Annotated in this window: 56 protein-coding genes, 1 tRNA gene and 2 pseudogenes; 36 read left to right on the top strand and 23 right to left on the bottom strand. The window is 68.9% G+C overall.

All coding sequences use genetic code 11. The features are described from left to right. The first annotated feature begins 534 nt into the window (after positions 1-534). The 4 genes from SALMUC_RS11925 to SALMUC_RS11910 are packed head-to-tail and all read left to right on the top strand — an operon-like array spanning position 535 to position 6,675. Positions 535-780 carry a hypothetical protein gene (locus tag SALMUC_RS11925; RefSeq protein ID WP_020043211.1) on the top strand — a complete coding sequence of 82 codons (246 nt, stop codon included), beginning with the start codon at positions 535-537 and terminating at the stop codon, positions 778-780. Positions 781-828: 48 nt separating this feature from the next. After that, positions 829-2,886 (top strand): LodA/GoxA family CTQ-dependent oxidase, encoded by a 2,058-nt coding sequence (locus tag SALMUC_RS11920; RefSeq protein WP_020043212.1) that lies wholly within the window; start codon positions 829-831, stop codon positions 2,884-2,886. Then, complete coding sequence (locus SALMUC_RS11915; protein WP_020043213.1) at positions 2,873-4,015, top strand: tryptophan 7-halogenase; 1,143 nt, start codon at positions 2,873-2,875, stop codon at positions 4,013-4,015. Before SALMUC_RS11920 ends, SALMUC_RS11915 begins: the two co-directional genes overlap by 14 nt. Next, positions 4,012-6,675: a hypothetical protein gene (locus tag SALMUC_RS11910; RefSeq protein ID WP_020043214.1), complete on the top strand. Its 2,664-nt coding sequence runs from the start codon at positions 4,012-4,014 to the stop codon at positions 6,673-6,675. The genes SALMUC_RS11915 and SALMUC_RS11910 overlap by 4 nt, the downstream gene beginning before the upstream one ends. A gap of 99 nt (positions 6,676-6,774) precedes the next feature. On the opposite strand, the gene SALMUC_RS28235 is transcribed toward SALMUC_RS11910, so the two are convergent. After that, complete coding sequence (locus SALMUC_RS28235; protein ID WP_020043215.1) at positions 6,775-7,668, bottom strand: Hint domain-containing protein; 894 nt, start codon at positions 7,666-7,668, stop codon at positions 6,775-6,777. 165 nt (positions 7,669-7,833) lie between these two features. Here SALMUC_RS28235 and SALMUC_RS11900 point away from each other — a divergent pair, with 165 nt between their 5' ends. After that, positions 7,834-8,169 carry a DUF6916 family protein gene (locus tag SALMUC_RS11900; protein ID WP_020043216.1) on the top strand — a complete coding sequence of 112 codons (336 nt, stop codon included), beginning with the start codon at positions 7,834-7,836 and terminating at the stop codon, positions 8,167-8,169. 9 nt (positions 8,170-8,178) lie between these two features. Here the strand turns inward: SALMUC_RS11900 and SALMUC_RS11895 are convergent, their stop codons facing one another. From SALMUC_RS11895 to SALMUC_RS11860, 9 genes and pseudogenes are all read right to left on the bottom strand, one after another. Continuing rightward, a complete protein-coding gene (locus SALMUC_RS11895; protein WP_020043217.1) occupies positions 8,179-8,682 on the bottom strand; it encodes a GNAT family N-acetyltransferase in 504 nt (167 codons plus the stop codon). 32 nt (positions 8,683-8,714) lie between these two features. Beyond that, a complete protein-coding gene (locus tag SALMUC_RS11890; RefSeq protein WP_020043218.1) occupies positions 8,715-9,242 on the bottom strand; it encodes a phage tail protein in 528 nt (175 codons plus the stop codon). A gap of 281 nt (positions 9,243-9,523) precedes the next feature. Continuing rightward, a complete protein-coding gene (gene otnC / locus SALMUC_RS11885; RefSeq protein ID WP_020043219.1) occupies positions 9,524-10,174 on the bottom strand; it encodes a 3-oxo-tetronate 4-phosphate decarboxylase in 651 nt (216 codons plus the stop codon). Further along, on the bottom strand, positions 10,171-10,458 hold the full coding sequence (locus SALMUC_RS31670) for a nucleotide-binding domain containing protein (RefSeq protein WP_342663035.1): 288 nt from the start codon (positions 10,456-10,458) through the stop codon (positions 10,171-10,173). The genes otnC and SALMUC_RS31670 overlap by 4 nt, the downstream gene beginning before the upstream one ends. Further along, positions 10,454-11,425: pseudogene (gene otnK, locus SALMUC_RS11880) on the bottom strand (3-oxo-tetronate kinase); the annotation flags it as partial. The gene SALMUC_RS31670 and the pseudogene otnK, both read right to left, overlap by 5 nt. A 33-nt stretch (positions 11,426-11,458) precedes the next feature. Beyond that, positions 11,459-12,958, bottom strand: coding sequence for a tripartite tricarboxylate transporter permease (locus tag SALMUC_RS11875; protein WP_020043221.1), 1,500 nt, complete (start codon positions 12,956-12,958; stop codon positions 11,459-11,461). A gap of 36 nt (positions 12,959-12,994) precedes the next feature. Beyond that, on the bottom strand, positions 12,995-13,489 hold the full coding sequence (locus SALMUC_RS11870) for a tripartite tricarboxylate transporter TctB family protein (RefSeq protein WP_020043222.1): 495 nt from the start codon (positions 13,487-13,489) through the stop codon (positions 12,995-12,997). Between the two features lie 99 nt (positions 13,490-13,588). After that, on the bottom strand, positions 13,589-14,548 hold the full coding sequence (locus SALMUC_RS11865) for a Bug family tripartite tricarboxylate transporter substrate binding protein (protein ID WP_020043223.1): 960 nt from the start codon (positions 14,546-14,548) through the stop codon (positions 13,589-13,591). An 81-nt stretch (positions 14,549-14,629) separates the two neighbouring features. After that, complete coding sequence (locus SALMUC_RS11860) at positions 14,630-16,030, bottom strand: NAD(P)H-dependent oxidoreductase (RefSeq protein ID WP_020043224.1); 1,401 nt, start codon at positions 16,028-16,030, stop codon at positions 14,630-14,632. Between the two features lie 162 nt (positions 16,031-16,192). On the opposite strand from SALMUC_RS11860, the gene SALMUC_RS11855 reads away from it, so the two are divergent. From SALMUC_RS11855 to SALMUC_RS11830, 7 genes are all read left to right on the top strand, one after another. Next, on the top strand, positions 16,193-16,909 hold the full coding sequence (locus tag SALMUC_RS11855; RefSeq protein WP_021120285.1) for a GntR family transcriptional regulator: 717 nt from the start codon (positions 16,193-16,195) through the stop codon (positions 16,907-16,909). 359 nt (positions 16,910-17,268) lie between these two features. Beyond that, on the top strand, positions 17,269-17,406 hold the full coding sequence (locus SALMUC_RS29760) for a hypothetical protein (protein ID WP_020043226.1): 138 nt from the start codon (positions 17,269-17,271) through the stop codon (positions 17,404-17,406). A gap of 39 nt (positions 17,407-17,445) precedes the next feature. Next, on the top strand, positions 17,446-18,378 hold the full coding sequence (locus SALMUC_RS11850; protein ID WP_021119896.1) for an IS5 family transposase: 933 nt from the start codon (positions 17,446-17,448) through the stop codon (positions 18,376-18,378). A 54-nt stretch (positions 18,379-18,432) separates the two neighbouring features. Next, positions 18,433-19,347, top strand: coding sequence for a C4-dicarboxylate TRAP transporter substrate-binding protein (locus SALMUC_RS11845; protein ID WP_020042666.1), 915 nt, complete (start codon positions 18,433-18,435; stop codon positions 19,345-19,347). A gap of 61 nt (positions 19,348-19,408) precedes the next feature. Continuing rightward, positions 19,409-19,942 (top strand): TRAP transporter small permease, encoded by a 534-nt coding sequence (locus SALMUC_RS28230; RefSeq protein WP_020042667.1) that lies wholly within the window; start codon positions 19,409-19,411, stop codon positions 19,940-19,942. Next, positions 19,935-21,242 carry a TRAP transporter large permease gene (locus tag SALMUC_RS11835; protein WP_020042668.1) on the top strand — a complete coding sequence of 436 codons (1,308 nt, stop codon included), beginning with the start codon at positions 19,935-19,937 and terminating at the stop codon, positions 21,240-21,242. Before SALMUC_RS28230 ends, SALMUC_RS11835 begins: the two co-directional genes overlap by 8 nt. Positions 21,243-21,269: 27 nt before the next feature. After that, entirely contained in the window at positions 21,270-22,115 is an 846-nt protein-coding gene (locus SALMUC_RS11830; protein ID WP_020042669.1) for an SDR family oxidoreductase, read from the top strand. A 297-nt stretch (positions 22,116-22,412) separates the two neighbouring features. Here SALMUC_RS11830 and SALMUC_RS11825 read toward each other — a convergent pair whose 3' ends face one another. Together SALMUC_RS11825 and SALMUC_RS11820 are read right to left on the bottom strand one after the other, a co-directional pair. Continuing rightward, positions 22,413-23,009, bottom strand: a complete 597-nt coding sequence (locus SALMUC_RS11825) for a nuclear transport factor 2 family protein (RefSeq protein ID WP_020042670.1) — start codon at positions 23,007-23,009, stop codon at positions 22,413-22,415. 419 nt (positions 23,010-23,428) lie between these two features. Next, positions 23,429-23,504: transfer RNA gene (locus SALMUC_RS11820), tRNA-Lys, on the bottom strand. 120 nt (positions 23,505-23,624) lie between these two features. Between SALMUC_RS11820 and dapF the strand changes: the two genes are divergently transcribed. The 5 genes from dapF (at position 23,625) to SALMUC_RS11795 (ending at position 28,208) form a co-directional block, all read left to right on the top strand. Continuing rightward, positions 23,625-24,470 carry a diaminopimelate epimerase gene (gene dapF / locus SALMUC_RS11815; protein ID WP_020042672.1) on the top strand — a complete coding sequence of 282 codons (846 nt, stop codon included), beginning with the start codon at positions 23,625-23,627 and terminating at the stop codon, positions 24,468-24,470. After that, the gene (gene mtaB, locus SALMUC_RS11810) at positions 24,467-25,720 is read left to right on the top strand and encodes a tRNA (N(6)-L-threonylcarbamoyladenosine(37)-C(2))-methylthiotransferase MtaB (protein WP_020042673.1); all 1,254 of its coding nucleotides are present in this window, start codon (positions 24,467-24,469) and stop codon (positions 25,718-25,720) included. The genes dapF and mtaB overlap by 4 nt, the downstream gene beginning before the upstream one ends. A gap of 4 nt (positions 25,721-25,724) precedes the next feature. Beyond that, positions 25,725-26,342: an FMN-binding negative transcriptional regulator gene (locus SALMUC_RS11805; protein WP_020042674.1), complete on the top strand. Its 618-nt coding sequence runs from the start codon at positions 25,725-25,727 to the stop codon at positions 26,340-26,342. A 54-nt stretch (positions 26,343-26,396) separates the two neighbouring features. Then, positions 26,397-27,092: a CDP-alcohol phosphatidyltransferase family protein gene (locus tag SALMUC_RS11800; RefSeq protein WP_051155904.1), complete on the top strand. Its 696-nt coding sequence runs from the start codon at positions 26,397-26,399 to the stop codon at positions 27,090-27,092. A gap of 138 nt (positions 27,093-27,230) precedes the next feature. Further along, on the top strand, positions 27,231-28,208 hold the full coding sequence (locus tag SALMUC_RS11795; protein WP_037371746.1) for a DMT family transporter: 978 nt from the start codon (positions 27,231-27,233) through the stop codon (positions 28,206-28,208). Here SALMUC_RS11795 and SALMUC_RS11790 read toward each other — a convergent pair. After that, positions 28,099-28,908, bottom strand: coding sequence for an ABC transporter permease (locus SALMUC_RS11790; protein WP_020042677.1), 810 nt, complete (start codon positions 28,906-28,908; stop codon positions 28,099-28,101). The genes SALMUC_RS11795 and SALMUC_RS11790 overlap by 110 nt on opposite strands. 122 nt (positions 28,909-29,030) lie before the next feature. Here SALMUC_RS11790 and SALMUC_RS11785 point away from each other — a divergent pair, with 122 nt between their 5' ends. From SALMUC_RS11785 to rimO, 4 genes and pseudogenes are all read left to right on the top strand, one after another. Next, entirely contained in the window at positions 29,031-29,636 is a 606-nt protein-coding gene (locus SALMUC_RS11785) for a GcrA family cell cycle regulator (RefSeq protein WP_020042678.1), read from the top strand. Between the two features lie 241 nt (positions 29,637-29,877). Next, positions 29,878-31,176, top strand: coding sequence for a toll/interleukin-1 receptor domain-containing protein (locus SALMUC_RS11780; protein WP_020042679.1), 1,299 nt, complete (start codon positions 29,878-29,880; stop codon positions 31,174-31,176). A gap of 267 nt (positions 31,177-31,443) precedes the next feature. Further along, complete coding sequence (locus SALMUC_RS11775; protein WP_156883478.1) at positions 31,444-31,752, top strand: hypothetical protein; 309 nt, start codon at positions 31,444-31,446, stop codon at positions 31,750-31,752. Between the two features lie 39 nt (positions 31,753-31,791). Beyond that, positions 31,792-33,175: pseudogene (rimO, locus tag SALMUC_RS11770) on the top strand (30S ribosomal protein S12 methylthiotransferase RimO). Between the two features lie 436 nt (positions 33,176-33,611). Here rimO and SALMUC_RS11765 read toward each other — a convergent pair. Continuing rightward, the gene (locus tag SALMUC_RS11765; protein WP_020042682.1) at positions 33,612-34,532 is read right to left on the bottom strand and encodes a helix-turn-helix transcriptional regulator; all 921 of its coding nucleotides are present in this window, start codon (positions 34,530-34,532) and stop codon (positions 33,612-33,614) included. Between the two features lie 147 nt (positions 34,533-34,679). Here SALMUC_RS11765 and SALMUC_RS11760 point away from each other — a divergent pair, with 147 nt between their 5' ends. The 3 genes from SALMUC_RS11760 to SALMUC_RS11755 all read left to right on the top strand — a co-directional run bounded on the left by SALMUC_RS11760 (position 34,680) and on the right by SALMUC_RS11755 (position 35,825). Next, the gene (locus tag SALMUC_RS11760; RefSeq protein ID WP_020042683.1) at positions 34,680-35,270 is read left to right on the top strand and encodes a thymidine kinase; all 591 of its coding nucleotides are present in this window, start codon (positions 34,680-34,682) and stop codon (positions 35,268-35,270) included. A gap of 76 nt (positions 35,271-35,346) precedes the next feature. Next, entirely contained in the window at positions 35,347-35,517 is a 171-nt protein-coding gene (locus tag SALMUC_RS29755) for a hypothetical protein (protein WP_020042684.1), read from the top strand. A gap of 53 nt (positions 35,518-35,570) precedes the next feature. After that, the gene (locus tag SALMUC_RS11755) at positions 35,571-35,825 is read left to right on the top strand and encodes a hypothetical protein (protein WP_020042685.1); all 255 of its coding nucleotides are present in this window, start codon (positions 35,571-35,573) and stop codon (positions 35,823-35,825) included. 23 nt (positions 35,826-35,848) lie between these two features. Here the strand turns inward: SALMUC_RS11755 and SALMUC_RS11750 are convergent, their stop codons facing one another. The 6 genes from SALMUC_RS11750 to pcaQ all read right to left on the bottom strand — a co-directional run bounded on the left by SALMUC_RS11750 (position 35,849) and on the right by pcaQ (position 41,228). Next, the gene (locus tag SALMUC_RS11750) at positions 35,849-36,808 is read right to left on the bottom strand and encodes a 2-hydroxyacid dehydrogenase (protein ID WP_020042686.1); all 960 of its coding nucleotides are present in this window, start codon (positions 36,806-36,808) and stop codon (positions 35,849-35,851) included. Next, positions 36,805-37,143 (bottom strand): tRNA-binding protein, encoded by a 339-nt coding sequence (locus SALMUC_RS11745; RefSeq protein WP_020042687.1) that lies wholly within the window; start codon positions 37,141-37,143, stop codon positions 36,805-36,807. Before SALMUC_RS11745 ends, SALMUC_RS11750 begins: the two co-directional genes overlap by 4 nt. Continuing rightward, positions 37,136-37,951, bottom strand: coding sequence for a pyrroline-5-carboxylate reductase (gene proC / locus SALMUC_RS11740; protein WP_020042688.1), 816 nt, complete (start codon positions 37,949-37,951; stop codon positions 37,136-37,138). The genes SALMUC_RS11745 and proC overlap by 8 nt, the downstream gene beginning before the upstream one ends. Before the next feature lie 91 nt (positions 37,952-38,042). Then, complete coding sequence (locus tag SALMUC_RS11735) at positions 38,043-39,473, bottom strand: tannase/feruloyl esterase family alpha/beta hydrolase (RefSeq protein ID WP_020042689.1); 1,431 nt, start codon at positions 39,471-39,473, stop codon at positions 38,043-38,045. A 100-nt stretch (positions 39,474-39,573) separates the two neighbouring features. Then, a complete protein-coding gene (locus SALMUC_RS11730; protein WP_020042690.1) occupies positions 39,574-40,074 on the bottom strand; it encodes a type III secretion system chaperone family protein in 501 nt (166 codons plus the stop codon). Positions 40,075-40,301: 227 nt separating this feature from the next. Beyond that, positions 40,302-41,228: a pca operon transcription factor PcaQ gene (pcaQ, locus tag SALMUC_RS11725; RefSeq protein WP_020042691.1), complete on the bottom strand. Its 927-nt coding sequence runs from the start codon at positions 41,226-41,228 to the stop codon at positions 40,302-40,304. Between the two features lie 91 nt (positions 41,229-41,319). Here pcaQ and pcaC point away from each other — a divergent pair, with 91 nt between their 5' ends. From pcaC to SALMUC_RS11705, 4 genes are read left to right on the top strand one after another with little or no spacing between them, the layout of a single operon-like run. Then, positions 41,320-41,709 (top strand): 4-carboxymuconolactone decarboxylase, encoded by a 390-nt coding sequence (gene pcaC / locus SALMUC_RS11720; RefSeq protein ID WP_020042692.1) that lies wholly within the window; start codon positions 41,320-41,322, stop codon positions 41,707-41,709. Beyond that, the gene (gene pcaH, locus SALMUC_RS11715) at positions 41,706-42,458 is read left to right on the top strand and encodes a protocatechuate 3,4-dioxygenase subunit beta (protein WP_020042693.1); all 753 of its coding nucleotides are present in this window, start codon (positions 41,706-41,708) and stop codon (positions 42,456-42,458) included. The genes pcaC and pcaH overlap by 4 nt, the downstream gene beginning before the upstream one ends. Before the next feature lie 10 nt (positions 42,459-42,468). Beyond that, a complete protein-coding gene (gene pcaG, locus SALMUC_RS11710; protein ID WP_020042694.1) occupies positions 42,469-43,089 on the top strand; it encodes a protocatechuate 3,4-dioxygenase subunit alpha in 621 nt (206 codons plus the stop codon). Positions 43,090-43,097: 8 nt separating this feature from the next. Beyond that, entirely contained in the window at positions 43,098-43,928 is an 831-nt protein-coding gene (locus SALMUC_RS11705) for a 3-oxoadipate:acetyl-CoA acetyltransferase (protein WP_020042695.1), read from the top strand. 357 nt (positions 43,929-44,285) lie between these two features. Here SALMUC_RS11705 and SALMUC_RS11700 read toward each other — a convergent pair whose 3' ends face one another. From SALMUC_RS11700 to SALMUC_RS11690, 3 genes are all read right to left on the bottom strand, one after another. Further along, entirely contained in the window at positions 44,286-44,834 is a 549-nt protein-coding gene (locus SALMUC_RS11700; protein WP_020042696.1) for a DUF3859 domain-containing protein, read from the bottom strand. Then, positions 44,831-45,310, bottom strand: a complete 480-nt coding sequence (locus SALMUC_RS11695) for a hypothetical protein (RefSeq protein WP_021120280.1) — start codon at positions 45,308-45,310, stop codon at positions 44,831-44,833. Before SALMUC_RS11695 ends, SALMUC_RS11700 begins: the two co-directional genes overlap by 4 nt. An 88-nt stretch (positions 45,311-45,398) precedes the next feature. Beyond that, on the bottom strand, positions 45,399-46,997 hold the full coding sequence (locus SALMUC_RS11690; RefSeq protein ID WP_021120279.1) for a phosphoenolpyruvate carboxykinase: 1,599 nt from the start codon (positions 46,995-46,997) through the stop codon (positions 45,399-45,401). Between the two features lie 351 nt (positions 46,998-47,348). Here SALMUC_RS11690 and SALMUC_RS11685 point away from each other — a divergent pair, with 351 nt between their 5' ends. From SALMUC_RS11685 to SALMUC_RS11650, 8 genes are all read left to right on the top strand, one after another. After that, positions 47,349-48,050 carry a response regulator transcription factor gene (locus tag SALMUC_RS11685; RefSeq protein ID WP_020042699.1) on the top strand — a complete coding sequence of 234 codons (702 nt, stop codon included), beginning with the start codon at positions 47,349-47,351 and terminating at the stop codon, positions 48,048-48,050. 3 nt (positions 48,051-48,053) lie between these two features. Next, entirely contained in the window at positions 48,054-49,778 is a 1,725-nt protein-coding gene (locus SALMUC_RS11680; protein WP_020042700.1) for a sensor histidine kinase, read from the top strand. Between the two features lie 3 nt (positions 49,779-49,781). Next, positions 49,782-50,210: an HPr kinase/phosphorylase gene (locus SALMUC_RS30445; protein WP_020042701.1), complete on the top strand. Its 429-nt coding sequence runs from the start codon at positions 49,782-49,784 to the stop codon at positions 50,208-50,210. A gap of 4 nt (positions 50,211-50,214) precedes the next feature. Continuing rightward, positions 50,215-51,135 carry an RNase adapter RapZ gene (rapZ, locus tag SALMUC_RS11670; RefSeq protein ID WP_020042702.1) on the top strand — a complete coding sequence of 307 codons (921 nt, stop codon included), beginning with the start codon at positions 50,215-50,217 and terminating at the stop codon, positions 51,133-51,135. Continuing rightward, on the top strand, positions 51,132-51,530 hold the full coding sequence (locus tag SALMUC_RS11665; protein WP_020042703.1) for a PTS sugar transporter subunit IIA: 399 nt from the start codon (positions 51,132-51,134) through the stop codon (positions 51,528-51,530). The genes rapZ and SALMUC_RS11665 overlap by 4 nt, the downstream gene beginning before the upstream one ends. A 35-nt stretch (positions 51,531-51,565) precedes the next feature. Next, positions 51,566-51,844, top strand: a complete 279-nt coding sequence (locus SALMUC_RS11660; protein WP_020042704.1) for an HPr family phosphocarrier protein — start codon at positions 51,566-51,568, stop codon at positions 51,842-51,844. A gap of 41 nt (positions 51,845-51,885) precedes the next feature. After that, positions 51,886-52,764, top strand: a complete 879-nt coding sequence (locus SALMUC_RS11655; protein ID WP_020042705.1) for a lysophospholipid acyltransferase family protein — start codon at positions 51,886-51,888, stop codon at positions 52,762-52,764. A gap of 128 nt (positions 52,765-52,892) precedes the next feature. Beyond that, positions 52,893-54,194 (top strand): DEAD/DEAH box helicase (locus tag SALMUC_RS11650; RefSeq protein WP_037371742.1); only part of this gene is annotated, 1,302 nt, incomplete at its 3' end.

Raw genomic sequence — 54,194 nt, 5'->3', positions numbered from 1 at the left:
CTGAAAAATGCTGTCTGTTATCAACGCATATGCCCGCAAACATTGCGAAAAACTGGTAATCCAGACGCCGGGGGCAGCCCCTGGCAGCCCCTCGGGAACACCGATTGACCTGACGCTAGGTAAAGACGCGAGTCGCGTCAACTTAAATCGCGCTAAGGTTTAGTATTTCGAAAAATCCGCTGAGATTCGGGAATTGGAGGCGAGATAATTAAGGGCAGATTGGCCGCCGCTTTTTCGCCATTATCGGCCTGCCATTTTCAACAGGCCCGGAATTGAACGAACGGCATAATTCCGAAAACATGCGAATGTCTCATAGGCGACAATTGCACCTCTACGCGAATGTCCTCACGAGCCCCGGGAAATCGGAGGTGCGCCCTGCGCGGCGTCGCATTTTTCTAAAGATGTCCCAGAGGCCCCTCCCGCAGAAAGATTGCCCGATGCAGCGAATCAACTCAAGATAGAAAAATATCCTTTTCGGGTACCATTATGGATCGAAGATCATTTCTATTCGCGGCCGGAGCCGCCGCCGGTGGCATGTCCGCCAGCCTCGGAGGCCGACCGGCCTTTGCCGCCCCCTCGCCGGGCCTTCCGCTTTCCGCCACGCTTCGGGATCAGTTCGCGCGCAGCGTCCGGGCCGGGTTCGGGCCGGGCTTCCGCGTCGTCTCGGCCGAGATCCGCGGCGGCAGCCTGCACGCGGTGATCGAGAACCGAGGCAACCGCACGCGGGTCATCTCCTCCGATCTCGTGACCATCGAGGTGGTGGAAACGCCATCCCTCTGACGGGGCGCGCCGCCCCTCCGACACCATCCAGCGCCGGGAGACGCCGACATGAACGGGGACATCACGCGGATCAGGGTTCATCCCGGCATCGGGATCGCGCGGCTGGGCGACAGCGAAGACCCCGAGACCAAGTATTTCATCGGCCCCGAGGCGCCGGGCGCGGTGCCGGACCCCGGCCCGCCCGAGGGGCCCGGCCCGGAGGGGGGCAGCTACCGCGACGCCGAGATGCGGCTCAAGCGGCAGGCGCAGCGGTTCCGGGTCTATGCCTACGACGCGAACGATACCTGCATCGGCGAGTTGACCACGGCGGAGTGCGAGAGCATCTCGTGGCGGGTGCACGTGCGCAACATGAAGGCGGCGAACTATGCCTTCCAGGGAGCATACCTCTTCGACCCCACGCAGCTGCGCAATCCCAACATCCAGGGCGACACGGCCGACCCGATCGACCGGACCGATCTCATCATCGACCCGGGTCCGCAGACCATCGACCAGGGCCAGTCGGAGGAGCTGCGGCTGGCGGGCGATGTCTTCACCAACGTGGGCGAGAGCCAGCTTCCCGGTTACCTCGACTACGACGACCCCGAGCTCTGCACCCGCGATCCGGCGCAGTTCGTGACCGTCACCTACACGCCTGCGACGGATGTCGAGATCGGCCGGATCAAGGCCGATGACGCGGGGCGGCTGATCTTCATCGCGGGGCCGGGCAAGGCGGACTGCGTGACCACGCCCCGGATCAAGCTGTCGAACCCGTCGGAGCACTTTGAGGCGCCCAACGGGCCCACGCTGGAGGACCGGCGCTACCAGCCGCTGGTCAACCAGTTCGCCTATTTCAATGTCCCCGGCTGGTGGGACGACACCTGTGGCGGCGAGATCGACGCGACGGTGGTGCTGAAGGACGGCACGGTGCTGAGCACGCGCGACGGGGTGACCGCCCCCGGCGACGCCGGCACGCGCAACGCCGAGAACGGCGCCTGGGTGGTGACCGCGCCGCCGAAATACGCGCCCTACATGTACCACGTCGTGTCGATCAAGGACCGCGTGCTCGAGGCCTTTCCCGAGGCCGACCCGACCCGTGGCCAGCCGACGGACTTCTACCGCGACGTCTATCCGATCCTGTCGCGGGCGGTGAATTACGGCTGGGTCAGCGCCGAGGCGGCGGGGGTGACGCCTGCGAACCGCAACCTCGCGCATGGGCCGAAGCAGGCCGGCAATCTGCTGAGCGAGGCCAACCTCGCGGTGCTGTCGGATCCTTCGGAGGCGGCGCGCTTTGCCCGCTCGCAGATCTACCGGCTGATGCGCGATGCCGAGGGCGGCAGCCTGCGCGCCACGCTGCCCGATCCGCCGCCGGCCCCCGCAGGCCCGCCGGTGCAGGCCAGGCGCGGCGCGCGCGGCAACAAGATGCCCAAGCTCTGGGGCACGGGCGGCAAGCCGCTGCAGAACGCGCAGCTGGGCAACAACCTGCCGAACCAGTACCTGAGCCTCACGCGCAACGACCTCGACCGCCTGCGCGACTGGGCCGAGGGCAATTTCGAGACCGGCGCGCCGGTGCCGGTGCAGCCGCTGGCGGACTACCCGGTGGCCGAGCAGCCCTTCGCGCTGGACTGCGCGGCGGTGGAGCCCACCATCGGCGGCGGCTTTCACCCCGGCATCGAGTTCCCCTACCTCATCTGCTACCCCGAGCTCTTCGCCGGGGCCTTTCGCGTCGCGCAGGGCACCGAGCCGGGGTCGGTCGCGGCCTACATGTCGAGCCCCTGGCAGGGAGACTACTGGTCCTGCAACACCGCGTGGTGGCCGGTGCAGCGACCCGAGATCGTCTTCACCTACGACCAATCCGACGGCAGCCGCAGCTACCGCGAGTGGTTCCGGGGCTACGATTCCCACGGCCAGCCGCTCTCGGGCTCGGACGGGTATGACCAGATGGTCTACGCCTGGCCCAAGCTGGGCATGGTGCTGCCGGTCAAGGCCGAGGGCGGCGGCTTCGTCATGCAGAACGGCTCGGTCGTCTACGAGGAGTTCGAGCGCGACCCGAGCCTGAACGCGCCGCCGGAAAACCCCAAGCCCGTGGCCTGCCCGACAGAGCTTGCCGAGACCGATGACGACGCGTGACGCCATCGTCCTTGGCGCCGGTCCCGCCGGTGCGGCCACGGCGATCACCTTGGCGCGGGCGGGGCTGCGCGTGCGGGTCGTGGAACGCCGCGCGGCGGCGCCGCCAGCGGGCTTTCCCGAGACGCTGCCGCCGGCCGCGAAGAGCAGCCTTGTCCGGTTGCTGGGGCCGGGCTGGGCCGACGCGGATTACTGCCGCGAGAGCCGGGGCAACGTCTCGGCCTGGGGCGGTGCGGCGCCGCAGGTGCAGGATTTCTTCTTCGCGCCGGAGGGCTGCGGCACCTGCGTGGATCGTGGCGGGTTCGACGCCGCGCTGCGCAATGCCGCCCGGGCGGCGGGGGCCGAACTGGTGACGGGCGCGCGATTGGCGGCCTGCACGCCCACGCCGTACGGGGGCTGGCGCGTGGTGCTGGAGGACGGGACCGGGGTCTCGGCGCCTTTCGTGGTGGATGCCTCCGGGCGGCGGGCCGCGCTGGCGCGCCGGTTGGACCTTGGCTGCGCGCAGGACGACGGGCTTTTCGCCTATTCGCTGGACTTCCGCACCGAGCGCCCGGACGACGACGGGTTCACCCGGATCGAGGCCTGCCGCTTCGGCTGGTGGTACAGCAACGCGGTGCCCGACCGGCCCGGGCGGCGCGTGGTGGTGCTGCACACCGACCGCGACCTGCCCGAGGCGCGACAGGCCGCCACGCGCGCCGGTCTCCTGCACCTGCTGGCCGAGGCGCCGGGGCTGCGCGACTTTCTCGCCGCGGGCGGTCATGCCGCCGAGGCGCAGGATATCCGCGGCGCGCCCGCGGGCGGGGCGCAGGCGCACGACCTGCCCGAGGGTCTGCTGGCCGTCGGCGATGCGGGGCAGGCCCACGATCCGCTGTCCTCGCAGGGGCTGTTCCACGCGCTGCAGTCGGGCGAGCTGGCGGGCACGGTGATCCGGCAGGCGCTGGAACAGGGCGACCGCGCCGGACCGCCGGCACAGTACCGGCGCATGCGCGCCGAGGCGCGGCAGCGCTACCTGCGCGAGCACGCGCGGGTCTACGGCATGGAGCGGCGCTGGCCCGATCATCCCTTCTGGGCGCGCCGCCAGGGCGCCTCGCAGACCGTCACCACCGAACCGGCAAAGGACGCAACCTCATGACCCGGCGCACGCTGAAGCTCGCACTTTTCGCCCTGCCCGTCGCCGTGGCCGCCCCGGCGCTGGCCAACGACGGGCGGACCGTTCCGCCGCCGGTCTTCCAGACCGGCGACACGCCCAGCCAGCCCCTGCCCGAGAAGGGCGATGCCGCGCAGGGGTTCATCGACTTCTTCAACCGCACCTACCTCTCCGAGGGCCCGCAGCTGCCGCTGCTGGGCCGGCAGGACGTGGTCTGGTTCCCGCCGCAGAGCGCCGGAGACACCTCGCTCGAGATGGTGGCGCGCGAGACGCCGGGCAATCCGGCCAACTGCGACCCGGGCGATCCGGGGTATCCGCCGCAGGGCTACCCGCTGGTCTGCGAGAACGACTTCTCGACCGGCGAGTTCTGCCAAGCCTGTCACGACAGCGCGCTCTACGTCGAGGGCGGCGGGCTGCCCGAGATGATGTACTACTCGAAGGACGAGCACGAGACATGGCTCGCCAACTGGTCGCAATACGGCGACTGGAACGCCACGATCATGCGGCTGGCGACGCGCGACCCGATCTGGCAGGCGCAGATCGAGACCGAGACGAACCAGCATCCCTATGCCGATCCGAACGTCATCCAGGACGTCTGCTTCAGCTGCCACGGCGAGATGGGCGAGCGGCAGATCGGGGACGACCACGGGGTGGATACGCCGTTCTGCACCGACATCTTCTACGCCACGCTGCCGGGCATCCTGTCGGACGCGGAGCGCGGCAAGCCCTTTCCCTTCACCGACAGCTGCGCGCCCATCGAGGGCAAGACCGTGGGCGATCACCCCGAGCTCTACGCGAAATACGGCGCGCTCGCGCGGGACGGTGTCTCCTGCGAGACGTGTCACCGCATCGGGCCGGAGGGCGGCGCCGGGCAGTGGACGCCCGGGCCGGATGCCGAGAGCTTCGACGTGTTCTACGGCCCCAACCGCTACGACGTGCACCTGCGGCAGCCATCGGAGCAGAAGCTGCCGTTGCAGCACGAGTTCACCGCCACCTTCGACTACGACATGGACAACATCATGGTGCCGGACCCGGTCTCCGACCTCGATGCCGTGCCGATGATGGAGGACGACGGGCTGGCCATCGCGCAGGCCCTGGATACCGAGAACGACGTCAGCTACCTGAGGCAGTCGGTGATCTGCGGCGCCTGCCACGTGCTGATCGTCCCAGAGATCCCGACGGCCTTCAAGCCCGGCGGCCCCCTGCCGGACGACGAGACATTCGGCAAACAGTACAAGTACTGGGATCGCCCGAAGGCCTGCACCGAAGACATCGAGAATTTCCAGGGCTCGACCGAGGACCGCTACGGCAATCCGCTGACCGATCCCTGCGTGACGCTGGGCTACGAGCAGGCGACCTACCTCGAGTGGATCAACAGCTCCTTCGCCAGCGAGCAGGACAACGGGAGCACCTGCCAGGGCTGCCACATGCCGCTGGTGACGAACGCCGACGATCCCTCGGACCACGGAGCGATCATGGCGCAGTCGACGCCGGGGCTGACGCCCAAGACCTACCGCCGGCATCGGCTGATGGGGATCAACCTGCCGGTCTTCGAGATGTTCGTGCAGTTCCCCGAGGTGCTGGGCGTCTCGCGCTACGACGACAACGCGCCCGACTTCGCCACAACCTCGATGGGCGAGGAAATGGCGGTGATCCAGAACTACCTGCTCAACGGGCAGATGGCGATCGTGGAGCAGGCGACCAGCCAGGCCAACGGCAACGGGCTGCGGCCCGACAGCCTGACGCCCGACCCGCAGGCGGCGGTCGAGATCGAGATCCTGTCGACCTCGGTCGCCGGGGGCACGGTCGAGGCGGACCTGATGGTGACCAACAACGCCGGGCACAAGTTCCCCTCGGGCGCGGGGTTCCGGCGCGGGTTCCTGCGCTTCGAGGTTCTGGACGCGGCGGGCAACCGGCTGTGGATCTCGGGCGAGACCAATCCCTATGGCGCGATCTGCGCGGGCACCTGCACCGAGGCGGCGGACGGCAGCTGGAACCTGCTGCCGAGCGAGACGCCGATGGGCAAGCCGGCGAACCTGCAGCCGCACCACGCGGTGGTGACCGACCCCTCGCAGGTGCAGATCTACGAGGTGCAGGCGGTGGACGACACCGGCACGCTGACCTCGCGCACGCTGGCGCTGTTCCACGACGCCAAGGACAACCGCCTGCTGCCGAAGGGTTTCACCCTGCCCGCAGCGCTGGACTGCGCGGCCGACCCGGGCGCGGGGCCCGAGATCTTCGGCATCGCGCGGTGCACGGCCGCCTATGCGACGGCGCCGCAACTGGAGCCGCTGACCGTCGGCAGCGCCATAGACGGCGACCCCTACTACAATGATCCGACCCTCGCCGGGGCGGACCGCATCAGCTATCGCGTCACCCTGCCCGAGGGCAGCGCGGCGCCCGACCGGGTGCGGGTGTCGATGGAGTACCAGACGATCCCGCCGGGCTTTCTCGCGCAGCGATTCCAGGACGGACACGTCGACGGCCAGGGCTACCTGCCCGCGACCGAGCGCAGCATCTACCTGACGAGCCACCTGAACACGAACCTGCCCCTCGAGAGCGAACACCCGGACAACCCGGGCCTTGGCTTCACCCGCAACTGGACGACCACGATCTACCGGGCCGAGGCGCAACTCTCGCAGTGACCGGACAGAGGAAACCCGCGTCCGCCGGGGGCGGGCGCGGGCTGCGAGGGAGCGCGTGTTCGGGAGACCGCGCCGAACAGGGGCCCGGCGCGGGAGGGATCAGGCGGCCGACCGCCCGGCAAGCCGTGCGCGCAGCGCGGGCGGCAGGAGACGGGCCGCCGAGATACGCGGGAGCGGCATTTCCGCGATGGTCGTCTCTTCGCCGTAGAGCGCGCGATACTCTTCGTGATTGTCAAAGCTGCGCCGCGCCACGTAGTCGATGTAGGTCTCGGCAGCGGTGCCCTCGGCCAGGATCAGGTCATGCGCCTCGGTCTCGACGTGGTAGACGGTGTAGCTTGCCCCCAACTCGGAGAGCGGCACCCAGTCGATGCCCGCGCCGTTGACCAGCGCCGAGGCGTTCACCAGCAGGCCGTCGACCAGAAGGGCGTGATCCGCCGTCACCCGCAGGTCGCGACGCGGCAGGCCGTCGCCCAGCGCGCCGGCGCGGATGCGCACCGGCATCAGACGCTCCGCCGGCGCGAAGGCGCAGACCACGCGCTGCCGCCCGATCCAGCGCACCGGCACCGTGTTGCCCTCGGCGGTCAGGATCTCGTCGCCGATGCGCAGCTTTTCGACCTCGGTCTCGCCAGAGGGCGTGGCGATGCGCGTGCCGGTCAGGAAGCACTCGGTCAGCGACGAGGCGGTCGCCGCGCCGAGATCGGAGGGCAGGTTCGACGTGTCGAACCCGGCGGGAGTCACCACGTAGAGAACCACGTCGCCCAGCGTGCCGCCGCTGTCCGCCTCGCTGAAGATCGGATAATCGAATCCGTTGATGTCGATGGTGCCGACAAATGTTCCGGTGCCCACGAACGTATTCGCCGTGTCGTCCACGACTTCGCCGGGCGTGAAAACGGAATCGCCGCCGTCGTCGGAAATGACTTCGCCACTCACGAAATTGGACAGGATGAGATTTCCGTTCTGGTAGAAATGCGCGGTTCCTGAGTACGTGGCCATGTGATCCTCCTCCACTGATACGGGGTCACGCTACTCTATGGCGGGAATTGAATCGATTCATTTCCACTCATGATTGAACAAATGTTGTCGCGCGCGGCATGGTGTGTTTCGATCCGCCTCAGCGGCCGCGTTTCGGTCCGCGTGCATCAGGACGGACCGCCTGCCATGACCATCGACCCGATCACCGCCTCGGCCGAGGACTTCGCCCCCTACGTCGGAGACACCTTTCGGGTCGAGAGCGTCGCCGGCCCGGTTCCGCTCGTGCTGGACAACGTCAAGCGCTTCGACCGCTCGGACGTGCGCGACAAGCGGGTCGAGATCGACGGGAGCGTGTTGCCCGCCCGGCAGGCCTTTGCGCTGACCTTCGAGGGGCCGGTCGCGCCGGTGCTGGTCAGCGACACGGTCGAACTGGCACATCCCGCGCTCGGCCGCCTCGTGCTGTTCCTCTCGCCGTTCCGGCAGGATGACGACTGCATGCTCTACGAGGCCCTGTTCAACTGACCCGCGCGGTCATAGCTCGCGCGGGCGCGTGTCGGGCCGCCATTCCAGCGACAGGTGATGCCCCTCGGAGCCGGTCTGCCGGAACCCGTGGCGCTGGTAGAGCCGCAGTGCGGGGCTGGTGCGTTCGACCTTGAGCCGGACCGGCACCTTGCCGCCGTGCGCCTCGTTCAGGAGGCTGCGCAGGATGTCGGTGCCGATCCCGCGCCGCTGCCAGGCGGGCAGGAGCGACAGCTCGATGATGTGCAGCACCTCGTCCCGGCGGTCGATGTAGAGCCGCCCGATGTCGGTGCCGTCCAGCGTGATGATCCGCCGGACGGCACCGGGAAAGGCGCGGGCGTAGTGCAGGTCCTGCGCCTCGAACTGACGTTGCAGGAAATCGCGCTTCTCGTCCTCGGGCCAGACAGTGAGCGTGAACTCCCATTCGCGCGTCGCCGCGTAGACCTGCCGGAGAAAGGCACGGTCGGTGTCGTGGATGACCCGGAAGGCGATCTGCCTGCGGTGGTGATCGAGCATCGGCGGCCCCGGTCTGGCGTCGAAGGGCCGCGTCAGCTGCGCGACGGGTAGATGCCCTGCAGGGCGATCTCGTAGTTCAGCACGAGATAGGGCGGCATGTGGTCGAAGGGCTGCTGTCCGCCCGTGTTGCCGACCGAGATCGCGTCGGAGGCCATCTCGCGGTTGGGCGCCTCGCCGGGCGGGGAATAGACCTGCGCGAGGCCGAGAAGATTGCCCGTCGGGTTGGTTTCCGTCGCCGCTCCGGTCTCGGCCATGAGGCTCGCCTGGTGCGTGTGCGAGGGCATGTTCTGCACACCGAGCGTCGTGCTTTCCGTTCCGCCCTTCTGCCCGATGGTGCGCAGGGACAGGCCCGCTCCGTGGCCCTGGCCGATGGCGGTCCGGCCGGCGAGGTCCGGCAGCCCGAAGGTGGTCCGGCCGTCGCCGCCATAGTTGGTTCCCAGCAGGGAAAAGAGGGCGCTGTTCTGGGAGATGGGCATCAGCTGGCCCTGGCAGAGGGCAAAGCCCCTTTGTGCAAAGTCGTAGCCTACGAGATAGATCTGGCCAACAAACGGTTCGGACATGATTTTTGTGCCTGTTCTGGTCGGACGGTCCCGCGGCGAGCCCTCCCGGCAAGACCGTCGAATCCCTGTCCTCTTCAACAATCAAGACACCCGTGGCGGGCGCCCGGGCGGAAATATCAACCCGTGGTTGTCACCCTACGAGAAATTCACGTTACGTCAACGTTTTGTGGAAATTTTCAGCAGCAAGAGAACCGCGGGAGGGCGAGCCTCCCGCGGGACAATGTGTGCGGACCGGGCACCCTGGGTCGCCAAGGCTGATGTGCGGTGCCGGCGGGCCGGTGTCAGTCGTCCCAGGCGACGTCGAACTTTGTCACCAGGGCCGAGACGTCGGCCTCGGTCAGGGCCCGGGGCGAGAGGCCCCGGGTCATCATCGCGAGCCGCGCGCCGGCCTCGAGCTCCTCGATGGCATAGACGGCCGCCTCGAGCGACTTGCCCGCCACCACGGGGCCGTGGTTGGCCAGCATGACCGCCGACCGCTTACCCGCGAGACCGCGGATCGCGTCGCCGATGGCCGCGTCGCCGGGCATGTAGTAGGGCAGCAGCTTGACCCGGCCGAGCTGCATGATCGGATAGGGCGTCAGGTGCGGCAGGAAGTCGTCGGGATCGACCTCGGGCATCATCGACAGCGCAACGGAATGGCACGAATGCAGGTGCACGATGGCCCCGGCGGTGCTGCGCGTCTCGTAGAAGGCGCGGTGCAGGGGCATTTCCTTGGTGGGCCTGTCGCCCTCGACGTGGTTGAGGTCGGCGTCGAACCGGCTGAGCCGCGCCGGGTCGAGCGTCATGAAGGACGAGCCCGTGGGCGTGACCAGCAGCCCGCCGTCGGGCGTGCGCACCGAGATGTTGCCGGTCGAGCCATGCGTCAGGCCGCGCGCGTGCAGGGCACCGGCAAAGCGGCAGACGTCCTCGCGCAGGTTGGTGATGTCGCTCATGTCCGCCCCGCGAGGGTCGCGAGGGCCTTGGCGAAAAAGTCCTCGTCGCCGAAATTGCCGGACTTGAGGGCCAGCACCAGGTCCCGGCCCTCGGCGGCGACGGCGGGCACGCCGGGGGCGATCTCGGGGCCGATGCGCAGGGCGGTGATGCCCAGCCCCTCGACCACGGCGCCCGAGGTCTCGCCCCCGGCGGTGACGAGGCGCGTCACGCCGCCCACCGACGAGCGCCCGGGCGGTTTCCGCGAAGAAGGCCTCGAGACGGCCGGCGACGATCTCGCGGCCATAGCGGTCCTGCGCAGCCTTAACCGTCTCGGGATCGGCGGAGGAATAGAGCAGCATCGTGCCCTCGGCGTCGAGCGCCGCGCGCGCGGCCTCCGCAGGGGTGACGCGCTCTTCCATGACGTCGTCGGCGGTGATCTCGCGGGCCGGGTTGCTTTCGGCCCAGCGTTTGATCTGCGCGCGGGTCATGCGCGAGGCGGAGCCCGCGATCAGCGCGGCGGGGCCCTCGAGACCCGTCCAGGTCTCGGAGGGGGGCGCGGCCCGGCCCGGCTCGAGCAGGTTCGCGGGAAGGCCAAGCGCCACGCCGGAGCCGCCCGTGATGAGGGTCAGGCCGCGGGCGGCGCGGCCGATCTCGCGCAGGTCCTCGTCGCGGATCGCGTCGACCACGGTCAGCGGGCGCCCTGCCCCGGCCTCGGCCGCGAGCGCCTTGGCGATGGCCTCGGCCCCCTCGAAGACGGTGGGCGCCGCGACATGGCCGACGGCCCGGCGGGTCTGCCGCGCGAGGACGCGGCGGATGTCAGGGTCGGTCATCGGGGTCAGCGGATGGCTCTCCATGCCCGACTCCGACAGCAGCGCGTCGTTCACGAAGAGATGCCCCTGGTAGACCGAGCGCCCGGTCGCCGGGAAGGCGGGGCAGACGATGGCCGTCTCGGTGCCGAGCCGGTCGAGCAGCGCGTCGATGACCGGGCCGATGTTGCCCTCGGGCGTGGAATCGAAGGTCGAGCAGTACTTGAAGAAGAATTGCTCGCAGCCCTGCGCGCGCAGCCAGTCCAGCGCCTCGAGCGAGAGGCGCACCGCCTCGGCGGCGGGAATGGTGCGCGACTTGAGCGCGACCACGCCGGCGTCGATGTCGGCGGGCGCGGGGCCCTCGGGGACGCCGGTGAACTGGGTGACCCGCATCCCCTCCTTGGCGAGGTTGTTGGCGAGGTCGGAGGAGCCGGTGAAATCGTCACCGATGCAGCCGAGCTTCATGCGTGGTCTCCGGGGTTGTCCGTGGGTGTGGTCTCAGGCATCGCGCAGCGCGTCCTTGCGGGCCTTGCGGCGGCGCAGCAGCGGCATCACCACGGTCATGACCACGAGCGCGATGGCAATCGCCAGCAGGATGGCGCTGATCGGGCGCGTCCAGAAGACGGAGGGGTCGCCCCGCGTCATGGCCAGCGAGCGGCGCAGCTCGCTTTCCGCGATGGGGCCGAGCACGACGCCGAGGATGATCGAGACCAGCGGGAAGCCGATCTTTTCCAGAAGGAAGCCCGCCACGCCGAAGCCCAGCATCAGCCAGACGTCCATCATCGAGTTCTGGACCGAGTAGGTGCCGACGATGCAGCAGATCACGATGACCGGGCCGAGCACCGAGTAGGGCACGTCGAGCAGCTTGGACAGGATCGCGATGAAGGGCCGCGAAAAGACGAGGATCAGGATGTTGACGATCAGCAGGCCAACGAAAACCGCGTAGATCAGGTCGCTGTTGCCGGTCATGAAGGTCGGCCCGGGCGTCAGGCCGTGCACGATGAAGGCGCCGAGGATGATCGCCGTCGTGCCGGAGCCCGGGATGCCGAGCGCGAAGAGCGGCACCAGCGCGCCCATGGCGGCGGCGTTGTTCGCGGCCTCGGGGGCGGCGACACCCTCGGGCGCGCCCTTGCCGAAGCTCTTGCGGTCCTTCGACCAGCGGACGGTCTCGCTGTAGGCGACCATGGCGGCGGTCGAGGCGCCGATGCCGGGCAGGATGCCGATGGCCGTCCCGAGGAGCGACGAGCGCATGACGGTCATGCGGATCCGGCGGATGATCGGCCAGTCGAAGATGCGGATGGTGAATTTCTTGGTGGCGAGGTGGATGTCGCCTTCCTGGCTGCGCTTGAGCACCTCGGAGACGGCGAAGAGGCCGATGATGACGGGGATCAGGTTGATGCCGCTCATCAGGTGCAGGCTGCCAAAGGTGAAGCGGGTCGCGCCGGTCAGCGGGTCGAGCCCGACGGAGGCGATCACGAGGCCGATGCAGACCCCGATGAGGCCCAGCAGCAGGTTGCCGCCCAGCGAGGCCACGACGGTCAGGCCCAGCACGGCCAGCGCGAAGAACTCGGGCGAGGAGAATTGCAGCGCGATGTCGGCCAGCAGCGGTGTCGCCACGATCAGCACGACGGTGCCGAGCATGCCGCCCACGGCCGAGGACAGGATGCCGACGCCGAGCGCCTTGCCGGCCTCGCCCTTCTGGGTCATCGGGTAGCCGTCGAGCGCGGTCATCACCGCCTCGGGCGTGCCCGGCGCGCGGTAGAGGATCGCCGTTATGAGGCCGGAAAAGACGCTGGAGGCGTAGATGGCGGTCAGCAGCATGAAGGCCCCGGTGGGCTCCATGGAGTAAGTGACCGGCAGCAGGATGACGACGAGGATCACGCCGCTGATGCCGGGCAGCGCGCCGCCGACGAAGCCGATCAGCACGGCCGAGGCGAGGATCAGCAGGTTGATCGGCTGCAGCACGACGCCGAAGCCGCCGATGAGGTCTTCAATCATTGCGCGTCCTTTCGGGGGCGCCCGCGACGGGGGGCGTCAGGGCAGCGGGATGTTCAGCAGCCGGTCGAAGACCACGGCCACGAGCGCGACAGCGACACAGGTGGTCAGAAGGATCCTGAGCGGCTTGCGCTCGCCGAGGATCACGTTCGCGATGGCAGCGAAGACCGCCGTGGCGATCAGGTAGCCGGTGTAGTCCATCACCACGGTATAGGCGATGGTCGCGACGAGCATGCCGAGGTGGCGGTAGGTGAAGCCGCTCGCGTCGTCGCGTTGCACGGCCTCGTCCGCGATCTCTTCCTGCGGCGTGTCGCCATCGTCCTTCGTGACGAATTGTCCGGGCCCGCGGGTCACGAGCAGGACGAGCATCAGGACCACCAGCGCCAGCATGATGACGAGGATCAGCAGCGGCCAGGTGCGCGGTCCGATCAGCGTGGTGACCTCTGCGCCGCCCGGCAGCTGAAGCGCGAGCCAGAGGAACAGCAGCCCGGCCAGCGCCGAGGCCGCGACGAATGAGTAGAGTCGTGCCGTCATGTCGAAAGCCGCCTTTCCAATGCTCGGGCTGGCCACACCGGGTCCGTGCGCGAAGCCGCCCGGGGCGCTTGCGCGCTCCGGGCGGCCCGCTTGTGCCGATTACTGGTCGGCCAGCAACTCTTCGAAGAACGCGAGGTTCTCTTCAAGCACCTTGCGGTAATCCTCGCTGCCGAGCCAGCCGGAGCGGACGTCGAGGTTCGCCTTGGCGGCATAGGCCTGGTAGTCTTCGGAGTTGAAGACGTCCTCGAAGGCGGCTTCGATGGCGGCGATGATCTCGGGATCGGTCTCGGCATTGATGAAGACGCCCCGCTCGTTGCCGAAGGTGAACTCCCAGCCGTTCTCGACGGTGGTCGGCATGTCGGGATAGGCCTCGAGACGTTCGTCCGCAAGCGCCAGCACCGGCTTCATCTCGCCCGATTCCATGTAGCCCTGGATCGCGCTGATCTCGTTGAACATCCCGTCGATGTTGCCGCTCAGCAGGTTGGCCGAGGCGGCGCCTTCGTTGTCGTAGGGGATGAAGTTCAGGTCAAAGCCCGTCGCCTCGTTCAGCGCGAGGAAGGCCATCCGGTCGACGCTGGCCGCGTGGGTGCCGCCGATCACGACCTCGCCCGGGTTTGCCTCGGCGTAGGCGCGGAAGTCCTCGAAGGTCTCGTACTTCTCGGGGTTCACGACGAGCGTCAGCACGTCCGACTGCATCCGGGCGACCGGCGTCAGCTGCTCGAGGCCGATGGGGTTCTGGCCCGCCGCGCGGCTGGTGATGAAGGTCGAGGAGGCGAAGTCGAGCGACTCGCCGTTGGGCTCGCTCTGCGCGGTGCGCTGGTGCGCCAGCGCGCCGGAGGCCGACGGCAGGTTGATGACGGTGATGTTGGTGCCCAGCCGCTCTTCGAGCATCGGCTGCACGGTGCGGGTGAAGTTGTCGGTGCCGCCGCCGGCGCCGGCCGCGACGAAGGCGGTCATGCTGGAGGGGCTGAACTCGGTGTCCTGCGCGAGGGCCGGGGCCGCGATCATGAGCGCGACGAGCGCCGGGGCGGCCGTGATGTGGCGAAGGGTCTTATGCATGGGTATCCTCCCTAGGGTCTGATGCATGTGGTGGCTTGAACCGGGGCGCCTCCTGCGCCCCGATGCATGGGTCTGGCTGCCTCAGGCGGTCAGCTTGCGGTCGGCGAGACGCCGATCCTGTTCGTGCCGCAGGCGCAGCAATTCGCTGTCCTCGTCAAGCACGAGATCGCTCATGCGGATCGGCTCGGCCGCCTGCACGTCGCGGGCAAGCACCCGGTTCGACGCGATGTAGAACGGGGCCGGGCCTTGCGGCGTGAGCGGCGCGCCGGGCACCATCCGCGACGAGACGCCGTCGATGGAGTGGTGATGGCCGCCCATGTCGAGCCGGGCGCCCGCGGGAAAGTCGCGGTCGGCCACGGCGACGAGGTCGACGTGATGGCCGGGGCGTTCGGCCCCCGAGGAGACGCCGCGCAGGGCCATCTCGAAGACGGTGGTGGCCGCCTCCATGCCCAGCAGGTGGCGCGGGATGTAGACCATGGCCGTCTTGCCGTCGCGGCTGAGCACGTGGCCCTTGCCGCGCAGCAGGTCCCAGGTTTCCTCGTGACGGCAGCGGACGACGACGAAGACGCCGCCGGCGAAGCTGATCTCGCCCGGGGCCCGCAGGCAGTGGAAGACGTCGAGCACGCCCGCCTGCGAGAGGATGCCGCCATCAGCCGCCTCGCAGAGGATCGAGGGCACCTCGTCGATGCGGGCGATGGGGCAATGCAGGTCGGGGCGGTCCGGCAGCATGCCGCAGGAGTTGGCGACGATGGTCATCTCGCAGAGGTCCGGCACCGCGCGCTGCGGCAGCGCGGCGGTGGCTTCGGACCGGCGGGCCACCATGTCGGGCACGGCGGCATCGCCGAGCCGTTCGAGACCGGCAAAGCCCGGCACCTCGTGGACCGTGCCGTTGCAGTCGATGGTGCCAGTTTCCGGGTCGTAGACGAAGTCGTACTCGCTGGACTTGCCCGCGCAGACGATCTCGAGGCCCAGCACCTCGGCCCAGGTCACGAGACCGATGAGCAGGCTGGGCTGATCGCCGTCCACGGGCGAGACGATGACACCCGCCTCGCGCGCCATGTCGGCGAGGCCCGGTCCCGCAACGCTGTCGACCTCCTTGGAGACCATCGCCACGTGGCAGCCGGCCTCGATGGCCCTGGCCGCGTGGTGGGCGCCGACCTCGGGGTTGCCCGTCGCCTCGACGACGACCGCGACCGGCAGGGCCGCGACCGTCTCGTAGCGGCCGGTGGCGATGAAGGCGCCGGCCTCCCAGGCGCGGTGCGCCTCCTCGGGCGTGTGACACTCGCGGATGTCGGCCTCGGCGATGCCCACCGAGCGCAGGCTTGCGGCGGCGATGGCGGCCTCGACGTCGACGGCGACCCGCACCGAGAGACCGGGCACGACAAGGCCCTGCGCGAGGAAGCTGCGTCCGAAGCCGCCGGTGCCGATGATGCAGCACTCGACCGTCCTGTCGCCCCGTCCGAAGTAACCGTGGTGGTTCATGTCCTCTCCCGTGCCCTCTCCGCGGATCGGTCGGCTTGCATGCAATGCGCGGGATTTTCCGCACCAGAGGCAGCCTTCCGATGAATTTCGGGATTAATTGCATGCAATATTGGCTCTGTCAAATCCCTTCGGGCGTTTCCTGTTGCTGCTGGCGGACATTGCATGCAATTCAGGGACATGACTGCCGACACCCCCACCCTCGAGGCGCCGCGCGGCACCCGGTCCGCCTTCGTGACCGAACGCGTGCGCGACATGATCACCAGCGGCCAGCTCGAACCGGGCAGCCGAATCAACGAGCGCGTGCTGGTCGAGCAGCTGAACATTTCCCGCACGCCGCTGCGCGAAGCCTTCAAGATCCTCGAACGCGAGGGGCTGATCTCGATCCGGCCCAACGTCGGGGCGACGGTCGTGGTCTTCACGATGGACGATGTCGAGGCCTCGATCGAGGTGCTGATCGGCCTCGAGAGCATCGGCGCCGAGCGGGCCGCCGAGCGCGCGACCGAGGCGGAGATCGCGGAAATCTCGGATCTGCACGATCGCATGGTGGCGGCCTTCGAGGCGGGCGAGTTGATGACCTATTTCCACATCAACCAGGACATCCACCAGAAGATCATCGACGCCGCGCACAATCCCGCGCTCTCGCGCGTCTATGCCGAGGAATGCGCCCGCATCCGGCGCTTCCGATTTGCCGGCAACCGCGACGAGGCGCGCTGGACGCGGGCCGTGCACGAGCACGAGCAGATCCGCGACGCGCTGATCCGCCGCGAGGGGCCGCTGCTGCGGGAGCTGCTGCGCGCGCACCACGTCGCCGGCTGGACCGCGGCGCGCCGTGCCCTCGAGGCCGAAGAGGCCGCGACCGGGCGGGCTGTCGCACAGTAAGGCGCACCCCGCCACCGCTGGAGAGGGCGGGGCCTGCCGCCGGTTCCGGCCGGCACGAGTGAGCTACGGACTTTCCGGCGCCGGGGCTGGTCACCACCCGCCCCGGCCCTCCCGCATTGGCGTCAAGCCGCAGGAATTTCCGGAAACCCTGTGCGCCCGCAACCGCCGGCCACATGGTTGCAGCATCGGCGCCCCCTATGGTTCCCATAGCTCCCTTCCCTCCGGCCGCCGGGACAGTTGACTCCCCGCCCGCCCGACGCTCAGCTAAGCGAGCGGAATTTCGGAAACGTTCCTTATTTCAAATGGTTACCGATTTCCTCACGAGAGGGCCGCGCCTGTTTCGCAGAGGGAGGAGAAACATGACTATTCGCAAAGCAGCATTCCTTGTCGCCCTGACGGTGCCGGCCGTTCCGGCTTTCGCCCAGGACTACCCGGAAATGACATTGCGCTACGCGATGCCGGTGTCGCAGGGCGTTGTTGCAGAACTCAGCGGGTGAAGGATTCACATCGGGAATCCATGCGATTAGACGAGCAGCATGAGCAAGCCCAAGCCCGCCCGCTACCGCACGACGAACTGGTCCGCCTACAACGCTGCGCTCCGCAAGCGCGGGTCTTTGCTGATCTGGCTGGACAAGGAGATGGTCTGGCACGCGCCGCATGAGGGCCGCCCTGGGCGCCCGCCGGTGTTCTCGAATGCGGCGATCCAGTTCTGCCTGTCGATCAAGGTGCTGTTCAAGCTGCCGCTCAGGCAGACCGCCGGGCTGGTCGCCAGTCTGCTGCGTCTCGCGGGGCTGGACTGGCCCGTTCCGGACTATTCGACCTTGAGCCGGAGGCAGAAGACCCTGAAGGTGCAGATCCCCTATCGCCGTGCTGGCGGGCCGCTGAACCTGCTGGTGGATAGCACCGGCATCAAGTTCCTCGGCGATGGCGAGTGGCAGGCCCGCAAGCACGGTGTTCAGGGGCGACGCCAATGGCGCAAGGTGCATCTGGCGATGGACACCGCCACATCCGACATCCGCGCGGTCGAGTTCACCCCCAGCCGGGACGGCGACAGCCCCGTCCTGCCGGACCTGCTCGACCAGATCCCCGAGGACGAGGACATCGGCACCGTGACCGCGGATGGCGCCTACGATACCCGCCGCTGCCACGGTGCCATCAACGCACGCGGTGGCACGGCGATCATCCCGATCCGCAAGAATGGCCGACCGTGGAAGGATGATTGCCCAGCCGCCCGGGCCCGCAACGAAACCCTGCGCGCCACACGTCACTACGGTCGGGCGTTCTGGAAACGGTGGACGGGATACCACGCCCGCAGCCGCGTGGAGGCCAGGATGCGATGCCTGAAGGCCTTCGGCGAGCGCATCGCCGCACGGGATCCTGATCGGCAAACCGCCGAAATCCACATCCGGGTCGCCCTTATCAATCGCTTTAATGCCCTCGGCACCGCCGAGATCGTCCGCGTGGCCTGAAACTAAAGGGGAAAGGGGAAGTCACGCCTCAAGCCGCCTTTCTGCAACAATGCCGTGTCGCAGACGACAGTCCAGTCGCAGAACGTCCAGCAATGGGCCGACGAGATCAACGAGAAGAGCGGCGGCAACATCAGCATCGAGATCTTCTGGTCCGAGTCGATGGGCAAGGCCACCGAGATGCTGAGCCTTCTGTCGAGCGGCGCAGTGGACCTCGGGTCGCTGTCCCCCGCCTATTTCCCGTCGCAGATGCCGTTGACCGGCGTGACGCAGCTGCCGAATGTCTACCCCGACGTGGCGGCCGTCTCGCGCGTTGCCCACGCCCTGGATGCCACGCCGGAGGTGCAGGCCGAGAATGCGCAGAACAACCTGGTTCCGATGTTCTGGACCAGCCTGCCCGTCTACCACATCGTCTGCAGCAAGAAGATCGCGTCCATGTCGGACTTCCCCGGAACGCGCATCCGCGCCTACGGCGAATACGTCCCGCAGATGTGGTCGTCGCTGGGGGCCACAGGTGTCGTGACCACGGCCACCGAGCAATACGAAGGGATCCAGCGCGGCGCCGTCGACTGCGCCTACGCGGCGGACGACTTCTCGCTCAACTACAACCTCTACGAGGTCGCGGACTACTACGTCGACGCCGGCTTCGGCGCGATCACCAACTACCCGACCTACATGAACGCCGCGAAATGGGAGAGCCTGGACGAGAACGTGCAGAACCTCTTCCGCGAAGCCAGCGAGAACGCGATTGCCCGCGATGTCGCCGAAGTCGAGAGCTTCGCGGCCGATGCCCGGGACGAGATGCTGTCCAAGGGTCTGGAACTGGTCGAATTCACGGAGCCCGATGCCTTGCAGGAGGCGACCCCGGATTTCCTCGAACTCTGGGCCACCCAGATGGAGGAACGTGGCGCCGGAACCGAGGCGGAGGCCGTGATGCAGGTCGTGCGCGACAACCTGTCCGCCTCGAACTGATCAAGACGCGGCGGGCGCTTCGTGCCCGCCGCGATTCATCGATACGGGACACTTCACCGTCATGGTCCGACTTACTGACGCCCTGAACGCGGTCGTGCTGCGGGCGGGCGATATATGCCTCGCGATTTCCGCCGTGGTGATCCTTTTCCTCGCGGTTGTCGGAAGTGCCGATGTTCTCGGGACCTACCTGTTCCTGAAGCCCGTCCCCGTGGCACGCGAGCTGAGCGCCGAGTTGCTGGTTCTCCTGATTTTCGGGGCCCTGCCACGCGTGGAACGCATGCGCCGCCACATCGAGGTGGACCTAGTTATGGAGCGCATGCCCGGCCTGCTGCAGCGCCTGAGCCGTGTCCTGGCCCTTGCCACGGGGCTCGCGGTCTTCCTGGTTCTCGCGCAAGGGGCGCTCGCGATGGCCACGGAAAGCTACGAGTACGGCGAGTTCGCCGCAGCGGTGATCCGGTTCCCGGTCTGGCCGATCAAGGTCGTCTTCGCGGCCATGGTCGTGACCAGCGTTGCCGAATACCTCCGCCAGATCGTCGTTGCGATCTCGACGATCCGGCATCCGACACGAGCCACGGAAGGCGGCACCGATGGGTAATCTCGCAGACGGCTTCCTGATCATCGGGATCCTGCTGGTCGTCATCGCCGCGGGCATTCCGGTCGGCATCGCAATGGCCGCGGTCGCGATGGCCGGGCTTGCCCTCACGGCCGGCCTTCCCTTCATGCTTTCGACCGCGGAATCCCTGCCCTACGCGCTGGCCAGCGACTTTGCCTTCGTCGTGGTCCCGATGTTCGTGCTGATGGGGGCGCTCACCTCAAGCGCCGGCATCACGCAGGAGCTCTATTCCGCCGCCTACAGGTGGAATGCGGGGGTCCGTGGCGGACTCTACTACGCGACGACGCTTGCATCCGGCGGCTTTGGCGCGATCAACGGATCGACGGTCGTCAGCGCGACGCTCTTCACCCGGATCGCCCTGCCCGAAATGCTGCGATACCGCTACTCCGGCTCCCTGAGCGCCGGCTGCATCGCGGCCGCGGGGACCTTCGCGGCCCTGATTCCCCCGTCGCTCGGCATGGTGATCTACGGCATCCTCACGGAGGAAAGCGTGGGCGCGCTGCTGGTGGGAGGCCTGTTGCCCGGCCTGCTCACCGTCGCCGTCTATTTCGTGGGTATCTTCGTCCTGGTGACGCTGAACCCGTCTGCAGCCCCGCCGGTCGAGGAGCGTTTCACGCTGCGAGAGAAGCTCTCGAGCCTCAAGGGAATATGGGCCTTCTGCCTGCTCGCGGCCATTGTCATGGGCGGCATCTACTCCGGGGCCATGTTCCCGTCGACGGCCGGCGCGGCGGGTGCCGGAGGGGCCCTCGTCATCAGCCTCCTGCGCGGACGCATGAAGATGCGGGCCCTCTGGGACTCGCTGACGGAAGCCGTGGTCATGTCGGCCGCCCTGTTCATCATCATCATCGGCGGCCTGTTCCTGTCGCGTCTTCTGCTGATTTCCGGGTTCATCAGCGAGATCTCCGGCTACGTGACCTCCATCGACCTGGCCATCTGGCAGTTCATGGCCATCCTTGTCGTGCTCTACCTGATCCTGGGAATGTTCGTCGAAGGCATCTCGATGCTCGTGATGACCATTCCCTTCGTCTACCCTGTCGCGACCAGCCTCGGGCTCGACCCGATCTGGATGGGCGTGATCGTGGTCAAGCTGGTCGAGATCGGCGCCATCACCCCGCCGGTCGGCATCAACCTCTTCGCGGTGATCGGTGCTTCGGAACGCAGGGTCAACTCGAGCATGATGTTCCGCGGGATCTTTCCCTTCATCCTGATGGAGACCGTGACGCTGGGCCTGCTGCTCGCCTTCCCTGCCATTTCAACCTGGCTCCCCTCCGTCAGCTACTGACGGAGACGGCCTCGAAGAGGACAGATCATGGCCACCGACAGCAAGGTTGCCGTCATCATCGGCGCCACGTCGAAGTGGCAAGGCGACGGCGCCAGCACCGCGACAGCGCACGGCGCCGCCGTGACGGACGAGGCCTTCCCGCCCGGGCTTCGCTGGGGCGTGGGCGGGGCTCTCGCACAGAAGTTCGCGGCCGAAGGCTACCTGACGATCATCACGACGCGCCGCGCACAGAACGCTGCAGGCCTGGTCGGTGTCATCGAGGCCGCGGGCGGCCGCTGCCGGGTCGTGGACCTCGATCTCGCGCAACCGGCGTCGATTGCCGAGGCCTTCTCCGGGATTGTCGAAACGCACGGCGCGCCGGACGTGGTGATCTACAATGCCGGCTACAGCCACGGCCGCGAGCTGCCGGCCGGGAACGAACTGATCGAGCATGTTCCCGAGGAGATCTTCGAGACCGCCATCAACCTCGCCTGCCGCGGTCCCTACCTCGTCGCGCGAGCCGTGCTGCCTGCCATGCGGGCGGCAGGGGCCGGGTCCTTCTTCCTGACCAACAACCAGTACAGCCTGCGCGGGCGCCAACGACGGACCGGGGAATCCCTGTACTACCCCAGGGTCCTGATGCGCGCCTTCGCCCAGGTCCTGACCGAGGAGTATTCCCCGCACGGGATCCATGTCGCCAACGTCATCATAGACGGAATGATCGACTCTCCGGGAACCCGGGCGGCATCCAGGGGGCCGCATGGCGGCGAGGAGGAACAGCTCATCGATCCGCGGAAGATCGCGGAGGCCTACTTCTACCTGCACGCGCAGGACCCCACGTGCTGGAGCCACGAAATCCAGCTCACGCCAAGCAAGCGACCGGTCACTTTCTAGGCGTGCCGTTCTGGATCGGGCCCACGGATCGAGGCCTGCTGCTGCTCTGCATGGATCAAGGCCGGAAACCACCGACCTTCCCGCCCGTGGGCTTCTCCATCAGTCGCGGCGTGTCGCAGGCGACGGCTTTGACGCGGCCGGCGTGACATCTCGTGCCGGACCCCGCTCCCGGCCGGGCGGCAGACAGGCCCTCATGAATACGCGCGAGATTGCGCGTGAACGCGTGCCCGGTGGTCATGGGCATTCCCGGAGTTCCGAACCCCCGGGTCGAGGCCCATCGGCCGGGCGTCCGGGCACCTACGAGTTGCTGGCGTCTGCCCGGTGACGGGCTTCGGGATGCCGGTGGTGATCCGCAAACCCTGTCACGGCCCGCGACGGATCGTCGGCCCCGCGCGTTCCGTGATTGTTGTCCGGACCGACCTCGCGAGCCGGCTGAGCCAGTTCGTCCAGGCTGCTCCAGTCATCGATGACCTTTCGCCTCGCAACCCGCCAGATGCCATCGCGTTTCTCGAAACGGTCGAGATAGCGACCGACCCGCATCCGGATCCAGTGCTTGCCATCTTCTTCCCGGCGCTGCGAAGCCATGAAGTAGGTCTCGACATCTGCCACGTCGCCGCGCAGGTCGATCAGGATATTGCCGATGTGGTGGACCGACGACGAAACAGCGGGGTTTTTCGCGCTTTTCGCGAATGCGGCGAGCGCATCGTGCTTTGTCCCGCGGAAATTCCCGTGGTCATCCTCGGCATCCTCGTGGAACGCAGGATCGAGCAGCGTGGCATCTCCACGATCGATGCCGCGCGCGTAGGCGTAGATCGCCTGGCGAATATCCTCGTGATCCTTCAACCGCGTCACCTCGGCGGCGAGGTCTGCCAGCTGCCTTTCCATGTCTGTCATTGTCGCCCCCTCCGGAAACTGATGAACGTGATGTCTTGTGCCCGGCAGCATGGCCAGGCCGGTCGCATTGGTCAGGCGCCCCATTCCGCGACGCGACACGTCTCTGGATCTCAGATCCGCGCACAGGTCTGCATGGGCTGGATACCTTCGCCGCCGTCACATCAACTCTCATAAACGAGCCGGTCAAGAACCTCGATGGATTCATGAGCCCTGATACGCCGGACTGGCGAGCATCCCATGCGTCTTCGGCAAGCAGGGCCGCAGCTGGTCCACATGCGTATCGCGCTGCCGGACAAGGTCGCCCATCGGCGGCCTCCGTCACATGGCGACTGGATCACGCAAGGCCGTGCCGATCAATGATTCCACGCCGAAACGGAGCCCAATCTGGACCCGATGGCGGTCTGTGATTTCGAGATCAGTGGTGAGCCGTGCAGGATTCGAACCTGCGACCCACTGATTAAAAGTCAGTTGCTCTACCAACTGAGCTAACGGCCCACTGTGCGGGGGCTTCTAGAAAGAGCGGCGGGTGGGGTCAACCCCAAAAAAACGCCTTTTCCCCGTCACGTGCGTCCGCAGCGCCCGCTGGCTCTGGAAAGGTGCAATCGACAGGCGTATATGCCCGCCATGACACGCGGCGGCGACAGACTCCCCTTCATGAAGATGCACGGACTCGGCAACGATTTCGTGGTTCTCGACGCGCGTGCGCGCGACATCGACATGACCCCCGCGCTGGCCGAGGCCATCGCCGACCGGCACCGCGGCGTTGGCTTCGACCAGCTCGCAGTGATCTCGCCCGCGCAGGGGACGGGCGACGCCCGCCTGATCTTCTACAACGCAGACGGCTCGACCGCCGGGGCCTGCGGCAACGCCACCCGCTGCATCGCGCGATTCCTCATGGAGGAGACCGGCCGCGATCGCCTCGCGCTGGTGACCGAACGCGGCACCCTGCAGGCCCGCGACGCCGGCGAGGGGCTGACCTCGGTCAACATGGGTCAGCCGCAGACCGACTGGGCCGAGATCCCGCTGGCCGAGGCGATGGAGACGCTCGAGCTGCCGATCGAGGGCGCGCCGACCGCCACCGGCATGGGCAACCCGCACTGCACCTTCTTCGTCGCCGACGCCGAGACGGTACCGCTCGCGCAGTTCGGCCCCCGCTACGAACACCACCCGCTCTTCCCGGACCGCACCAACGTGCAGGTCGCCAGCCTCTCGGGCGAGAATCGCCTGCGCATGCGCGTCTGGGAGCGCGGCGTCGGCGTGACGCTGGCCTCGGGCTCCTCCTCCTGCGCGACGGCGGTGGCCGCGGTGCGGCGCGGGCTGACCGGCCCGCGCGTGACCGTGGATCTCGACGGCGGCACGCTCGAGATCGACTGGCGCGACGACGGCGTCTGGATGACCGGCCCGACCGCGCATGTCTTCGACGGCAGCTTCACCGCCGCCTGGCTGGAGGCCCTCGCATGAGCGCGCCCAAGTTCACCACCCTGGGCTGCCGGCTCAACGCCTACGAGACGCAGGCGATGAAGGCCCTCGCGGAGGACGCGGGCATGGGCGATGCCGTGGTCGTCAACACCTGCGCGGTGACGCAGGAAGCCGTGCGCAAGGCCCGGCAGGAGATTCGCCGCCTGCGCCGCGAGAATCCGGGCGCCCGCGTCATCGTGACCGGCTGCGCGGCCCAGATCGACCCCGACAGCTTTGCCGCGATGGAGGAGGTCGACTCGGTCATCGGCAACACCGAGAAGATGTCGCCCGACACCTGGCGCGGCCTCGCGGGCGATTTCGTCGGCGAGACCGAGAAGGTGCAGGTCAACGACATCATGTCCGTCACCGAGACGGCGGGCCACCTGATCGACGGCTTCGGCACCCGCAGCCGCGCCTACGTGCAGGTGCAGAACGGCTGCGACCATCGCTGCACCTTCTGCATCATCCCCTACGGCCGCGGCAACTCGCGCTCGGTGCCGGCGGGCGTGGTGGTGGACCAGGTCAAGCGGCTGGTGCAGTCGGGCTTCAACGAGGTGGTGCTGACCGGCGTGGACCTGACCTCCTGGGGCGCCGACCTGCCGGGCACGCCCCGGCTGGGCGACCTCGTGATGCGGCTGCTGAAGCTCACCGACGTGCCGCGCCTGCGGATCTCCTCGATCGACAGCATCGAGGCGGACGAGAACCTCATGCAGGCCATCGCGACCGAGCCGCGCCTGATGCCGCACCTGCACCTCAGCCTGCAGCACGGCGACGACCTGATCCTCAAGCGGATGAAGCGCCGCCACCTGCGCGACGACGCCATCGCCTTCTGCGAGGAGGCCCGCCGCCTGCGCCCGGAGATGACCTTCGGCGCCGACATCATCGCGGGCTTCCCGACCGAGACCGAGGCGCACTTCGAGAACTCGCTGAAGCTGGTCGAGGACTGCGACCTGACCTGGCTGCACGTCTTCCCCTATTCCGCCCGCCCCGGCACGCCGGCCGCGCGCATTCCGCAGAAGATCGACGGCCGCACGATCAAGCACCGCGCCGCCCGCCTGCGCGACGCGGGCCGCGCGGCGGTCGAGCGTCACCTCGCGGCGCAGGAGGGGCAGACCCACCGTGTGCTCATGGAAGCCCCCGACATGGGCCGGACCGAGCAGTTCGCAGAGGTCGGCTTCGACACGCCGCAGACCGAGGGCGCCGTCGTCACGGCGGTGATCCGCGGCCACAGCGGCCAGCGGCTGACGGCCTGAGCCGATGCATCCGAACCCGGCCTTCCGACAGGCTGACCGCGACACCGCCCTCGCCCTTGCGCGCGACCGCGCCTTCGGCACGCTGGCCGTCGCCTCCGAGGGCCCGCCACTCCTCAGCCACGTGCCCGTCCTGCTCTCGGCGGATGGCACGCAGGCCGAACTGCACCTCGTGCGCTCGAACCCCATCTGCCGCGCCGCCCGGCAGGGCGCCCCGGCGCGGCTCGCCGTGACCGGGCCGGACGGCTACGTCTCGCCCGACTGGTACGGCCTCTGCCCCGACCAGGTGCCGACCTGGAACTACCTCGCGGTGCATCTCACCGGCCGGCTCGAACCCATGCCGCCCGAAAGCCTGCCGGACCTGCTCGCCCGCCAGTCCGCGGCCTACGAGGTGCGTCTGCCCAAGACGCCCTGGACCATGAACAAGATGCAGCCCGAAACCCGAGACAGGCTGCTGCGCATGATCCTGCCCTTCCGGCTCGCGATCGACAGCGTCGAGAGCACCTGGAAGCTCGGCCAGAACAAGCCCGCCGAGGCCCGCCACGCCGCTGCCGGGGCGATGGAGACCGGCATCGGCTCCGAGCTCGCGGCGCTCGCCGCCCTGATGCGCGGGGCCGGCGACTGACGCCCGCGCCGGACGCAGATTGCGCTCCGGCGCCGGATGGGCCATGACATCGGCATGACACTCGGCACGCGCGCGCTTCTCGTCCACCTGCTGACCGCCACCGGCGCGGTCTTCGCCATGCTGGCGCTGCTCGCCGCCGCGCAGGAGCAGTGGTCGATCATGTTCCTCTGGCTGGTCGTGGCCTTCGCCGTGGACGGCTTCGACGGCCCGCTGGCGCGCAAGTACGACGTCAAGACCAACGCCCCGCGCTTCGACGGCGTGCTGCTCGACCTCATCATCGACTACCTGACCTACGTCTTCATCCCGGCCTTCGCGCTTTTCCAGTCCGACCTGCTGCCCGGCTGGACCGGCTGGATCGCGATCATCGTCATCACCTTCGCCTCGGCGCTCTACTTCGCCGACAGCCGCATGAAGACCGACGACAACTCCTTCCACGGCTTCCCCGGCTGCTGGAACATGCTGGTCATCGTGCTCTTCGCCATCAAGCCGGCCTTCTGGCTCATCCTCCTGCTGGTGGCCGTGCTGGCCGTGGCCATGTTCCTGCCGCTGAAGTTCATCCACCCCGTGCGCACCGCGCGCTGGCGCGCGCTCTCGCTGCCGCTGGCGCTGGCCTGGACCTTTTTCGCGGGCTGGGCCGCCTGGGTCGACTTCCACCCCGAAAGCTGGGCGCACTGGGGCCTCGTGACGACCTCGGTCTACCTCGTCTTCGCCGGCATCGCGCAGCAGGTCATCCCGCAACGGCGCGGCTGACCCCGGGACACGGCACGCCCCCGTCCCTTCTTCTTGTTTCCAAATACGCAATGGCCGGCGCCCGCGTCCCGGCCCGCCGCGAGGGCGGCGCCCCGCGCCGGACTTGCCAAGCCCCCGGCGATGTCGCAAGGCAGGCGCATGACGCCCGCCACGCCCAACCCGGCCCTCGCCGCCGCCTTCACGCTGATCGCCTCGGCCTTCGTCGCGGCGACGACGCTCTGCGCCAAGATGCTGGGCACCGACACGCTCGGCCCGCCGCTGCACCCGCTGCAGGTCAGCCAGGGCCGATTCGTGTTCGCCTTCCTCTTCCTTGCCAGCGCCGCCGCCGTGATGCGCCCGCGCCTCACGCGGCCGGCCTGGGGCACCCATGCGCTACGGGTCTTCTTCGGCTGGGGCGGGGTAAGCTTCATGTTCGCCGCCGCGGCCTTCATCCCGCTCTCGGACGCCACCGCGATCAGCTTTCTCAACCCCGTGGTCGCCATGCTGCTGGCGATCCCGGTGCTGGGCGAGAAGGTCGGCCCGGTGCGTTTTTCCGCCGCCGGCATCGCGCTGGTGGGCGCGATGATCCTGCTGCGCCCCACGCCCGAGGCCTTCGACCCGGCGGCGCTGCTGGCGCTCGGGGCGGCGGTGGCGCTCGGCTGCGAGATGATCGTCATCAAGCGTCTTTCGGGGCGCGAGGGGCCGTTCCAGATCCTGCTGGTCAACAACCTGATCGGCGTCGGCATCGCCACGCTCGCAGCCGCCTGGGTCTGGCGCATGCCGACGCCCGGGCAGTGGGCGGCACTGGCGGCCCTCGGCGGGCTCATGGCGCTGGCGCAGGTCTGCTTCCTGCAGGCGATCCGGCGGGCGGACGCGAGCTTCGTCTCGCCCTTCTGGTACGGCACGCTGGTCTTTGCCGCGCTCTACGACTTCGCCATCTTCGGCGAGGCGCCCGGCGTGGTCTCGATCCTCGGCGCGGCGGTGATCGTCGCGGGCGCGGGGCTGCTGGCCTGGCGCGAGGCGCGGCTCAGGCCTTCAGGCGCCAGCCCGTCCGGAACAGCGCCCACGCCCCCAGCAGGACCGCCGCTGTCGCACCCACCGCGACCACGAAGCCGAACAGGGGATGGGAATCGCTGACCCCCAGCATGCCGTAGCGGGCGCCGTCGATGAGGTAGAAGACCGGGTTGAAATGCGTCACCTGGTAGAGTCCCGGCGGCAGCGCCTCGACCGAGTAGAAGGTGCCCGAGAGGAAGGCCAGCGGGGTCACGATGAAGTTCGTGATCGCCGCCATCTGGTCGAACTTGTTGGCCCATAGCCCGGCAAGCATGCCCAGCGCGGACAGGAAGGCCCCGGCCAGCAGCACGAAGACCAGCAGGATCAGCGGATGCTCGGGCACGAGGCCCGTGGTCACCATCAGCCCGACCATGATCGCCACGGCCACCAGCAGCCCGCGCGCCACGCCGCCTGCGAGGTAACCGGTGATGAGCTCGCCCGGCGAGAGCGGCGGCATCAGCGTGTCGACGATGTTGCCCTGCACCTTCGAGATCACGATCGAGGACGAGGTGTTGGCGAAGGCGTTCTGGATCACTGTCATCATCAGGATGCCGGGCGAGATGAAGGTGGTGAAGGGCACCCCCATGACGTCGCCCCGGCGCGGACCGATGGCGATGGTGAAGATCACCATGAAGAGCCCCGCCGTCACCAGCGGCGCCATGAGCGTCTGCGTCCAGACCGAGGCGAAGCGCAGGATCTCGCGCCGGCACAGCGTGTAGAGGCCCAGCCAGTTGATGCGGCCGAAGCGGCGTTCGCCGGGGTCGGTCATGGGAATGTCGGTCATGGGTCGTCCTTTCGCCTGCGCGCTGCTTGTAACTCGGCAGTCGATGACTACAATAGAGGTTCGAGCGGAATTTCCAGGCGGCCCCGCGCTCCGGTGGCCGCTTTTTTCAATGAGGATACACGATGTCCTGGACCGATGAGCGCGTCGAGCTTCTGAAGAAGATGTGGAACGAGGGCCAGTCGGCGAGCCAGATCGCCAAGGAACTCGGCGGCGTGACGCGCAACGCCGTGATCGGCAAGGTGCATCGGCTCGGCCTGTCGAACCGCAACGGCGGCACGCCCGCGCCCGCGGCGGCTCCCGCCAAGGAGGAGAAGCCCGCCAAGGAAGCGCGCCCCAGGCCCGCGCCGAAGGCGGAGCCTGCGCCGGAACCTTCTCCGGAGCCTGCCGCGGCGGTCGAGCCCGAGCCGGAGACAGAGGCGGAGGCCGCACCGGCGGCGCCGCCCTCGCGCAAGCAGATCATCCCGGCGGGGCAGCCGCTGCCGCCGCAGCCCTCGGCCAACGAGATCAGCCCCGAAGCCCTGGCGAAAGTGAGCGAAGTGGAAAAGAAAGCGCGAAAACTGGGTCTTATGGACCTGACCGAGCGCACCTGCAAATGGCCCGTGGGCGATCCGGCGACCGAGGACTTCTGGTTCTGCGGCCTGCCCGTGCAGCAGGGCAAGCCCTACTGCGAGGCGCACGTGGGCGTCGCCTTCCAGCCGATGTCCTCGCGCCGCGACCGCCGGCGCTGAGGCTTCTCACGTACCGGACGTACGGGCTTTCCGTACGGGTCGCGGTGCGAAAGATCCCGCGAAAGATTTCCAGCCACATCGTGCCGCCCGACCGCTCCGGTCCGGGCGGCGCGTGACGTTCGGAGACGGCGGCGGATCGTGATACCATCCCGCCCGAAACGGGGTCGCGGGAGGGCGCGGGGGATGTTCGAGCCGGTCGAGGAAATCGCCGTCACCTGCGACGGGGGTCACGCGGCGGATCGTGCTGGCGCAGGGCGACCTCGCTCGGATCGATCCGGCGGACGGGGTCGACCTGCTGGTGATCTCGGCGCTGCCCGACGACTACACCCCGACGCCGACCTCGCTGGTGGGCCAGCTGGCGGCGCGGGGCATCTCGGTGGCGCGGCTGGGGGCGCTCAAGGCGCGCGACCTGCGCGAGACCACTGGGGCGTGGCTGTCGCACCCGGTGGAGGAGGCGGGCTTCGGGCGGCTGGTCTGCTTCGAGCCGGGATGGATCGGCGATCCGCCGCAGGTGGTGGGGCAGCTGTTCCGCGCGCTCTTTCCCTTTCTCGACGAGGCGGAGGACCAGGTCATCGCGATGCCGCTGATCTCGTCCGGGGACGCGGGCTGGCCCGCCGAGGCGATGATGCCGCCGCTGCTGGACGCGGCGGTCGAGTGGCTGCGGCTGGGGCTGCCGGTGCGCACGCTCTACATCGTGGCGCGCAACGCGCCGCAGATCGAGCGGATGCGCGAAGCCTTCGAGACGAAACGGCGCGAGGAGGCGCCGGAGGTATTCGAGCGACGTTCCGCCGCCTCTTCGGCCGAAGCCATGCCGAGCCCGATGTCCGCCCCCCTGCCGAAGGCCAGCAGGACGCCGTTTTCGATTGCTGCATTGATCGGGCTCGCCGCGACCGTCATGGGCGCCAGCCTGGCGGTGGTGTTTTTGTCCGGCGGGTCCGTGATCTGGGCGCTGGTGCCGCTGCTGCTGGCGACGATCTTCCTAGCCGCATGGCTGCTGTCTTCTTCCGGCGGCGGCGCCCCTGCCCCTGCCCCGGCCGAGGCACCGCGTGTCCCCGAGGATTGGGATGCCCCGCTGGACGGCCCCCCGGCGAAACAGGTCTTCCTGAGCTTTTCCTCTCGCGACGCCGAGGCCGCCGACCGGATCGCGCAGGCCTTCCGCGAGGTGGCGCCTGAGGTCGAGGTCTTCGACTTCCGCCGCGACATCGAGATCGGCGTGTCCTATCAGCGCAGGATCGACGCGGCGCTGAAGGAGTGCGAACACGCGCTCTGCCTGCTGAGCCCCGACTACATGAGCTCGGGCGAATGCGAGGAGGAGCTTATGGTCGCGCGGCTGCGCAACAAGCGCATGGGCTTCGAGTTCCTCTGGCCGGTCTACTGGCGCGGGCTGCCCGGCGATCTCGAGGACTGGATCATGATCCTGAACCTCGCCGATTGCCGGGAAGAGGACGCGGGCGAGCTGGACGCGACGGCGCGGCGGCTGGCCGCCCGGCTTGTCCCGGCGCAGCCGGGTCCGGTGGCCGGTCCGCCTCCGCGCGGATAGGGCGCGCCGGCACGAGCCGACCGGGGTCTTCGGAACGAAAGCGGGATGTTCCGCGTTCTCACTCGGAGCGCCGCAGGGACAGCGGCACAAACGATTGCTTGAGAAAGAAGAGCCAGGCCTCCGAGGGACGGGACACAGGACCACCACCGCACAGGCACGCCGCCAGCCATCCGCCGCGCGGTCAGATGCTTTGCGTCGAGGTGTCCTTTTTCACGACAAGACACGGCATCACGATGCCCGACCTCGACAGGCCGGCGGGAAGGACGCATGGGCAAACGGAACTCACCACCGATGGGAGAGGTCGAGATCTGCTCGGCCGCCACCCTGATGGGCATGGAACTGGTCATGACGCAGGTCATCGCGGAAATGGCCCGCCGCGACGAGAACCCCGAGGGCGTGCTGAACCGCTGCCTTGCGCCGCTGGACCAGGCGCCGGCCTGTTTCGCCGATGACGCCGGCCCGTCCACCGTGGCGCGCGATGCGCTGACGCAGCTGGCGGCCTCGCTGCGCAAGGGTGTCGCGGCGACGCTGGGCGCGCCCGACGATCCGACGCAGCTTCCTCCGCAGGTGCGCTGACACCGGAAGCCCCTTCCCCGGCGCCCTGCGCTGCCCTATATGGCGCCCATGCAGAATCCCCCCGATCTCCGCCCCGACCTGGCGCGTGCCCGCGTTTCCGAGACCGCCCGCGAGGGTCAGCCGACCATCGGCATGGTCAGCCTCGGCTGCCCCAAGGCGCTGGTCGACAGCGAACGCATCCTGACGCGGCTGCGGGCCGAGGGCTATGGCATCTCGCCCGACTACTCGGGCGCGGACGCGGTGATCGTGAACACCTGCGGCTTTCTCGACAGCGCCAAGGCGGAAAGCCTCGAGGCCATCGGCGAGGCGCTGAACGAGAACGGGCGGGTGATCGTGACCGGGTGCCTCGGGGCGGAGCCCGAGTACATCACCGGCACGCATCCCAAGGTGCTGGCGGTGACCGGGCCGCACCAGTACGAGCAGGTTCTGGACGCGGTGCACGGCGCGGTGCCGCCGGCGCCCGATCCCTTTGTCGATCTGCTGCCGGCGAGCGGGGTGAAGCTGACGCCCCGGCATTACAGCTACCTGAAGATCGCCGAGGGCTGCAATCACGCCTGCAAGTTCTGCGTGATCCCCGACATGCGCGGCAAGCTGGTCTCGCGCCCGCAGCGCGCGGTGCTGCGCGAGGCCGAGAAGCTGGTCGAGAGCGGGGTGCAGGAGCTTCTGGTCATCAGCCAGGACACCAGCGCCTATGGCACCGACTGGAAGGACCGCGAGGACAAGTTCCCGATCCTGCCGCTGGCGCGCGAGCTGGGGCAGCTGGGGGCCTGGGTGCGGATGCACTACGTCTACCCCTACCCGCACGTGCGCGACCTTGTCCCGCTGATGGAGGGCGCGGCGGAGGCGGGCAGCAACCTGTTGCCCTACCTCGACATTCCCTTCCAGCATGCGCATCCCGACACGCTGCGGCGCATGGCCCGGCCGGCGGCGGCCTCGCGCACGCTGGACGAGATCGCGGCCTGGCGCGCGGCCTGCCCGGAGATCGTGCTGCGCTCGACCTTCATCGTGGGCTATCCCGGCGAGACCGAGGACGAGTTCCAGACCCTGCTGGACTGGCTGGACGAGGCGCAGCTCGACCGCGTGGGCTGCTTCCAGTACGAGAACGTGTCGGGCGCCCGGTCGAACGCGCTGCCCGATCACGTGCCCGAGGAGGTCAAGCAGGACCGCCTGGGAGCGCTTCATGCAGAAGTCGCAGGAGATCTCGGAGGCCAAGCTTGCCGCCAAGGTGGGGCGCCGGATGGAGGTGCTGGTGGATCTGGTCGAGGAGGATGCCGCGACCTGCCGCACCAAGGCCGACGCGCCCGAGATCGACGGCAACCTCTTCATCGACGAGGGCCACGAGCGGCTGAGCCCCGGCGACCGGGTCATGGTCGAGGTGGACGAGGCCGGAGAATACGACCTCTGGGGCCGGCTGCTGGACTGAGCGCGCGGCGCGGTCACGGCGACTCAACACTGCACGATTCCTGACCGGCTGATCAAATTCCTGCCCATACGCGCGGAAGTCCGCCGAGACCGCCTGTCTTTTCTGATAGGTCCCGCGCGAAAATTGTGGCGGATTCCGGAGCGGCGCGGGGCTGCGGCCCCGGAATTGCCGCACAGGAAATTAACGATGTGGTAATATTGGTTTATTCAGTCGGATGTGCCGGGACAGGTCAGAACAGACTCTACACGACAAGGCGCCGACTACGCAGGGGAAAGAGCTTTTTGGCATGGGCGGAGACGCCCGCTATCCCTTCGCGTGAGAGACCTAAGCCCCTTCGGGGAGAGCTTATTTTCCATCTTGATTTGAGCACGTAAGGGATGCCTCCGCGTTGCGGGGGCATCCTTTTCGTGTCGGGTGTTTCGCCTGCGGCCGGGTGTCAGCGGCGGAGCACGGGGCCGACGGGGTCCATCTCGATCATGGTCTGCACGGCGTCGTCGCTGCGGTTGAGCGGGTCCGGCAGGACGCCCAGCGACATGGCGAGCGCCGCGAGCTCGGCCCGGCTGCCGACGCCGGTGTTCTGCATGAGCGAGTTCAGGCGCTGGCGGATGGCCGAGATCGAGACGCCGAGGCGGTCGGCGATCTGCTTGTCCTGCAGCCCGCTGCCGATCAGCTCGAGCAGTTCGAGCTGCTTGCGGGTGATGCGGTTCCGCTCGGGGAACTCGCGGGCGAAGTGGTGGAGGTAGCGCTGGTGCCCCATGAGCGCGGCGGTGGTCAGGGTCCAGCCGTGGGCGCGGATGATGGCCAGCATCTCGCGCCGGGAGTGATCGCCGGCGAAGGTCATCAGCGCGGCCTGCGGCGGGGCGTTCTGGCGCAGCGGCACCGAGTAGCCGGCGCGCATGCCGCGGCGGGCGGCCTCCTCGAGGACGCGGACGCGGCCCTCGGGGAGCGGGTAGTAGTCTTCGAGGAACTCGAGCCCCACGGCGATGGGCGTCAGCCGGTCGAGCGCGTGGCTGCGGAAGTAGGACCAGCGGCCGACCTCGGGGTCGTCGTTGTGCGGCGCGAGCCAGGTCGCATCATACGAGGTGCGGATGAAGAGGGTCTTCTTCCAGTTGCGGTAGGAGCTGGAGGAGATGAAGTCGATGAAGGGCAGGTTCAGCTCGCGCCCCAGCTCCACGATCAGGCGCCAGACCTCGCGCGAGCTTTCGGTGACCTCGAGCCTCACGAGGAACCGCTGGAGCAGTTCCGGGGTGTGGCGCTCGGCCTCGACGAGGTTGCGCAGAGGGGGGCGTGTGTCGGTCAGAAGCGGATGCCTCCGGCGTCTTCGGCGCCCGGGCTGCCGCGCGGAGGGGCGGCACATGTCCTGCTGTCGCTGGCGGCTCCGAGGGAGCCCGGATCTGGCTTGTGCATTGCCTATCATAGGTCCGTCACGGGCAATCTGTCATGATAAATCTTGCCCTTACGGGGTGTCTTGCGCCGGGACGGCCGCTGCGGCATTGGAACGCGCATGGCAAAGCTGCACTTTCACTACTCCACGATGAACGCGGGCAAATCGACTCTGCTCTTGCAGGCTGCGCACAACTACCGTGAGCGGGGAATGCAGGTCTGCCTGCTGACCGCGGCGCTGGACACGCGGGCGGGCGAGGGGCGGATCGGCTCGCGCATCGGGCTGGGCCAGCCGGCCGAGGTTTTTGCCCCCGGCGACGACCTGCTGGCGCGGCTGAGCGCGCGGCTGGACGAGGGGCCTCTGGCCTGCATCTTCGTGGACGAGGCGCAGTTCCTGACCAAGGCGCAGGTCTGGCAGCTGGCGCGGGTGGTGGACGACCTTGGCGTGCCGGTCATGGCCTACGGGCTGCGGGTGGATTTCCGGGGGCAGCTGTTCCCGGGCTCGGCCGAACTGCTGGCGCTGGCCGACGAGATGCGCGAGGTGCGCACGATCTGCCACTGCGGGCGCAAGGCGACCATGGTGATCCGGCAGGATGCCGAGGGCCGGCCTGTGATCGACGGCGAACAGGTGCAGATCGGCGGGAACGAGACCTACGTCTCGCTGTGCCGCCGGCACTGGCGCGAGGCGGTGGGCGACGGCCCCGGCGCCTGAGCGCGAAACCGCGCGCCCCGGGGGAACCAAGGGGGTGCAGGGGCGTTGACAAGGGCTTTCGCGACGGAGGGGACCCATGCTGTCACAGATCCTGGCCGGAATTGCTGCCCTCGTCGTCTGCGTCGTGGGCATCGGAGCGGCACTGCGAGCGCGGCGTGTGGCCCCGCTCGACGATATGACCCAAGGCTACAACGCCTCGGACATCGCGCACATCAAGGCACGACTGGAAAAGCGCGGCCCGCTCTGACGGCGGAACCGGGCCCTTTCGCCGCGCGTTTTGCCGGTGAAAGGAGGACCGTCATGGACCGTTTCGCCCTTTTCCTCATGCTGCTCAGCGCGACCGGCATCGCCGGAACGCTGATCATCGTCTTCATGAGCCTTGGCATCTACAACGCCTGGTGGTTCGTCGGCGCGGGCGTCGTCGGGCTGGTCATGGCCTGGCCCTCGGCCTGGGTGGTCTCACGCTACGTGAAGAATCAGGACCCGAGCTGGGAGCCCCGCCACAAGCCCGGCGACTACGGGTTGATCCCGCCGCGCGACGCCCCCGAGGTGTGAGCGCCCCGGCATGAGCGCCACCGTCAGCCGGTGACCGGGTTCGGAACCTCCTCGCCGGCGAAGAAGGCGCGCAGGTTCTCGACCGCCATGCGGCCCATGTCCTCGCGCACCTCCAGCGTGGCGGTGCCGAGGTGGGGCAGCAGCGTGACGTTGTCGAGCGCGCGCAGCGCCTCGGGCACCTGCGGCTCGTTCTCGTAGACGTCGAGGCCCGCGCCCGCGATCTTCCCCGATTGCAGCGCCGAGATCAGCGCCGCCTCGTCGATGACGTCGCCGCGCGAGATGTTCACGATATGCGCCGTGGGCTTCATCGCCGCGAGGACCTCGGCGTTCACCATGTGCCTGGTCTGCGGGCTGCCCGGCACGGCCACGGCGAGGACGTCGACTTCGGCCGCCAGCGCCTCGGGCGAGGCATGGCGGGTGGCCGGGAAGTCGAGGTCTTTTTCCGAGCGGCTGGAATAGGCCACGGACATGCCGAAGCCGTAGTGACAGCGCCGCGCGATGGCCTGCCCGATGCGGCCCATCCCGAGGATGCCGACGGTCTTGCCGGTCATGTGCAGGCCCAGCATCTCGACCGGGTGCCAGCCCTGCCAGTCGCCTGCGCGGACGAGACGCTCGCCCTCGGCGGCGCGGCGGCAGGTCATGAGCATGAGCGTCATGCCGATGTCGGCGGTGGCGTCGGTGACGGCGCCGGGCGTGTTGGTGACCACCAGCCCGGCCGCCTGCGCGGCGGCGACGTCGATGTGATTGTAGCCCACCCCGAAGTTCGCGAGAATCCGGGCGCGGGGCGTGCCCGCCGCCTCGAAGACCTCGGCCGGGAAGCTGTCGCCGAGCGACATCAGCACGCCGTCGTGGTCGCGCAGGGCAGCCACCTTTTCGTCATGGCTAAGCGGCTCGGGGCGGTCGCGGTAGGTGACGTCGAAAAGCGCGCGCGCCTCGTCGACGACGGCGGGCGGCAGGTTGCGGGCGATGAGGACGCGGCTCAATGCAGCCTCGCGCCGAGCGGCACGTCCCCGTCAGGCGTGGCAAGGACGATGGCGCCGTCCGCGTCGGAGAAGCCCAGCGTGAGGCATTCCGACATGAAGGGGCCGATCTGGCGCGGCGGGAAGTTCACCACCGCCATGACGCGGCGGCCGACCAGCGCCTCGGGCGTGTAGTGCACCGTGATCTGGGCCGAGCACTTGCGCTCGCCGATCTCGGGGCCGAAGTCGATCCAGAGCTTGAAGGCGGGCTTGCGCGCCTCGGGGAAGGGCTCGGCGCGGAGCACCTGCCCGACGCGGATGTCGACCGCGAGGAAGTCGTCGATGCCGATCTCAGCCATTGGCCAGTTCCCGCGAGCGGTGGGCGGCGGCGGCGACGGTGGCTTTCATCAGCGGCGGAAGGCCCTTGTCCTCGTCCATCAGGACCTCGAGCCCGGCCTGTGTCGTGCCGTTGGGCGAGGTCACGTTGCGGCGCAGCTGGGCCGGGTCCTCGCCCGACTGCATGGCGAGCGCGCCGGCGCCCGCGACGGTGGCCTTGGCGAGCTGCATGGCGAGCTCGGGGGCTAGGCCCTGCGCCTCGCCGGCCTTGGCGAGGCTCTCGATCATGTGGAAGACGTAGGCGGGGCCGGAGCCGGAGACGCCGGTGACGGCATCCATCTGCTCTTCGCCCTCGAGGCGGACGACCTCGCCCACGGCCGAAAGCAGGTCCTCGGCCATCTGCATCTGCGTCTCGGTGGACTGCGGGTTGCCCGCGATGGCGGTGATGCCCTGCCCCACGGCGGCGGGGGTGTTGGGCATGGCGCGGATCACGGGGGTCTGCGCGCCGAGCATGGATTCGTAGGTGGCGATCTGCACGCCCGCCGCGACCGAGAGGAACAGCGTGGTGCCGTCGCCCAGCGCCTTGAGCGTGGGCAGCGCGTCGGCCATCATCTGCGGCTTCACGGCGACGAGGACGATGGCGGGATCGCCGGGCAGCGCCTCGTTCAGGTGGACGCCCTGCGCCTGCAGCCAGTCCGAGGGGTTGGGGTCGTTGACCCAGACCGATGCGGGGGGAAGCCCGCGTTTCAGCCAGCCCTCGAGCATGGCCGATCCCATCTTTCCGCACCCCAGCAGCACCAGCCCCCGGCGCGCGATTTCTCCGTCCTGCATGTCGCGTCTCCCTGCGTTGGGCGGCAGAATGACGCGGCGGCGGGGGCGTTGCAAGCCGTCCGGGGGCGGGCCCCGGACGGCTTTTGGCGCGCTACTCGGCCATGACGGACATGGGGCGGGTGCCCTCGTTCAGCCATGCCTCCATCGGGGTCATGGGATCGACCGAGGCGGCGTTGAGGCCGTCCTGTCCGGGCAGGATGCCGCAGTGGTCGAGGCCGGGGATCATGAAGAGCGCGACGTTCTCCTCGAGCGCCGCCTCGCCGCCGGCTTCCTCGGCGGCCTGCTCGTACCACTCGACAGTCTTGTAGGGCGTGACGATGGAATCCGCCCAGCCGTGCCAGACGATCATCTTGCCGCCCGCCTCGCGGAAGGCCGAGAGGTCGGGGCTGTCGCCGTTGTAGACCTGCGCCATGGTCTCGAGCCGCGCGGGGTCGGTCTCGAAGTCGAAGTCCTGCGGCGACCACTCGGGGCCCGGGTCGGTGGGGAAGGCCATGTAGCGGCCGAAGTCGGTGACGAAGGCCGGGACGAGCTTGCCCGCGCCGTCCGGGTTGCCGGTGAGCCAGAGCCACCAGAAGCGCTCGGACCCCTCGGGGATGCCGCCGGGGTAGAGCTGCGCGCCGGAGGAGTCGCGCGGGCCCTGGCGCCATTTCTCGAGCGTGTCCATCTCGGCGGTCGAGAGGCAGGCCTCGCCGTCCTCGCCGTTGCAGGCCAGCGCGGAGAGGTCGATGTCGCAGGCGCGGGGATCGGCGATGAGGCCGTCCTCGGTGCCGTCGGTGGCATCGCATTGCGACATGACCGCCTCGCCGATGAGGTCCGCTTCGCCGGGGCCGAGGATCTGGTTGCCCTCGGCGTCGGTGTTGGCCTGCACGAGCCAGGCCATCTTGGTTCCCACGAGGCCGGTGTAGTCCATCGCGGGGGCGCCGGAGATGATGCCGTCGAACATCTCGGGGTAGCGCTGCGCGGCGACATGGGCCATGCGGCCGCCGGTGGAGCAGCCCTGGAAGATGGCCTGCTCGGCGGCGGCACCGTCGTAGAAGGCCGAGACGAGGGCCTGGCCGACGCGGTTGGTCTCGCCGATGGAGCGCCATCCCCAGTCGCGTTCGGCGCCGGGGTTCGACATGGCCCAGGAGGCATCGGTGACCGAAAGGCCGAGGTGGCCGCTGTCGGAGGTCGCCGTCGCGTAGCCGCGTTCGAGGCCGGGGCGCATGGCGTTGACCCAGCCGCCGCTGGCGTCGGCGCGGCCGAGGATGCCGCAGTAGCCGCCGCAGCCGGCCTGGTAGAACTTGCCGTTCCAGCCCTCCATCGGCAGGCGCACCTCGATCGAGATCGCCGGGCGGGCGGTGGCGCGGACCTCGCAGTAGGCGGGCAGCGTGTCGCCGGCCGGCACCACGCGGGCCGAGGTGACGGCGGCGCCGTCGACCACGGCATCGCGCAGGGCGGTGCACCGGTCGTCGGACTGCTGCGCGAAGGCCGGAACGGCAGCGGCCACGGCGAGTGCCGTGGCCGGGGCGAGATATTTCATGGTTGGTCCTCCCTGGGTTGTCCTCCAGGGTCAGGATCGGGGCAATCGGCGCACCGGGCAAGCGATGCTTGCGCGCGGACGCGACGTCACCCGGCGCCGGTCAGGCGCGGCCGTAGGCCTCGGCGATGGCGATCTGCAGCGCCTCCTCGGCGGTCTTGCCGGCCCATGCCACGAGCTGGAACGCCGGGTAGTAGCGTTCCGACGAGAGCACGGCGGCCGAGATCATGGTGTCGATCTGCTCGGGGCTGGCGCTCTGTCCGCCCGAGAGGACGAGGCCGTAGCGGTAGACCATGAGCTTCGGCTCGGCCCAGTAGCTGAAGGAGCCCGCCCAGCACCGGTCGTTGACGGCGTTGAGCCCGGCGTATAGCTCGCTCATCGCGTCCTCGGGGGGCTCCATCTCGAAGGAGCAGATGAGGCGCAGCGTCTCGTCGTAGGGCGACCATGCGAGGGTGATCGAGTAGGTGCGCCACTGGCCTTCGACCGCCATTGCGATCTGGTCCTCGGCGACGCGGTCGAAGTCCCACTCGTGGTGTTCGGCCAGCGTCTCGACGATGTCGATGGGGTGAATCTCGTCGCTCAGGAACTCTTCTGTCAGGGCCATGCGCCACCTCTTTATGGTTGTAGCGATCAGGGCTGGGCAGAGCCCCAACGGCTAGGTGCCTGCTCTAGGAGATGGGAAGGTTAGCCCCTCTCCTTACCACATATCGTGCCTGTGGCTGCTGCACCCTGTAAAGCGAAATGTTTGCGACAACCGCAATAAGTTGTGGACTCCTTTGCGACTTGTCCAAGATCGGGGCTGTGGATTTGTGGATGATTCGCGCGGGCCGCTCAGGACGGGTTTCCGGCGAGCGCCTGGGCGGTCAGGACGACGGCCTGCTCGAAGATCTGCCGGGCCTGCGAGGGCGCCTCCTGCGGGCGGGCCATGAGGCCGACGGGCCCGGCCGTCGCCGCCATGTCGAGCGGCAGGCGGACCAGCCGCCCCTCGGCGAGGTCGCGGGCGACGACGCCCTCGGAGATGATCCAGACGCTGTCGGTCGCCGCCGTGTGGTTGCGGCCGAAGGCGCCCGAGACGCTTTCGACGCGGTCGCCCAGCGGCCCCGCCCCCTGCGCGATGAGCCAGCGGTCGACCAGAGGCCGGATCGCGGCGCGGGGCGGCGGGTAGATCACCGGCCAGTCCGCGAGGGCCTCGACCGTGACGCGGCGCCCGGCCAGCGGATGGCCGGGGCGGACGACGCAGACCACGTGTTCCATGTAGAGCTGGGTGAAGCTGACGCCCTGCATGGTCTCGGGCGCGCCCTGCCGGCCGATCACGAGGTCGAGCGCGCCCTCGCGCAGCTCGGCCACGAGCTGGGCGTGCGGGCCGTCGCGCAGGGTGACCATGACATCGGGCGCCATCTCGCGCAGGCGCGTGACGGCGCCCGGCATGAGATGCGCCGCGACCGAGGGCAGCGTGCCCACGCGCAGCGGCATGGCCCCGGTGCCGCGCAGGGCGCCCACGCCCTCGACCCCGCGGCGCAGGGCGGCGAGGCTCATGCCCGCGTACTCGAGAAAGACGCGCCCCTCGGGGGTGACGCGCGCCCCGCCCCGGTCGCGGTCCAGAAGCCGCGCGCCGAGGATGCCCTCGAGCTCCTTCAGCGTCTTGGAGAGCGCCGGCTGCGTCAGGTGCAGCTCGGCGCAGGCGGCCTTGAGCGAGCCCATGCGCGCGATGGTGGTGAAGGCCTCGAGATGGCGCAGCTTGATGCGTCGGTCCAGCATTGCATTACCATATGGACAAGAAAGACGGATGATAAGTCATTTTACATGCGCATTCGGTTGATCGATGATGCGACCTGACAAGGGAGGCGTCATGACAGACAGATATGCAGACGGCATGACCGTGCGCCGGGCCGTGCTGGGCGATGCCCACGTGGACCGCGCCGAGGCGGCCAAGACGGACTACGACGTGCCGTTCCAGACGCTCATCACGGAAAGCGCCTGGGGGAACGTCTGGGCCTCGGACGCGATCCCGCGCCGGGAACGGTCGATGCTGACGCTGGCGCTGCTGGCGGGGACGGGCAACTTCGAGGAGATCCCCATGCACGTCCGCGCGGCGACGCGGACCGGGGCCTCGCGCAGCGACATCATGGAGGCCTTTCAGCACGTCGCGGTCTATGCCGGGGTGCCGAAGGCGAACCACGCCATCAAGCTGGCCAAGCAGGTCTGGGCCGAGCTGGACGCATCGGAGGCGCAGGCATGACCGGGGCACTGAAGGGACACGGGGCCGGCGCGCCGGCCGAGTACTACCAGCGCGACCGCGATCTGCAGCCCCCGGCGCATACGCCGATCTACAAGACGAGCGTGATGCGCAGCCCGCGCTGTTCGCTCATCTCGCTGGACCAGGGGCCGGGCGAGATCACCGGGCCGACCTTCGGCCACGGCGACCTGCAGCCGGGCGACAACGACCTCATCACCAACTACGCGCAGGACGGGCTGCCCATCGGGCCGCGCATGATCCTGCACGGGCGGGTGCTGGACGAGAACGCGCGGCCGGTGCCGAACACGCTGGTCGAGATCTGGCAGGCCAACGCGGGCGGGCGGTATCGCCACAAGAAGGACACCTACCTCGCGCCGATCGACCCCAACTTCGGCGGCTGCGGGCGGACGCTGACGGACGAGAACGGCTATTACGTCTTCCGCACGATCAAGCCGGGCGCCTATCCCTGGCGGAACTACGTGAACTCGTGGCGGCCGGCGCATATCCACGTCTCGGTCTTCGGGCACTCGTTCTCGCAGCGGCTGATCACGCAGCTCTACTTCGAGGGCGATCCGCTGATCGCGACCTGCCCCATCGTGAACACGATCCCCGACCAGGCCGCCATCGGGCAGCTGATCGCGAAGATGGACATGAACGCCACCGTGCCGATGGACGCGATGGCGTGGAAATTCGACATCGTGCTGCGCGGGCGCCGCTCGACGCTGTTCGAGAACCGGCCCGAGGGCAACTGAGGAGGAGAGCATGGTGCAGAAACTGGAGTACCTGCGCGAGAGCGCCTCGCAGACGGCGGGGCCCTACGTGCACATCGGGCTGGCGCCGGGCGCCGCGGGCTTCGACATCTACGAGCGCGAGCTGGGCTGGGACATCGCCGGGCCGAACGCCGCGGGCGAGCGGATCACCGTGACGGGCACGGTGATCGACGGCATGGGCGCGCCGGTCAAGGACGTGCTGCTGGAGGCCTGGCAGGCCAACGCGGCGGGCGTCTATGCCCACCCCGAGCACCCCGGCGAGGTCGAGGCGGGCTTTCGCGGCTGGGGCCGCGTCATCACCGACTTCGAGAGCGGCGAGTGGCGCTTCGAGACCGTGAAGCCGGGCGCCGTGACCGGTGCCGACGGCCGCGTGCACGCGCCGCACATCAACCTGTGGATCGTGGCGCGGGGCATCAACATCGGGCTGAACACGCGGCTCTACTTCGCCGACGAGGCCGAGGCCAATGCCGCCGACCCGGTGCTGACCGGCATCGAGTGGGAGGACCGCCGCGCCACACTGGTCGCCGCGCGCGACGAGCGCGCGGAGGGGCAGGCCTACCGCTTCGACATCCGCCTCCAGGGCGCGGGTGAAACCGTCTTCTTCGACATCTGAGGGGCCTCATGAGCAAACCCTGCATCATCTGCATCGCCATCACCGGCTCGCTGCCGCGCAAGGCCGACAACCCGGCGGTGCCGATCACCGTCGAGGAACAGGTCGAGAGCGCGCAGGCCGCCTTCGAGGCCGGCGCCACCATCTGCCATGCCCACGTGCGCAACGACGACGAGACGCCGAGCGCGGACCCCGAGAGGTTCGGGCGCCTCGTCGAGGGGCTGCGCAAGCACTGCCCCGGCATGATCGTGCAGCTCTCGACCGGCGGCCGGTCGGGGGCGGGCAGGACGCGCGGCGGCATGCTGCCGCTGCGGCCGGACATGGCCTCGCTCTCGGTGGGATCGAACAACTTCCCCACGCGGGTCTACGAGAATCCGCCGGATCTCGTGGACTGGCTGGCCTCGGAGATGAAGACCTACGGGATAAAGCCCGAGATCGAGGCCTTCGACCTGAGCCACATCTTCAAGGCCGCCGAGATGAACGCCGACGGGCGGATCCCCGGCAAGCTCTATGTCCAGTTCGTGATGGGCGTGAAGAACGCCATGCCCTGCGACCGCGAGGTCTTCGACTACTACCGCAAGACGGTGGCGCGGCTGGCGCCGGACGCCGAATGGTGCGCGGCCGGGATCGGGCGGCACCAGATCGAGGTGAACGAGTGGTGCATCGCCGCGGGCGGGCACACGCGCACCGGGCTGGAGGACAACATCCGGCTGGACCGCGACACGCTGGCGCCCTCGAACGCGGCGCTGGTCGAGCGGGCGGTGGCGCTTTGCGAGAAATACGAGCGCCCGGTGGCGAGTGCCGCGCAGGCGCGCGAGATCCTGGGGCTGCGCGCGGCCTGAGACGAGGGGGGGTAGCGGGTCTCTGCCCCGTCCGCGGCCTGCGCCGCGGACGCCCCGGGATAGTTCGGGCCGGAAGACGCCTGCGGGGCGGCGTGTGCCGGTCCGGGGGTGTGCTGTCGCTTCGGCGCTGGACGGGTTGGGGCTCTGCCCCGCCCCGGCCCTTCGGCCGGGACTCCCCGGGATATTTGAGGCCAGAAGATGCTTGCGGGGCTGCGCGCCGGTTCGGGCTGCGTGGTGGTCCCTGTCCCGGGGCGCTGTCTCATCCCGGGCCGAGACGGGGCGCCCCGGGTCTTCGGGGGCGGAAGATGCCTGCGGGGTGCGGGGCGCTGCGCCGGGACGGCTCGCCGGGGCGCGTGCTCAGGAGACGAAGTCCTGGCCGTAGCAGGCGGAGAGGACGGCGGGGGCGGCGAGTTCGGAGACGACCTCGAAGTGCTGCTCCATGAGGACCTCGCCCTCCTGCAGGAGCGTGAAGCTCCAGGGGCCGGGCTGCATCTCGAAGGGGTGCTCGAAGCTGAAGAGGTTGAGGCTGGGGCCGGTCTCGTCCGGGGTGGCGGTCCAGCTTTCGCGCTCGATGCCCTCGGGGCCCATCGGCGGGTGGCGGACGACCACCTGCACCTGTTGCGAACCGCTGCCCGGGGCCAGCATGAATTTCACGCCGAAGCTGATGCCGAGTTTTGCCGGCACCACGCGGGTGGTGATGTCCATGTCCTGCGACTGGCGGATCAGGTTGATGTGGCCGGCGAGCGTGTCGGGCGCCTCGCGCGCGCCCTCGGGGGTGGTCTGGCAGATGATGCCGTGGTCGACCAGCACGACGGGGTCGCGGGTGAAGGAGCGCGGCGGCTCGGCCAGCGCGGGCAAACCGGCGAGGAGGATCGGCAGGAGGAGGGCGGCGGCGCGGCGGATCATGCGGGGTCTCCCTGCGGGCGGTGTCTGAGGGCCTGTTGTCCCCGGGATAGGGGCGATGCGGCCGCGGGGGAAATCACGACTGGCTCATACGCGGGGATTCGCGCGGGGGCGGCGTTGCCGAAGAGCGGGCGGCCCTCGCCCATGCGCGCGAGGATGCCCCAGGCTGCGAGGGCGAGCAGCAGGACGAGCGGCGCCGCGCCGAGCACGAGCCAGAGCGCGAGGCGGCGGGTGTCGCGGGCCAGGTCCGGGTCGGTGCCCGCCGCCGCGCGTCGGATGAGGCGCGAGACACTGCGCGCCACGCCGAGGAGGGCCGTGCCGATGAGCAGGAAGCCCGCCGCGACGCCGAGGGTGAGGATCTGGAAAGTCGTGCCCTGCGGCGCGCGGCCGGGCAGCAGGAGGCCCGCGGCGGTGGCCACGGCGGCGAGCAGCGCCAGCAGGGCGCCCAGGATGTAGAGGGACCGGAAGACAGGCAGCATGCGGCGCATCCGCTGTCGTTGGAGCGAACCCGGACCGTGGGGTCCGGGCGGTGCACCGGCCGTTTCCGGCCGGCGCCGTGACGCGGGCTCAGCCGATGGCGGCGGCCTTCACGTCGTCGTCGATGTAGGGCACGTACTGCTCGAAGTTGTCCGCGAACATCTTGACCAGTTTCTGCGCCTGCTCGTCGTAGGCGGCCTTGTCCGACCAGGTGCGGCGCGGATCGAGCAGCAGCTCGGGCACGCCCTCGACCTCGACCGGGACCTCGAAGCCGAAGTTCGGGTCCTTGCGGAAGCGGGCGCTGGCCAGCGAGCCGCCGAGGGCCGAGTGCAGCAGCGCGCGGGTCGCCTTGATCGGCATGCGGTGGCCGGTGCCGTAGGCGCCGCCGGTCCAGCCGGTGTTGACCAGCCAGCAGGTCGCGCCGTGCTTGGCGATCTTGTCGCGCAGCAGGTTGCCGTACATCTCGGGGCGCAGCGGCATGAAGGGCGCGCCGAAGCAGGTCGAGAAGGTGGGCTCGGGCTCGGTGATGCCGCGCTCGGTGCCGGCGACCTTGGAGGTGAAGCCAGAGAGGAAGTGGTACATCGCCTGCGCCGGGGTCAGCCGCGCGATCGGCGGCAGCACGCCGAAGGCGTCGCAGGTGAGCATGATGATGTTCTTCGGGTGCCCGCCCAGCGCCGTGTCGGAGGCGTTCGAGATGTAGTCGAGCGGGTAGGCGCAGCGCATGTTCGCGGTGAGCGAATCATCGTCGAAGTCCAGCTCGAAGGTCTCGGCGTCGTAGACCATGTTCTCGATCACGGTGCCGAACTTGGAGGTCGTGGCGTAGATCTCGGGCTCGGCCTTGGGCGAGAGGTTGATCGTCTTGGCGTAGCAGCCGCCCTCGAAGTTGAAGGTGCCGCGGTCGGACCAGCCGTGTTCGTCGTCGCCGATCAGCACGCGCTCGGGGTCGGCCGAGAGCGTCGTCTTGCCGGTGCCGGAGAGGCCGAAGAACACGGCGGTGTCGACGGGGTTGTTCGGCGCGTGGTTGGCCGAGCAGTGCATCGCCATGATGCCCTTGAGCGGCAGCAGGTAGTTGAGCAGCGTGAAGACCGACTTCTTGTTCTCGCCCGCGTACTCGGTGCCGCCGATGAGGATGGTCTTGCGGTCGAAGTTGAGCGCGATGACCGTCTCGGAGCGGCAGCCGTGCTTGGCCGGGTCGGCCTGGAAGCTGGGGCAGTTGATGACCGTGAAGTCGGCGATGAAATCGTCGAGTTCGTCACGCTCGGGGCGGCGCAGCATGTGGCGGATGAACAGGCCGTGCCAGGCCAGCTCGGTCACCATGCGGACCTTGATGGAATGCGCCGGGTCGGCGCCGCCGGTGAGGTCCTGCACGAAGTACTCGCGCCCCTTCATGTGCTCGACCATGTCGTCGTAGAGGGCGTCGAAGCCCTCGGGCGTCATGGGGGCGTTGTTCTCCCACCAGATCTTGTCCTCGACCGAGGGGGTGCGCACGACGTGCTTGTCCTTGGGCGAGCGTCCGGTGAACTTGCCGGTGGTGACGTAGAAGGCGCCGCCCTTGCCCAGCGTTCCCTCGTCGCGCTTGAGCGCCGCCTCGATCAGCGCCGGCTCCGTCAGGTTGTAATAGACATTCTCCAGCCCGACGATCCCCTGATCTTCAAGCCGGAATTGCGGGTTCACCCGTCCAGATGTCATCTGCCAAGCTCCTGTAGCCGCGGCGCCCGCGGCGGTCTTCATCAACAGCGGGCAGATGCCCGCTCGCCGGTCGCGCTTGCGTCCGGTGGCAATTGCTTAACACGGGGTCGCAAGGCTGGAACAGGACCGTGAGCCGCAGTTAGCGCAACCAAATCGAGTTTAGCGTTAGCACCCGTTTCGGCCTGCCATGTGGCGATCATGTCACTGATGCATTTTAGCCATTCATTACCATGATTCGGGTCCTATGCCCCCCGGTCGACCAAGCGATTCGCAGATATCATTTGTTACAATGAGCGGAATCCCGCATAGTGGCCGAAAAAAGGCGCTGTGAGCAGTTAAAGGAAACAGTCCATGTCCAAGATCGCCCTCGTGGATGATGACAGGAACATCCTGACATCCGTGTCCATGACTCTCGAGGCCGAGGGCTTCGAGGTCGAAACCTACAACGACGGACAGGCCGCGCTGGACGCCTTTGCCAAGCGGATGCCCGACATGGCCGTCTTCGACATCAAGATGCCGCGAATGGACGGCATGGACCTGCTGCAGCGCGTGCGGCAGAAATCCCGCATGCCCGTGATCTTCCTCACGTCCAAGGACGACGAGATCGACGAGGTCCTGGGCCTGCGCATGGGCGCCGACGACTACGTCAAGAAGCCCTTCAGCCAGCGCCTGCTGGTCGAACGCATCCGCGCGCTGCTGCGCCGGCAGGAAGCGGTGGCCGGCGAGGTGGTCGGCGACACCGAGGACACCAAGCTGATGACGCGCGGCAGCCTGACCATGGACCCGCTGCGCCACTCGGTGAGCTGGCGGGGCGCGGACGTGTCGCTGACCGTGACCGAGTTCCTGCTGCTGCAGGCGCTGGCGCAGCGTCCGGGCTTCGTGAAGTCGCGCGACCAGCTGATGGACGTGGCCTACGACGACCAGGTCTACGTCGACGACCGCACCATCGACAGCCACATCAAGCGCCTGCGCAAGAAGATGCGGCAGGTCGATTCGGATTTCTCGGCCATCGAAACGCTCTACGGCATCGGGTACCGTTACAACGAAGAGTGACGCATGGCCCTGGCCGAAAGGATCCCGATGCGCGACGATCCGGCGGGTGAACGGCAGGACGCGGACGTCGTCCTCGGCGACGACTGGATCGCGCCCGACAGCACGGTCGAGAAGGAGCTGCGCGACAGCCGCGCGCGGCGCCGGCTGTTCTCGCTCAACCGGTCTCCGCTGACGCGCAAGATCATCACCTTCAACCTCATCGCGCTGAACGTGCTGGTGGCCGGGATCCTGTGGCTGGGCTCGTCGCGCGACGTGCTGGTGCTGCAGCGCGCCAACGCCATGGGCGCCGAGGTCGAGCTGATCGCCGACGTCTTCGAGACGCGGCTGCCCGCGGGGGTGCCGGTGAACCTGGCCTCCGCCGATGGCGTCGACGTGCCCGCGACGATCGCCGAGCTCGACCTGCGCGAGGGCGCGCGACTCATGGTCTTCGACGCGGCCAACTTCCTGGTGGGCGATGCCGACGGGCAACTGGCGCCGCTGCGCCCGATCGAGGCGCCGGAGCACGGCGGGACGATGATCTCGGACTTCCTCGACCGGATCTGGCAGGGCATCTCCGGGGTCTTTTCCTATTTCGAGGACGCGCCGGAGCTGACGCTCGAGGACCGGCTGCGCCGGGCGATCGAAACGTCCGACCCCACGGTGACGCGGGTGGAGTCCGATTCGGACAGCCGGGGCGACACGATCTTCACCGCGCTCTCGCCGATCCGGCAGGGCGCCTCGGTGGTGGGCACGGTGGCGCTGGTCTCGCGCGCGGCCGAGATCGATGCGGCCGTGAGCCGCGAGCGCGAGCGCGTGCTGCAGATGTTCGTGATCGCGACGCTTGTCTCGATCGGGCTGAGCCTGGTGCTGGCCTCGACCATCGCGAACCCGATCTCGGACCTGGCCGCGGCGGCCGAGATCGGCCGCGAGCGCAACGCTCGCAAGGGCGCCAACCGGCGCATCCGCATCCCCGACCTGACCGCGCGGCCCGACGAGATCGGCCGCCTGTCGGGCGCGCTGCGCGGCATGGTGGCGGCGCTCTACGACCGGATCGACAGCAACGAACAGTTCGCCGCCGACGTCGCGCACGAGATCAAGAACCCGCTGGCGAGCCTGCGCTCGGCCATCGGCAGCCTGCGCATCGTCAAGAAGGACGAGCACCGCGACAAGCTGCTCAACGTGATCGAGCACGACGTGCGCCGGCTGGACCGGCTGGTGAGCGACATCTCGAACGCCTCGCGGCTGGACAGCGAGCTGGTCAAGGAGGAGCAGCACGAGTTCGACCTGCTCGAGATGATCGGCAACCTCTCGCAGTTCCTGGGCGAGGATGCGCGCAAGCAGGGCATCGAGTTCATCACCGACCTGCCCGGGCAGCCGATCAGGATCCACGGGCTGGAGGCGCGGCTGGCGCAGGTCTTCGTCAACCTCATCACCAACGCCATCTCGTTCTGCGAGGACGGCGACGCGATCCGCGTCTGGGCCCGCAAGCGCGAGAACCGCGTGCTGGTGGTGGTCGAGGACACCGGCCCCGGCATCCCGGAAGAGGCGCTGCAGAAGATCTTCAAGCGATTCTACTCGCAGCGGCCGGAAACCGACTTCGGCAACAACTCCGGCCTCGGGCTGGCGATCTCGAAGCAGATCGTCGAGGCGCACGGCGGCGTCATCTGGGCCGAGAACATCCGCCCGACCGAGGCCGACGTGACCTCGGAGCCGCTGGGCGCGCGATTCGTCGTCGGCCTGCCGATCTGAGCCATGCCCGACCCCGACCCCCCGACCCTGCACGCCACCGCGGTGGCGGTGGACGGCCGCGGGCTGCTGATCCGCGGCGCCTCGGGGAGCGGAAAGTCGGGGCTGGCGCTGGAGATGATGGCGCGCGGCGCGCAGCTTGTCTCGGATGACCGCGTGATCCTGCGCGCCGCGGGCGATGCGCTCTGGTTAACCGCGCCGAAACCTCTGCGCGGCATGATCGAGGCCCGCGGGATCGGGCTGCTGGGCGCCGACTGCACCGACAGGGCGCGCCTCTGCGCCGTGCTCGACCTCGACCGGGAGGAGGAGGCACGATTGCCGCAGCGCCGCGAGATCATGCTGCAGGGGCACAGAATCCCCTTGCTTCACAAATCCGCGCATCCCTATTTTGCCGCATCGCTCGTGCAATATCTAAAGGGTGGCCGAAGAGAGTAGCCACATGAAAGACCAGCCTTCGGGCAATCAGCGCGTGATCCTCGTAACCGGGCCTTCGGGTGCGGGGCGGTCGACTGCGATCAACGCGCTCGAGGACCTCGGGTACGAAGCGATCGACAACATTCCGCTGCACCTGATCCCCCGCCTGCTCGAGGCCGAGAGCGTGCCGCGCCCGCTGGCGCTGGGGGTGGACATCCGCAACCGCGACTTCTCGGTCGGGGCGCTGCTGGACCTGCAGCGCGAGATGACCGCGCATCCCGGCATCGCGGCGCAGCTGCTCTATCTCGACTGCGCGCCGGCCGTGCTGGCGCGGCGGTTCTCGGAGACGCGCCGCCGGCACCCCATGGCCCCCGACGACAGCTATTCCGAGGGCATCGCCATGGAGCTCGAGCTGCTGGAGGAGGCGCGCACCGCCGCCGACATCCTGCTCGACACCAGCGAGCTGAGCCCGCACGACCTGCGCGCGCAGATCGAGGGCTGGTTCGGCGACGCCACCGGGCAGCAGCTGGCGGTTTCGCTGCACTCCTTCTCGTACAAGCGCGGGCTGCCGCTGGGCGTGGACATGGTCTTCGACTGCCGCTTCCTCGACAATCCGCACTGGGAGCCCTCGCTGCGCGGGCTGACCGGGCTGGACGCGCCGGTGGCCGAGTATGTCGCCGCCGACGCGCGCTTCGCGCCCTTCGTCGAGAAGCTGACCGACCTCGCGCTTTTCGTGCTGCCCGCCTGCGTCGCGGAGGGCAAGGCGCACCTGTCGTTCGGACTGGGGTGTACCGGGGGGCAACACCGCTCGGTTGCCGTGGCGGAAACCCTTGCCCGTGCCCTTGCGGATCACGGCTGGCAGGTATCAATTCGCCACCGGGAGCTCGAACGTCGCGGACTGGCCGCGCGCGAGCGTGGCGGGACAGGCGAAGGAGCGCAGGCTTGATCGGCATCGTGATCGTGGCACATGGGGGGCTGGCGCGGGAATACCTCTCGGCGGTCGAGCATGTCGTCGGCCGCCAGCCCGGCATCACCGCGATCTCGATCGAGGCGAACCACGACCGCGGCGGCAAGCAGGCCGAAATCTGCGAGGCGGCGGATGCCGTGGACACCGGCGACGGCGTGGTGCTGGTGACCGACCTGTTCGGCGGCTCGCCCTCGAACCTGAGCCTGCTGGCCTGCCAGCCCGAGAACCGCCGCATCCTCTACGGCATGAACCTGCCCATGCTGATCAAACTGGCGAAAAGTCGCAAGAAATCCGTGCCCGAAGCGGTGCGCAGTGCGCTGGAAGCCGGGCGGAAATACATTGACAGTCAGAACGTGAGGCCCGATCCCGTCTGAGGCCCGACCACTGCCTGCCCGGAAAGATTCCCGAGATGTCCGACACCATCCGCCGCGTTCTGGAGATCAGGAACGAAAAGGGCCTGCACGCCCGCGCCTCCGCCCGGCTGGTGGAGGTGGTCGAGGGGTTCGACGCCAGCGCCGAGGTCACCAAGGACGGGCACAGCGCCGCCGGTGACAGCATCATGGGGCTTTTGATGTTGGCAGCGCCCAAAGGAAGCTCTATTGAGGTCGAAACCTCCGGGCCCGATGCCGAGGCCCTGGCCGACGCGCTGGAAGCGCTGGTTGCCAACCGCTTCGGGGAGGACAATTGAGTCCCCGACGCGGGGTGGGAACACGGAAGTCGAGTGGCCGCATGGTGGAGAGCTATCAGGCGACAGCCGGACAGGGTGGCGTGAGCCTCCGCGAGCCCGCCCCATACGACAAGCGCAAGCTGTCCTACGCCAACACCTTCACCAACCCGTGGAAGGCCAACACCATCCGCGCGATGGAGTGGGCGACCGGGAAGATCCCGCTGATCCGCATGGTGCGCCGCTTCGAGCGCATGGGCCCGGCCGAGGGGCAGGCCTTCTGGAAGCAGGCGCTGGGTCTGATGCGCATCGACCTGCAGACGCCCGCGGAGCAGATCGCCCGCATCCCGCGCGAGGGGCCGGCCATCGTCGTGGCCAACCATCCGCATGGGCTGGTCGACGGGATGATCCTGGCCGAGCTGATCGGCCGCGTGCGCACCGACTACAAGATCTTGACCCGCTCGCTGCTGACCGGCGTGAAGGAGATCGAGGACTTCATGATCCCGGTCCCCTTCCCGCACGAGGAGACCGCGCGGGAGCAGAGCCTCGAGATGCGCTCGCGGGCGATGGACCACCTCAAGAAGGGCGGCGTGATCGCGCTGTTCCCGTCGGGGGTGGTGGCGGCCTCGCAGTCGCTCTTCGGGCCGGCGGTCGAGGCGGTGTGGAATCCCTTCACGGCGAAGATGGTGCAGCGTTCGGGCGCGACGGTGGTGCCGATCTACTTCCCGGGGCAGAACTCGCGCGCCTACCAGATCGCCAACCTCGTCTCGCCGACGGTGCGGCAGGGGCTGCTGATCCACGAGGTCATCCATGCCTGCGGACGGCCGCAGGCGCCGGTGGTGGGCGAGCCGATCTCGCCCGAGGCGGTGAAGGCCTGGACCGGCAAGCAGCGCGAGTTCGTGGCCTGGCTGCGCGAGGTCACGCTGGGCCTGCGCGGCACCTGAAGCGCGCGCTGTCGCGCATCGACTGCGTTTTCCCTGTATACTTTGACACGCGAAAGCGCTAAGGCAGCGCTTTCCGCCACCCTCCGAGCCCGGAGCGCGGCGCTTGCTACACGCTGAACGGTTTCCCGATGATCCAGACTCTCGCAGACGCGCTCGCCGAGCGCGGTTATGACACGCTGACCCCCGTGCAGGAGGCGGTCACGAACCCCGACCTGCGCGATGCCGACCTGCTGGTCTCGGCCCAGACCGGGTCGGGCAAGACCGTGGGCTTCGGCCTGGCGATCGGGCCGACGATCCTGGAGGAGGACGGCACGCTGGCGCCCGCCGCGGCGCCGCTGGCGCTGATCGTGGCGCCCACGCGCGAGCTGGCCTTCCAGGTGACGCGCGAGCTGGAGTGGCTCTATGCCAAGGCCGGCGCGCGGGTGGCCTCCTGCGTGGGCGGCATGGACATGCGCGACGAGCGCCGCGCGCTGGAGCGCGGGGCGCATGTCGTCGTGGGCACGCCGGGCCGCCTGCGCGACCACATCGAGCGCGGCTCGCTGGACATGAGCGGCCTGCGCGCCGTGGTGCTGGACGAGGCGGACGAGATGCTCGACCTCGGCTTCCGCGAGGAGCTGGAGTTCATGCTGGGCCAGGCGCCCGAGGACCGGCGCACGCTGATGTTCTCGGCCACGGTGCCGCCGATGATCGTGACGCTGGCGAGCCATTACCAGCGCGACGCGGTGCGGGTGACGACGCTGTCGGACAAGAGCCAGCACGCCGACATCGCCTACCAGGCGCTGCGGGTGGCGCAGGCCGATGCCGAGAACGCCATCATCAACGTGCTGCGCTACCACGAGGCGCAGACCGCCATCGTCTTCGCCAACACGCGGGCGGCGGTGAACCGGCTGATGGCGCGGCTGGCCAACCGGGGGTTCTCGGTCGTGTGCCTCTCGGGCGAGCTGAGCCAGACCGAGCGCACCCACGCGCTGCAGGCGCTGCGCGACGGGCGGGCGCGGGTCTGCGTGGCGACGGACGTGGCCGCGCGGGGGATCGACCTGCCGAACCTCGAGCTGGTGGTGCATGCCGACCTGCCGTCGAGCTCCGAAAGCCTGCTGCACCGCTCGGGCCGCACCGGGCGCGCCGGGCGCAAGGGGATCTCGGCGCTGATCGTGCCGCCCAAGGCCACGAAGAAGGCCGAGCGGCTGCTGAAGAGCGCGCGCATCACCGCCGAGTGGACCACGGCGCCGGGCGCCGAGGAGATCCTGCGCCGCGACGAGGAGCGGCTGCTGGCCGATCCCGACTGGTCGGCCGCGCCGAGCGAGGCCGAGGCGGATTTCGCGCAGCGGCTGCTGGCGGCGCATCCGCCCGAGGCGGTGGCGGCGGCCTTCCTGCGGCTCTACCGCGCGCGGCACTCGGCGCCCGAGCTGCTGTCGGACCCCGAGGCGCGC

The organism is Salipiger mucosus DSM 16094 (genome assembly GCF_000442255.1).
In the GTDB taxonomy this organism is placed as follows: Bacteria; Pseudomonadota; Alphaproteobacteria; order Rhodobacterales; family Rhodobacteraceae; genus Salipiger; species Salipiger mucosus.
Note: the sequence above shows the minus strand (reverse complement) of the source record. Positions and strands in the feature narration are given on the sequence as shown.

What these genes read in the sequence shown, in the direction of transcription:
- SALMUC_RS11865 (WP_020043223.1), bottom strand. Translation starts at nt 14,548, where the DNA reads ATGCATAAGACCCTTCGCCACATCACGGCCGCCCCGGCGCTCGTCGCG.
- SALMUC_RS11755 (WP_020042685.1), top strand. Translation starts at nt 35,571, where the DNA reads ATGGACCGTTTCGCCCTTTTCCTCATGCTGCTCAGCGCGACCGGCATC.
- SALMUC_RS11800 (WP_051155904.1), top strand. Translation starts at nt 26,397, where the DNA reads ATGACACTCGGCACGCGCGCGCTTCTCGTCCACCTGCTGACCGCCACC.
- SALMUC_RS11765 (WP_020042682.1), bottom strand. Translation starts at nt 34,532, where the DNA reads ATGTGCCGCCCCTCCGCGCGGCAGCCCGGGCGCCGAAGACGCCGGAGG.
- pcaG (WP_020042694.1), top strand. Translation starts at nt 42,469, where the DNA reads ATGGTGCAGAAACTGGAGTACCTGCGCGAGAGCGCCTCGCAGACGGCG.
- proC (WP_020042688.1), bottom strand. Translation starts at nt 37,951, where the DNA reads ATGCAGGACGGAGAAATCGCGCGCCGGGGGCTGGTGCTGCTGGGGTGC.
- SALMUC_RS11655 (WP_020042705.1), top strand. Translation starts at nt 51,886, where the DNA reads ATGGTGGAGAGCTATCAGGCGACAGCCGGACAGGGTGGCGTGAGCCTC.
- dapF (WP_020042672.1), top strand. Translation starts at nt 23,625, where the DNA reads ATGCCCGCCATGACACGCGGCGGCGACAGACTCCCCTTCATGAAGATG.
- pcaH (WP_020042693.1), top strand. Translation starts at nt 41,706, where the DNA reads ATGACCGGGGCACTGAAGGGACACGGGGCCGGCGCGCCGGCCGAGTAC.
- SALMUC_RS11660 (WP_020042704.1), top strand. Translation starts at nt 51,566, where the DNA reads ATGTCCGACACCATCCGCCGCGTTCTGGAGATCAGGAACGAAAAGGGC.
- SALMUC_RS11855 (WP_021120285.1), top strand. Translation starts at nt 16,193, where the DNA reads ATGCAATTCAGGGACATGACTGCCGACACCCCCACCCTCGAGGCGCCG.
- mtaB (WP_020042673.1), top strand. Translation starts at nt 24,467, where the DNA reads ATGAGCGCGCCCAAGTTCACCACCCTGGGCTGCCGGCTCAACGCCTAC.
- SALMUC_RS11790 (WP_020042677.1), bottom strand. Translation starts at nt 28,908, where the DNA reads ATGACCGACATTCCCATGACCGACCCCGGCGAACGCCGCTTCGGCCGC.
- rapZ (WP_020042702.1), top strand. Translation starts at nt 50,215, where the DNA reads ATGAAAGACCAGCCTTCGGGCAATCAGCGCGTGATCCTCGTAACCGGG.
- SALMUC_RS11900 (WP_020043216.1), top strand. Translation starts at nt 7,834, where the DNA reads ATGACCATCGACCCGATCACCGCCTCGGCCGAGGACTTCGCCCCCTAC.
- SALMUC_RS11910 (WP_020043214.1), top strand. Translation starts at nt 4,012, where the DNA reads ATGACCCGGCGCACGCTGAAGCTCGCACTTTTCGCCCTGCCCGTCGCC.
- SALMUC_RS11870 (WP_020043222.1), bottom strand. Translation starts at nt 13,489, where the DNA reads ATGACGGCACGACTCTACTCATTCGTCGCGGCCTCGGCGCTGGCCGGG.
- pcaC (WP_020042692.1), top strand. Translation starts at nt 41,320, where the DNA reads ATGACAGACAGATATGCAGACGGCATGACCGTGCGCCGGGCCGTGCTG.
- SALMUC_RS11875 (WP_020043221.1), bottom strand. Translation starts at nt 12,958, where the DNA reads ATGATTGAAGACCTCATCGGCGGCTTCGGCGTCGTGCTGCAGCCGATC.
- SALMUC_RS30445 (WP_020042701.1), top strand. Translation starts at nt 49,782, where the DNA reads ATGCCCGACCCCGACCCCCCGACCCTGCACGCCACCGCGGTGGCGGTG.
- SALMUC_RS11835 (WP_020042668.1), top strand. Translation starts at nt 19,935, where the DNA reads ATGGGTAATCTCGCAGACGGCTTCCTGATCATCGGGATCCTGCTGGTC.
- SALMUC_RS11850 (WP_021119896.1), top strand. Translation starts at nt 17,446, where the DNA reads ATGAGCAAGCCCAAGCCCGCCCGCTACCGCACGACGAACTGGTCCGCC.
- SALMUC_RS11775 (WP_156883478.1), top strand. Translation starts at nt 31,444, where the DNA reads ATGGGCAAACGGAACTCACCACCGATGGGAGAGGTCGAGATCTGCTCG.
- SALMUC_RS11925 (WP_020043211.1), top strand. Translation starts at nt 535, where the DNA reads ATGTCCGCCAGCCTCGGAGGCCGACCGGCCTTTGCCGCCCCCTCGCCG.
- SALMUC_RS11730 (WP_020042690.1), bottom strand. Translation starts at nt 40,074, where the DNA reads ATGGCCCTGACAGAAGAGTTCCTGAGCGACGAGATTCACCCCATCGAC.
- SALMUC_RS11830 (WP_020042669.1), top strand. Translation starts at nt 21,270, where the DNA reads ATGGCCACCGACAGCAAGGTTGCCGTCATCATCGGCGCCACGTCGAAG.
- otnC (WP_020043219.1), bottom strand. Translation starts at nt 10,174, where the DNA reads ATGAGCGACATCACCAACCTGCGCGAGGACGTCTGCCGCTTTGCCGGT.
- SALMUC_RS11760 (WP_020042683.1), top strand. Translation starts at nt 34,680, where the DNA reads ATGGCAAAGCTGCACTTTCACTACTCCACGATGAACGCGGGCAAATCG.
- SALMUC_RS11860 (WP_020043224.1), bottom strand. Translation starts at nt 16,030, where the DNA reads ATGAACCACCACGGTTACTTCGGACGGGGCGACAGGACGGTCGAGTGC.
- SALMUC_RS11805 (WP_020042674.1), top strand. Translation starts at nt 25,725, where the DNA reads ATGCATCCGAACCCGGCCTTCCGACAGGCTGACCGCGACACCGCCCTC.
- SALMUC_RS11685 (WP_020042699.1), top strand. Translation starts at nt 47,349, where the DNA reads ATGTCCAAGATCGCCCTCGTGGATGATGACAGGAACATCCTGACATCC.
- SALMUC_RS11705 (WP_020042695.1), top strand. Translation starts at nt 43,098, where the DNA reads ATGAGCAAACCCTGCATCATCTGCATCGCCATCACCGGCTCGCTGCCG.
- SALMUC_RS11795 (WP_037371746.1), top strand. Translation starts at nt 27,231, where the DNA reads ATGACGCCCGCCACGCCCAACCCGGCCCTCGCCGCCGCCTTCACGCTG.
- SALMUC_RS11680 (WP_020042700.1), top strand. Translation starts at nt 48,054, where the DNA reads ATGGCCCTGGCCGAAAGGATCCCGATGCGCGACGATCCGGCGGGTGAA.
- SALMUC_RS11915 (WP_020043213.1), top strand. Translation starts at nt 2,873, where the DNA reads ATGACGACGCGTGACGCCATCGTCCTTGGCGCCGGTCCCGCCGGTGCG.
- SALMUC_RS28235 (WP_020043215.1), bottom strand. Translation starts at nt 7,668, where the DNA reads ATGGCCACGTACTCAGGAACCGCGCATTTCTACCAGAACGGAAATCTC.
- pcaQ (WP_020042691.1), bottom strand. Translation starts at nt 41,228, where the DNA reads ATGCTGGACCGACGCATCAAGCTGCGCCATCTCGAGGCCTTCACCACC.
- SALMUC_RS29760 (WP_020043226.1), top strand. Translation starts at nt 17,269, where the DNA reads ATGACTATTCGCAAAGCAGCATTCCTTGTCGCCCTGACGGTGCCGGCC.
- SALMUC_RS11695 (WP_021120280.1), bottom strand. Translation starts at nt 45,310, where the DNA reads ATGCTGCCTGTCTTCCGGTCCCTCTACATCCTGGGCGCCCTGCTGGCG.
- SALMUC_RS11920 (WP_020043212.1), top strand. Translation starts at nt 829, where the DNA reads ATGAACGGGGACATCACGCGGATCAGGGTTCATCCCGGCATCGGGATC.
- SALMUC_RS11690 (WP_021120279.1), bottom strand. Translation starts at nt 46,997, where the DNA reads ATGACATCTGGACGGGTGAACCCGCAATTCCGGCTTGAAGATCAGGGG.
- SALMUC_RS29755 (WP_020042684.1), top strand. Translation starts at nt 35,347, where the DNA reads ATGCTGTCACAGATCCTGGCCGGAATTGCTGCCCTCGTCGTCTGCGTC.
- SALMUC_RS11785 (WP_020042678.1), top strand. Translation starts at nt 29,031, where the DNA reads ATGTCCTGGACCGATGAGCGCGTCGAGCTTCTGAAGAAGATGTGGAAC.
- SALMUC_RS11735 (WP_020042689.1), bottom strand. Translation starts at nt 39,473, where the DNA reads ATGAAATATCTCGCCCCGGCCACGGCACTCGCCGTGGCCGCTGCCGTT.
- SALMUC_RS31670 (WP_342663035.1), bottom strand. Translation starts at nt 10,458, where the DNA reads ATGGCCGCGAGATCGTCGCCGGCCGTCTCGAGGCCTTCTTCGCGGAAA.
- SALMUC_RS11895 (WP_020043217.1), bottom strand. Translation starts at nt 8,682, where the DNA reads ATGCTCGATCACCACCGCAGGCAGATCGCCTTCCGGGTCATCCACGAC.
- SALMUC_RS11825 (WP_020042670.1), bottom strand. Translation starts at nt 23,009, where the DNA reads ATGACAGACATGGAAAGGCAGCTGGCAGACCTCGCCGCCGAGGTGACG.
- SALMUC_RS11700 (WP_020042696.1), bottom strand. Translation starts at nt 44,834, where the DNA reads ATGATCCGCCGCGCCGCCGCCCTCCTCCTGCCGATCCTCCTCGCCGGT.
- SALMUC_RS28230 (WP_020042667.1), top strand. Translation starts at nt 19,409, where the DNA reads ATGGTCCGACTTACTGACGCCCTGAACGCGGTCGTGCTGCGGGCGGGC.
- SALMUC_RS11745 (WP_020042687.1), bottom strand. Translation starts at nt 37,143, where the DNA reads ATGGCTGAGATCGGCATCGACGACTTCCTCGCGGTCGACATCCGCGTC.
- SALMUC_RS11890 (WP_020043218.1), bottom strand. Translation starts at nt 9,242, where the DNA reads ATGTCCGAACCGTTTGTTGGCCAGATCTATCTCGTAGGCTACGACTTT.